Annotated in this window: 57 protein-coding genes and 1 pseudogene (1 of these 58 cut by a window edge); 34 read left to right on the plus strand and 24 right to left on the minus strand. The window is 72.5% G+C overall.

Annotated features, from left to right (window positions below; genetic code table 11):
- Positions 1–128: 128 nt before the first annotated feature.
- Positions 129–350 carry a hypothetical protein gene (locus ACZ6RC_RS31485; RefSeq protein WP_391140531.1) on the minus strand — a complete coding sequence of 74 codons (222 nt, stop codon included), beginning with the start codon at positions 348–350 and terminating at the stop codon, positions 129–131.
- Between the two features lie 11 nt (positions 351–361).
- Positions 362–1624 carry an inorganic phosphate transporter gene (locus ACZ6RC_RS31490; RefSeq protein ID WP_469589709.1) on the minus strand — a complete coding sequence of 421 codons (1263 nt, stop codon included), beginning with the start codon at positions 1622–1624 and terminating at the stop codon, positions 362–364.
- Positions 1625–2028: 404 nt separating this feature from the next.
- Between ACZ6RC_RS31490 and ACZ6RC_RS31495 the strand changes: the two genes are divergently transcribed.
- Positions 2029–3156: an alpha/beta hydrolase gene (locus ACZ6RC_RS31495; RefSeq protein WP_391140529.1), complete on the plus strand. Its 1128-nt coding sequence runs from the start codon at positions 2029–2031 to the stop codon at positions 3154–3156.
- Positions 3157–3335: 179 nt separating this feature from the next.
- Positions 3336–4781, plus strand: coding sequence for a hypothetical protein (locus ACZ6RC_RS31500; RefSeq protein ID WP_469589713.1), 1446 nt, complete (start codon positions 3336–3338; stop codon positions 4779–4781).
- A 55-nt stretch (positions 4782–4836) separates the two neighbouring features.
- On the opposite strand, the gene ACZ6RC_RS31505 is transcribed toward ACZ6RC_RS31500, so the two are convergent.
- Together ACZ6RC_RS31505 and ypfJ are read right to left on the minus strand one after the other, a co-directional pair.
- Positions 4837–5244: a VOC family protein gene (locus ACZ6RC_RS31505; RefSeq protein WP_391140527.1), complete on the minus strand. Its 408-nt coding sequence runs from the start codon at positions 5242–5244 to the stop codon at positions 4837–4839.
- A gap of 70 nt (positions 5245–5314) precedes the next feature.
- Positions 5315–6205 (minus strand): KPN_02809 family neutral zinc metallopeptidase, encoded by an 891-nt coding sequence (ypfJ, locus tag ACZ6RC_RS31510; protein WP_469589718.1) that lies wholly within the window; start codon positions 6203–6205, stop codon positions 5315–5317.
- 289 nt (positions 6206–6494) lie between these two features.
- Here ypfJ and ACZ6RC_RS31515 point away from each other — a divergent pair, with 289 nt between their 5' ends.
- The 3 genes from ACZ6RC_RS31515 to ACZ6RC_RS31525 all read left to right on the plus strand — a co-directional run bounded on the left by ACZ6RC_RS31515 (position 6495) and on the right by ACZ6RC_RS31525 (position 9557).
- Positions 6495–8093, plus strand: coding sequence for an ABC-F family ATP-binding cassette domain-containing protein (locus tag ACZ6RC_RS31515; protein ID WP_391140525.1), 1599 nt, complete (start codon positions 6495–6497; stop codon positions 8091–8093).
- 322 nt (positions 8094–8415) lie between these two features.
- Positions 8416–8637, plus strand: coding sequence for a helix-turn-helix domain-containing protein (locus ACZ6RC_RS31520; protein WP_043439149.1), 222 nt, complete (start codon positions 8416–8418; stop codon positions 8635–8637).
- A gap of 122 nt (positions 8638–8759) precedes the next feature.
- Entirely contained in the window at positions 8760–9557 is a 798-nt protein-coding gene (locus ACZ6RC_RS31525; RefSeq protein WP_469589723.1) for an enoyl-CoA hydratase/isomerase family protein, read from the plus strand.
- Between the two features lie 88 nt (positions 9558–9645).
- Here the strand turns inward: ACZ6RC_RS31525 and ACZ6RC_RS31530 are convergent, their stop codons facing one another.
- On the minus strand, positions 9646–10323 hold the full coding sequence (locus tag ACZ6RC_RS31530; protein ID WP_469589726.1) for a hypothetical protein: 678 nt from the start codon (positions 10321–10323) through the stop codon (positions 9646–9648).
- Positions 10324–10415: 92 nt separating this feature from the next.
- Between ACZ6RC_RS31530 and ACZ6RC_RS31535 the strand changes: the two genes are divergently transcribed.
- The 5 genes from ACZ6RC_RS31535 to amaP are packed head-to-tail and all read left to right on the plus strand — an operon-like array spanning position 10416 to position 12671.
- Entirely contained in the window at positions 10416–10865 is a 450-nt protein-coding gene (locus ACZ6RC_RS31535) for an Asp23/Gls24 family envelope stress response protein (RefSeq protein WP_391140522.1), read from the plus strand.
- Positions 10866–10901: 36 nt separating this feature from the next.
- Complete coding sequence (locus tag ACZ6RC_RS31540; RefSeq protein WP_391140521.1) at positions 10902–11090, plus strand: hypothetical protein; 189 nt, start codon at positions 10902–10904, stop codon at positions 11088–11090.
- Positions 11091–11102: 12 nt separating this feature from the next.
- Positions 11103–11450 carry an Asp23/Gls24 family envelope stress response protein gene (locus ACZ6RC_RS31545; protein WP_391140520.1) on the plus strand — a complete coding sequence of 116 codons (348 nt, stop codon included), beginning with the start codon at positions 11103–11105 and terminating at the stop codon, positions 11448–11450.
- Entirely contained in the window at positions 11447–12079 is a 633-nt protein-coding gene (locus ACZ6RC_RS31550; protein WP_469589730.1) for a DUF6286 domain-containing protein, read from the plus strand. Before ACZ6RC_RS31545 ends, ACZ6RC_RS31550 begins: the two co-directional genes overlap by 4 nt.
- Positions 12080–12083: 4 nt before the next feature.
- Entirely contained in the window at positions 12084–12671 is a 588-nt protein-coding gene (gene amaP / locus ACZ6RC_RS31555) for an alkaline shock response membrane anchor protein AmaP (RefSeq protein ID WP_469589733.1), read from the plus strand.
- Between the two features lie 80 nt (positions 12672–12751).
- Here amaP and ACZ6RC_RS31560 read toward each other — a convergent pair whose 3' ends face one another.
- The 6 genes from ACZ6RC_RS31560 to ACZ6RC_RS31585 form a co-directional block, all read right to left on the minus strand.
- Positions 12752–13507, minus strand: a complete 756-nt coding sequence (locus ACZ6RC_RS31560; protein ID WP_453614982.1) for an SDR family oxidoreductase — start codon at positions 13505–13507, stop codon at positions 12752–12754.
- A gap of 4 nt (positions 13508–13511) precedes the next feature.
- Positions 13512–15434 (minus strand): glycoside hydrolase family 15 protein, encoded by a 1923-nt coding sequence (locus ACZ6RC_RS31565; protein ID WP_391140516.1) that lies wholly within the window; start codon positions 15432–15434, stop codon positions 13512–13514.
- A gap of 52 nt (positions 15435–15486) precedes the next feature.
- Positions 15487–16287, minus strand: a complete 801-nt coding sequence (locus ACZ6RC_RS31570) for an SURF1 family cytochrome oxidase biogenesis protein (protein WP_391140515.1) — start codon at positions 16285–16287, stop codon at positions 15487–15489.
- A 179-nt stretch (positions 16288–16466) separates the two neighbouring features.
- Positions 16467–16700, minus strand: coding sequence for a hypothetical protein (locus ACZ6RC_RS31575; RefSeq protein WP_391140514.1), 234 nt, complete (start codon positions 16698–16700; stop codon positions 16467–16469).
- 54 nt (positions 16701–16754) lie between these two features.
- On the minus strand, positions 16755–17729 hold the full coding sequence (locus ACZ6RC_RS31580) for a DEDDh family exonuclease (RefSeq protein ID WP_453614974.1): 975 nt from the start codon (positions 17727–17729) through the stop codon (positions 16755–16757).
- Between the two features lie 249 nt (positions 17730–17978).
- Entirely contained in the window at positions 17979–18635 is a 657-nt protein-coding gene (locus ACZ6RC_RS31585) for a TetR/AcrR family transcriptional regulator (protein WP_469589739.1), read from the minus strand.
- A 94-nt stretch (positions 18636–18729) separates the two neighbouring features.
- Here ACZ6RC_RS31585 and ACZ6RC_RS31590 point away from each other — a divergent pair, with 94 nt between their 5' ends.
- From ACZ6RC_RS31590 to ACZ6RC_RS31615, 6 genes are all read left to right on the plus strand, one after another.
- Entirely contained in the window at positions 18730–19533 is an 804-nt protein-coding gene (locus tag ACZ6RC_RS31590) for an acetoacetate decarboxylase family protein (RefSeq protein ID WP_453614970.1), read from the plus strand.
- The gene (locus tag ACZ6RC_RS31595; protein ID WP_391140510.1) at positions 19533–20417 is read left to right on the plus strand and encodes an SDR family NAD(P)-dependent oxidoreductase; all 885 of its coding nucleotides are present in this window, start codon (positions 19533–19535) and stop codon (positions 20415–20417) included. The genes ACZ6RC_RS31590 and ACZ6RC_RS31595 overlap by 1 nt, the downstream gene beginning before the upstream one ends.
- 10 nt (positions 20418–20427) lie before the next feature.
- On the plus strand, positions 20428–21708 hold the full coding sequence (locus ACZ6RC_RS31600; RefSeq protein ID WP_469589743.1) for an amidohydrolase family protein: 1281 nt from the start codon (positions 20428–20430) through the stop codon (positions 21706–21708).
- Positions 21708–22931, plus strand: a complete 1224-nt coding sequence (locus ACZ6RC_RS31605; protein ID WP_469589745.1) for an amidohydrolase family protein — start codon at positions 21708–21710, stop codon at positions 22929–22931. The genes ACZ6RC_RS31600 and ACZ6RC_RS31605 overlap by 1 nt, the downstream gene beginning before the upstream one ends.
- A gap of 145 nt (positions 22932–23076) precedes the next feature.
- Entirely contained in the window at positions 23077–23991 is a 915-nt protein-coding gene (locus ACZ6RC_RS31610; protein ID WP_391140507.1) for a sterol desaturase family protein, read from the plus strand.
- A gap of 141 nt (positions 23992–24132) precedes the next feature.
- The gene (locus tag ACZ6RC_RS31615) at positions 24133–25176 is read left to right on the plus strand and encodes a zinc-dependent alcohol dehydrogenase family protein (RefSeq protein WP_469589748.1); all 1044 of its coding nucleotides are present in this window, start codon (positions 24133–24135) and stop codon (positions 25174–25176) included.
- Here ACZ6RC_RS31615 and ACZ6RC_RS31620 read toward each other — a convergent pair.
- Together ACZ6RC_RS31620 and ACZ6RC_RS31625 are read right to left on the minus strand one after the other, a co-directional pair.
- Positions 25166–26611, minus strand: coding sequence for a CoA transferase (locus tag ACZ6RC_RS31620; RefSeq protein WP_469589751.1), 1446 nt, complete (start codon positions 26609–26611; stop codon positions 25166–25168). The two genes, ACZ6RC_RS31615 and ACZ6RC_RS31620, sit on opposite strands and share 11 nt — an antisense overlap.
- Positions 26612–26759: 148 nt before the next feature.
- Positions 26760–28298 carry a S8 family peptidase gene (locus ACZ6RC_RS31625; RefSeq protein WP_469589754.1) on the minus strand — a complete coding sequence of 513 codons (1539 nt, stop codon included), beginning with the start codon at positions 28296–28298 and terminating at the stop codon, positions 26760–26762.
- Positions 28299–28581: 283 nt separating this feature from the next.
- Here ACZ6RC_RS31625 and ACZ6RC_RS31630 point away from each other — a divergent pair, with 283 nt between their 5' ends.
- The 3 genes from ACZ6RC_RS31630 to moaA all read left to right on the plus strand — a co-directional run bounded on the left by ACZ6RC_RS31630 (position 28582) and on the right by moaA (position 31738).
- Complete coding sequence (locus tag ACZ6RC_RS31630) at positions 28582–28956, plus strand: DUF485 domain-containing protein (RefSeq protein ID WP_391140503.1); 375 nt, start codon at positions 28582–28584, stop codon at positions 28954–28956.
- Complete coding sequence (locus ACZ6RC_RS31635) at positions 28953–30587, plus strand: solute symporter family protein (RefSeq protein ID WP_391140502.1); 1635 nt, start codon at positions 28953–28955, stop codon at positions 30585–30587. The genes ACZ6RC_RS31630 and ACZ6RC_RS31635 overlap by 4 nt, the downstream gene beginning before the upstream one ends.
- 161 nt (positions 30588–30748) lie before the next feature.
- Positions 30749–31738 (plus strand): GTP 3',8-cyclase MoaA, encoded by a 990-nt coding sequence (gene moaA / locus ACZ6RC_RS31640; protein ID WP_469589759.1) that lies wholly within the window; start codon positions 30749–30751, stop codon positions 31736–31738.
- Here the strand turns inward: moaA and ACZ6RC_RS31645 are convergent.
- Complete coding sequence (locus ACZ6RC_RS31645; protein WP_469589805.1) at positions 31721–32017, minus strand: hypothetical protein; 297 nt, start codon at positions 32015–32017, stop codon at positions 31721–31723. The two genes, moaA and ACZ6RC_RS31645, sit on opposite strands and share 18 nt — an antisense overlap.
- 193 nt (positions 32018–32210) lie before the next feature.
- Positions 32211–32615, minus strand: coding sequence for a DUF3099 domain-containing protein (locus ACZ6RC_RS31650; RefSeq protein ID WP_469589762.1), 405 nt, complete (start codon positions 32613–32615; stop codon positions 32211–32213).
- Between the two features lie 182 nt (positions 32616–32797).
- Between ACZ6RC_RS31650 and ACZ6RC_RS31655 the strand changes: the two genes are divergently transcribed.
- Positions 32798–33073, plus strand: coding sequence for a GlsB/YeaQ/YmgE family stress response membrane protein (locus ACZ6RC_RS31655; protein ID WP_391140499.1), 276 nt, complete (start codon positions 32798–32800; stop codon positions 33071–33073).
- A gap of 144 nt (positions 33074–33217) precedes the next feature.
- Here the strand turns inward: ACZ6RC_RS31655 and tyrS are convergent, their stop codons facing one another.
- From tyrS to ACZ6RC_RS31670, 3 genes are read right to left on the minus strand one after another with little or no spacing between them, the layout of a single operon-like run.
- Complete coding sequence (tyrS, locus tag ACZ6RC_RS31660; RefSeq protein WP_453614952.1) at positions 33218–34489, minus strand: tyrosine--tRNA ligase; 1272 nt, start codon at positions 34487–34489, stop codon at positions 33218–33220.
- 54 nt (positions 34490–34543) lie between these two features.
- On the minus strand, positions 34544–35935 hold the full coding sequence (locus ACZ6RC_RS31665) for a metallopeptidase TldD-related protein (protein WP_469589765.1): 1392 nt from the start codon (positions 35933–35935) through the stop codon (positions 34544–34546).
- A complete protein-coding gene (locus ACZ6RC_RS31670; RefSeq protein WP_453614950.1) occupies positions 35932–37455 on the minus strand; it encodes a TldD/PmbA family protein in 1524 nt (507 codons plus the stop codon). Before ACZ6RC_RS31670 ends, ACZ6RC_RS31665 begins: the two co-directional genes overlap by 4 nt.
- A gap of 186 nt (positions 37456–37641) precedes the next feature.
- Between ACZ6RC_RS31670 and fabG the strand changes: the two genes are divergently transcribed.
- The 3 genes from fabG (at position 37642) to ACZ6RC_RS31685 (ending at position 39742) form a co-directional block, all read left to right on the plus strand.
- On the plus strand, positions 37642–38346 hold the full coding sequence (fabG, locus tag ACZ6RC_RS31675) for a 3-oxoacyl-[acyl-carrier-protein] reductase (RefSeq protein ID WP_391140495.1): 705 nt from the start codon (positions 37642–37644) through the stop codon (positions 38344–38346).
- A gap of 5 nt (positions 38347–38351) precedes the next feature.
- Entirely contained in the window at positions 38352–39128 is a 777-nt protein-coding gene (fabI, locus tag ACZ6RC_RS31680; protein WP_391140494.1) for an enoyl-ACP reductase FabI, read from the plus strand.
- 218 nt (positions 39129–39346) lie between these two features.
- A complete protein-coding gene (locus tag ACZ6RC_RS31685) occupies positions 39347–39742 on the plus strand; it encodes a hypothetical protein (RefSeq protein WP_469589771.1) in 396 nt (131 codons plus the stop codon).
- Here ACZ6RC_RS31685 and ACZ6RC_RS31690 read toward each other — a convergent pair.
- Complete coding sequence (locus ACZ6RC_RS31690) at positions 39693–40400, minus strand: FadR/GntR family transcriptional regulator (protein ID WP_453614948.1); 708 nt, start codon at positions 40398–40400, stop codon at positions 39693–39695. The genes ACZ6RC_RS31685 and ACZ6RC_RS31690 overlap by 50 nt on opposite strands.
- Positions 40401–40463: 63 nt before the next feature.
- Between ACZ6RC_RS31690 and ACZ6RC_RS31695 the strand changes: the two genes are divergently transcribed.
- The 4 genes from ACZ6RC_RS31695 (at position 40464) to ACZ6RC_RS31710 (ending at position 42899) form a co-directional block, all read left to right on the plus strand.
- Positions 40464–41768, plus strand: coding sequence for a CynX/NimT family MFS transporter (locus ACZ6RC_RS31695; protein WP_469589774.1), 1305 nt, complete (start codon positions 40464–40466; stop codon positions 41766–41768).
- Positions 41769–41785: 17 nt separating this feature from the next.
- Positions 41786–41902 carry an SGM_5486 family transporter-associated protein gene (locus tag ACZ6RC_RS31700; protein ID WP_268247900.1) on the plus strand — a complete coding sequence of 39 codons (117 nt, stop codon included), beginning with the start codon at positions 41786–41788 and terminating at the stop codon, positions 41900–41902.
- A 239-nt stretch (positions 41903–42141) separates the two neighbouring features.
- Positions 42142–42345: a hypothetical protein gene (locus ACZ6RC_RS31705; RefSeq protein WP_391140490.1), complete on the plus strand. Its 204-nt coding sequence runs from the start codon at positions 42142–42144 to the stop codon at positions 42343–42345.
- A 35-nt stretch (positions 42346–42380) separates the two neighbouring features.
- Positions 42381–42899 (plus strand): SixA phosphatase family protein, encoded by a 519-nt coding sequence (locus ACZ6RC_RS31710; protein ID WP_391140489.1) that lies wholly within the window; start codon positions 42381–42383, stop codon positions 42897–42899.
- Between the two features lie 87 nt (positions 42900–42986).
- On the opposite strand, the gene serB is transcribed toward ACZ6RC_RS31710, so the two are convergent.
- Positions 42987–44201 (minus strand): phosphoserine phosphatase SerB, encoded by a 1215-nt coding sequence (serB, locus tag ACZ6RC_RS31715; protein ID WP_391140488.1) that lies wholly within the window; start codon positions 44199–44201, stop codon positions 42987–42989.
- Positions 44202–44524: 323 nt separating this feature from the next.
- On the opposite strand from serB, the gene ACZ6RC_RS31720 reads away from it, so the two are divergent.
- Positions 44525–47098, plus strand: coding sequence for an ABC transporter ATP-binding protein/permease (locus tag ACZ6RC_RS31720; RefSeq protein WP_469589780.1), 2574 nt, complete (start codon positions 44525–44527; stop codon positions 47096–47098).
- A 73-nt stretch (positions 47099–47171) separates the two neighbouring features.
- Here the strand turns inward: ACZ6RC_RS31720 and ACZ6RC_RS31725 are convergent, their stop codons facing one another.
- From ACZ6RC_RS31725 to ACZ6RC_RS31735, 3 genes and pseudogenes are all read right to left on the minus strand, one after another.
- Positions 47172–47897 (minus strand): transglycosylase SLT domain-containing protein, encoded by a 726-nt coding sequence (locus tag ACZ6RC_RS31725; RefSeq protein WP_469589783.1) that lies wholly within the window; start codon positions 47895–47897, stop codon positions 47172–47174.
- A gap of 292 nt (positions 47898–48189) precedes the next feature.
- The gene (locus ACZ6RC_RS31730; protein WP_469589786.1) at positions 48190–49293 is read right to left on the minus strand and encodes an S-adenosylmethionine:tRNA ribosyltransferase-isomerase; all 1104 of its coding nucleotides are present in this window, start codon (positions 49291–49293) and stop codon (positions 48190–48192) included.
- Between the two features lie 149 nt (positions 49294–49442).
- A pseudogene (locus ACZ6RC_RS31735) lies at positions 49443–50120 on the minus strand (SDR family NAD(P)-dependent oxidoreductase); the annotation flags it as partial.
- 173 nt (positions 50121–50293) lie between these two features.
- On the opposite strand from ACZ6RC_RS31735, the gene ACZ6RC_RS31740 reads away from it, so the two are divergent.
- The 3 genes from ACZ6RC_RS31740 (at position 50294) to ACZ6RC_RS31750 (ending at position 52480) form a co-directional block, all read left to right on the plus strand.
- The gene (locus ACZ6RC_RS31740) at positions 50294–51439 is read left to right on the plus strand and encodes a GAF domain-containing sensor histidine kinase (RefSeq protein WP_391140484.1); all 1146 of its coding nucleotides are present in this window, start codon (positions 50294–50296) and stop codon (positions 51437–51439) included.
- Positions 51432–52076: a response regulator gene (locus tag ACZ6RC_RS31745; protein WP_391140483.1), complete on the plus strand. Its 645-nt coding sequence runs from the start codon at positions 51432–51434 to the stop codon at positions 52074–52076. Before ACZ6RC_RS31740 ends, ACZ6RC_RS31745 begins: the two co-directional genes overlap by 8 nt.
- A gap of 158 nt (positions 52077–52234) precedes the next feature.
- Positions 52235–52480: a chaplin gene (locus tag ACZ6RC_RS31750; protein WP_391140482.1), complete on the plus strand. Its 246-nt coding sequence runs from the start codon at positions 52235–52237 to the stop codon at positions 52478–52480.
- Between the two features lie 110 nt (positions 52481–52590).
- On the opposite strand, the gene ACZ6RC_RS31755 is transcribed toward ACZ6RC_RS31750, so the two are convergent.
- Positions 52591–53376 (minus strand): hypothetical protein, encoded by a 786-nt coding sequence (locus tag ACZ6RC_RS31755; protein ID WP_391140481.1) that lies wholly within the window; start codon positions 53374–53376, stop codon positions 52591–52593.
- A gap of 151 nt (positions 53377–53527) precedes the next feature.
- Here ACZ6RC_RS31755 and ACZ6RC_RS31760 point away from each other — a divergent pair, with 151 nt between their 5' ends.
- The 3 genes from ACZ6RC_RS31760 to ACZ6RC_RS31770 all read left to right on the plus strand — a co-directional run.
- Positions 53528–54325, plus strand: a complete 798-nt coding sequence (locus ACZ6RC_RS31760; protein WP_391140480.1) for an ABC transporter ATP-binding protein — start codon at positions 53528–53530, stop codon at positions 54323–54325.
- Between the two features lie 94 nt (positions 54326–54419).
- Positions 54420–54848 (plus strand): NfeD family protein, encoded by a 429-nt coding sequence (locus ACZ6RC_RS31765; protein ID WP_391140479.1) that lies wholly within the window; start codon positions 54420–54422, stop codon positions 54846–54848.
- Positions 54849–54941: 93 nt separating this feature from the next.
- Positions 54942–55420, plus strand: partial view of an SPFH domain-containing protein gene (locus ACZ6RC_RS31770; protein ID WP_391140478.1) — the beginning only. It continues 484 nt past the right edge of the window; the window shows 479 of its 963 coding nt (coding positions 1–479); its start codon is at positions 54942–54944; its stop codon lies beyond the right edge, outside the window.

Here is a 55420-nt window from a genome sequence, read left to right on the forward strand (position 1 = left end):
GGGGCGCGACCCCCCCCACCCCCCCCGCGGCCCCTCCGCGGGTGGGGGGGCCCCCCCCCCCCCCCCCCCCGCGGGGGGGGGCCCCCCCGGGGGGGCCCCCCCCCCCCCGGCGGTGGTGTGGTGAGGCGTCAGACGACGATCAGATAGATGCCGTACGTGACGGCCGCCGCGCAGAGTGCGAAGCAGGCGTACGCGCCGGTGCGCGCGAGGGCGGCGGAGCCGCCCTGGGCGGCGGCCTGCTCCTGCTTGGAGAGGCCGATGATGCCGAGGGTGAACAGGCCCACGAGGGCGACGGTCGCCACGAGGCTGACCCCGAAGACGGAGCCGAGAGCTGCCCAGTCGATCTTCATGTCGTTCGTCCTTACACCGCGGCGGAGGCCGCGGGGGCTGCCGGGTCCGTGGGGGCCGGCGAGGGGATGGTGGTCTTGAGGTCCTCGTCCGCGAAGGCGGCGACGGAGCCGGCCGGCGGCGGGGTGACGGCCGCGATGGCGGTGGTCACGACGCCCGCGGGCTCGTCGGTCAGGTCGTCGTCGGTGACGTTGTGGTGGTCGACCGGCTTGCGGCGCGAGAGCGCCCAGATGACGGCGGAGCCGGCGATCAGCAGGAGCGCGACGACGGCGATGCCCCAGGTGCCCTGCTGGGTGAGGAATTCGGCGCCGGCGGCGACCAGGCCCGCCGCCGGAAGGGTCAGACCCCAGGCGACGAACATCCGGGTCGCGGTCGACCAGCGGACGACACCGCCCTTGCGGCCGAGGCCCGCGCCCATCACGGCACCCGAGCAGGACTGGGTGGTGGAGAGGGAGAAGCCGAGGTTCGAGGAGGCCAGGATGACCGTGGCGGCGCTGGTCTGGGCGGCGAAGCCCTGCTGCGGCCGGAGATCGGTGAGGCCCTTGCCCATGGTGCGGATGATGCGCCAGCCGCCGAGGTAGGTGCCGAGCGCGATGGCGACACCGGCGGAGACGACGACCCACATCGGGGGGTTGGAGCCGGGGACGAGGACGCCACCGGTGACCAGCGCCAGGGTGATGACACCCATCGTCTTCTGCGCGTCGTTGGTGCCGTGGGCGAGGGAGACGAGACCGGCGGAGGCGATCTGGCCGGCGCGGTAGCCCTTGGCCGTGTGCTTCTCGTCGGTCTTGGCGCCGATCCGGTACGTCAGGCGGGTCGCCACCATCGCGGCGAGACCGGCGACGAGCGGCGCGGCGATCGCGGGGATGAGGACCTTGGTGACGATGGTCGAGCCGTTCACGGCCGACCAGCCTGCCGACATCACGGCCGCGCCGATGAGTCCGCCGAAGAGGGCGTGGGACGAGCTGGACGGCAGGCCGAGCAGCCAGGTCAGCAGGTTCCACAGGATGGCGCCGACGAGCGCCGCGAAGATCACTTCGGTACGAATGCCCTGTTCGTTGATGATCCCGCCGGAGATCGTCTTGGCGACCTCCACGGACAGGAACGCGCCGATCAGGTTGAGCACGGCGGACATGGCCACCGCCGTCTTGGGTTTGAGGGCACCGGTCGAGATGGTCGTCGCCATCGCGTTGGCGGTGTCGTGGAAACCGTTCGTGAAATCGAACACGAGAGCTGTCACGACCACAATGGCGAGCAGCAGCGTGATGTGTTCCATTTACCCAGGCAATCGTTTGACGTCAGTGGCGCGTCGAACGTAAGCAACCTGAGTGAACGGAAGATGAACTGGGTCGGGCGCTGTGGTGACCCCATCCGGGGTCAAGGGATTCCGCTTACGGTTCGGGCGGAGCGCGGGTCCACGATGCGGTCGCCCCGCAACCCCGGGTAATCCGGGCGCTTACCGGGCACACGCGACTTCCTTCCCTTCCGTCCCCTACGCCCCGTGTCAGTCCGTGGACCGCGGGTGCGCGATGTCAGCCGTACGAGGGACCCGCCGAAGTGATCCATGTCACTCGTCCGTGGTCGCGCGTGCGCCCCGGACGCGGCCGGATCTCGCCGGTCCTCGCCGACCCGCGGACCTCCCGGGTGGCAGCCCGTCGCCCCCGTACCGACACTGAGACCGTGCGCCCGGCTACAGCGACGGCAGCGGCCGTCACCACTCTGATCGGTGTCGGCGCGGCCGCGGTGGCGGTCGGCCGCTACGCGGGCGACGCCGCCCTGAAAGCGGCGTCCGGACGGCCCCTGCCCGGCGATCCACGCCTCACCGTGCACGCCACGGGACCCGGCAGGGTCACCCTCACCCGCAGCCTCGCCTCCCTGCGCCCCGGCACGTACGGCATCGAGGGCACCGACTTCCACGGTTTCGTCGGCCCCGTCCTCGACCGGGTCCCGCACACCCCCGACACCGTCGTCCGCCGGCTCGAACGCGTCGAACTCGGCACCCTGGAACCCGGCGCCCGCGTCCGGCTCACCCCCGAACTGCACGCCGGAACCCCCCGCACCGCCCTCGGCGTCCGCTACGAGGACATCGAGATCCCCGGCGAACTGGGCAGCCTGCCCGGCTGGCTCGTCCCCGGCCCCCGCCCCACCTGGGTGATCGCCGTGCACGGCCTCGGCACCACCCGTCGGCACCCCCTCAACCTCGTCCCCTTCCTCACGCACCGGCAGATCCCCGTCCTGTGCGTCGCCCACCGGGGCGACGAGGGCGCGCCGGCCTCCCCCGACGGCCTCGCCCACCTCGGCCACTCCGCCTGGCGGGACGTCGACGCGGCCATCCGCTACGCCGTCCGCAGGGGCGCCGCCGAGGTCGTGCTGCACGGCTGGGGGACCGGCGCCACCATGGCCCTGCGCGCCGCCGCCGACTCGGGGCTGCGGGACCGGGTCCGCGGCCTCGTCCTCGACTCCCCGGTCCTCGACCCGCAGGCCACGCTGCGCCACCTCGCCGCGGCCCGCCGGATCCCCGGCCCGCTGCTGCCGTTCGCCGTCCACGCCGCCCAGAGCAGGTCCGGGACCCGCGTCGACCGGCTGCCCGAACCCCCGGAACCGGCCTCCCTCCGCGTGCCGACCCTGATCTTCCACGGGCCCGACGACACCCTCGCGCCCTGGGAACCCTCCCTCGAACTGGCCGCCCGGCGCCCCGAACTGGTCTCCCTTCAGACCGTCCGCCAGGCCCCCCACGCCGCCATGTGGAACGCCGACCCGGTCCGCTACGAAGAGGCCCTGCGGCGCTTCCTCACCCCGCTGCTCTGACCCCCGCCGCGCACCGCCGGGCCCCCGCCGAGCACCGGCGCTTTCCGGACACTCCCTGAAGCCCCCAGGGGTCGCTCCGGCACCCCGCATCGCCGCTCCCCGGCACTCCGCACCACCGTGTTTGACGGTGATGGGCCGTCCGATTGGGCTTTCGGGCCGTCAGCGGGAAGACTGCCCCCGTGACGTCTCGAAAGCCTGATGAGCAATTGGCGCGCAACTCCAGACTCCGACTCGTCCGTCCGCGGGCCCTGGCCACCGCCCGACGGGCCGTGACGACGCGGCGCACCCGACCGGCGCCCCGGCCGCCCGAGGGCACTCCGCCCCGCGCGGAACTGGCCCGCCAGGCCCGGATCGTCCTGGCCGACGCCGTACGGATCGCCCGCTGGGCGGCCGTCGACCGCGGCACCGGCACCCCTCCGGCCGGCCTCGAAGCCCCCACCGCGCAGGAACGCGCGGCCGCGGCCCTCCACCTGACGCCCGGGCAGGTGCGCGCCGGGTGGGACCGCGCCCGGCTCGCCGGACTCGTCGAACTCCACGGCGCCACCGCCCGCCCCGGCTGGCGGCTGCACGCCTGGGACCGCGACGACTCCGCCGTGCTGCGCGGCTGGGTCGCCCTCTTCGACGCCTGGTCCCTGGTCCACCCCGCCCCCGAGGACGTGCCTCCCAGCGCCGTCGCCGAGGTCGTCGAGGCCCTGCCCCAGGTGCTCTCCCTCCTCCAGCTCTCGGCCGGACCCGTGCTCGTGCCCGCCCTCCTCGACCTGCTGCGGCAGCGCGTCGAGGAGCTGCGCGAGGAGCGCTGCGAGGTCCCCGCCCAGGGGGGCGCCCCCGCCCCCGTCGGCGGCGCGGCCGACCTCACCGACGCGCCCGGCGGGGCGGCCGACGACGACGCGGAGTGCGGCGCCGACGGCCTCTCCGCCCTGCTCGACTGGGCCCTGGACGGCCTCGCCGCCGTCGGCGCCCTCACCCTCGGCGCGGGCCAGGCGACCCTGACACCCCTCGGCAACTGGGCGGTCTGGGTCAAGCTGGAGCAGATCTGCGTCGCCGCCCAGAGCCCGGCCGGCAACATCGAGCAGTCCGCCGAGGACATGCTGCGCGGCTGTGCCCGCCTCACCCCCGGCCCGGCCCGCGACGAGTACCGCGCCTGGCTCGCCGCCCGCACCCTCTCCAGCGCCGTCACCGAACTGCTGGCCGTGGCCCGCGGCGAGGACGCCCTGCTGCGCGGTCTCGCCTTCGAGGCGCTCCGGGTCGTGGGGGCTCCCGCCGAGGCCGAGGTCCGCGCCGCCGTCCAGGAGGCCTCGCTCCGCCCGTACGCCCTGCTCTGGCTCGCGGAGTACGACGGCGCCGACCCCGACGACGCCCCGGACGTGCTCACCCGCGAGGAGGCGACCTGGCTCTGGGTGGACACCGCCGCCGCCGTCGCCGACCACGGCGAGAGCGCGCTGCTCGTCCGCCACCTCGACTCCGCCGTCCAGGGGACCGTGCCGGCCCTGCTCGACGAGGTCCGGGCCGTCGGCCACCCCCGCACCGTCCAGGTCCTGGTCGCCCTCGCCGCCGCCCACCCCGACCCGGCCCTGGCCAAGGCGGTCCGCCGCGCGGCCTTCCAGGTCCACACGGGCGGCTCCTGACCCGGACGGCTCCGCTCCGTCACCCCGACGTACGACGTCCGACCGGCCGCCGTCCCTAGCCCGCGGCGGCCGCCCCCGGGGTGTACGTCCCGAAGCTCCAGACGTTGCCCTCCGCGTCCCGGGCCATGTAGTCCCGCGAGCCGTAGTCCTGGTCCGTCGGCGGCATCAGGATCTCGACCCCGTGCCGCACGGCCCTCGCATGGTGTTCGTCCACGTCGTCCACGTGGACGAACACCCCGACCGGCCCCGCGTCGGCCATCAGCTTGTCGAACTCGCTCCCGGTTCCCTTGCTGCCGAGCATCACCATGCCGTTGCCGTACGACAGCTCGGCGTGCATGACCTTGCCGTCCTCGCCCTCGTACACCGCGGTGTCGGTGAAGCCGAACGCCTCCGTGAGCAGCTTGATCGCGCCCTTCGCGTCCTGGTACGCCAGGGTCGGACAGATATGGGGTGCCTCAGCCATTCCGATCACTCCTTCTCGATCGTCCGTCGGAATGTGACCTGGATCTCAGTCTCCCAGTCGTCGCCGACAATCAGCGGAAGGTGTCGCACCGCGCCATGTCGCCGGTCCGGTAGCCGGTGGAGAACCACTGCTGCCGCTGCGCCGCCGAGCCGTGGGTCCAGCTCTCCGGGGTCACCCGGCCCTGGAGCCGCTCCTGGATCCGGTCGTCGCCCACTGCGGCCGCCGCGTCGAGCCCGTCCCGGATGTCCTCGTCCGTCAGTCGGGTCAGCACCGGCCGCCCCGTCTTCTCGTCCGGGGTGGTCGTCGCGTGCCGCGCCCAGACCCCGGCGTAGCAGTCCGCCTGCAGCTCGACCCGTACCGCGTGGGAGCCCGCGCCCTGCCCTCCGTCCCGGGTGCCGGCCAGCGTGCCCATCTGGTTCTGCACGTGGTGTCCGTACTCGTGCGCCACCACGTACGCCTGGGCGAACGGGCCGCCGCGGGCCCCGAAGGCGGTCCGCAGCTCGTCGAAGAAGCCCAGGTCCAGATAGACCTGGCGGTCACCGGGGCAGTAGAACGGCCCGACCGCCGAGGTGGCCGTGCCGCAGGCCGTGCCCACCCGGTCGCCGAAGACCACCGTGCGCGCGTCCCCGTACCGGCCGCCCCGGCGCGCGTACTCCGCGCGCCAGAAGTCCTGCACGCTGTTGACCACGCCCACGATCCGGCAGTCGTCGCGGGTGTTCGCGTCGGCGCCGGTCCGGCAGGCGCGCTCCACCTCGGCCGCCGACGACGAGGTCGGCACGGGCGCCGGATCGCCGGAGGACAGCCCCAGCTGCTCGGGACCCACCCCGAAGAACATACCGATGATCAACGCGATGAACGCGACGATGCCGCCGCCGACGGTGGCCCGGCCGCCGGGGATCCGGCTGCCGCGGACGTCCCGTACCTCCGAGGTGTCCAGGTCGGCGTCGTCGTCGAACTGCATGGGGCACCGCCCTCCGCGTCACCGCCGCGGCAGAGGCCGCCGCCCTGTGCCCGAGTATCGAGCACTCCGTACGGGATCGCCCCTTTTGTCGGGCATGGGTGGGAAGGGGGAGGGGGACCGTCGGCTGGCGTGGGCGGGAAGGGGGAGCGGGGCCGTCGGGCGGGCGTGGCCGAAAACCAGTTGCAGGGGCCCGTTAGACTGGCCGTATGGCCATTCTCCTCGTGCATTAGCGGCGTCGAACCGCCTTCGAGAGCCCTTCCGCCGTCCATCCCCGCCCTGGAGTCTGTCCGTGATCACCGCTTCCGGCATCGAGCTGCGCGCCGGCGCCCGCATCCTCCTCGAGTCCGCTTCGTTCCGCATCGCCAAGGGCGACCGCATCGGCCTCGTCGGCCGCAACGGCGCGGGCAAGACCACCCTCACCAAGTGCCTCGCCGGCGAGGGCCAGCCCGCCGGCGGCACCATCAGCCGTTCCGGCGAGGTCGGCTACCTCCCGCAGGACCCGCGCACCGGCGACCTCGACGTCCTGGCCCGCGACCGCGTCCTCTCCGCCCGCGGGCTCGACGTCCTGCTGCGCAAGATGCGGCAGAACGAGGAGCGCATCGCGACGGGTGCCGGCGCCACCCGCGAGAAGGCGATGAAGCAGTACGAACGCCAGGAGACCGAGTTCCTCACCAAGGGCGGGTACGCCGCCGAGGCCGAGGCGTCCACCATCGCCGCCGCCCTCGGCCTGCCCGACCGGGTCCTCGGCCAGCCGCTCCACACCCTCTCCGGTGGCCAGCGCCGCCGGATCGAGCTGGCCCGGATCCTCTTCTCGGACGCCGACACCCTGCTCCTCGACGAGCCCACGAACCACCTCGACGCCGACTCGATCGTCTGGCTGCGCGACTACCTCAAGAGCTACCGCGGCGGCTTCATCGTCATCTCCCACGACGTCGAACTCGTCGAGACCGTCGTGAACAAGGTCTTCTACCTGGACGCCAACCGCTCCGCCATCGACGTCTACAACATGGGCTGGAAGCTCTACCAGCAGCAGCGCGAGGCCGACGAGAAGCGCCGCAGGCGCGAGCGGCAGAACGCCGAGAAGAAGGCCGCGGCCCTCAACTCCCAGGCCGACAAGATGCGCGCCAAGGCCACCAAGACCGTCGCCGCGCAGAACATGGCCAAGCGCGCCGAGCGGCTGCTGTCCGGTCTGGACGCCGTCCGGGTCTCCGACAAGGTCGCCAAGCTCCGCTTCCCGGAGCCCGCGCCCTGCGGCAAGACCCCGCTGACGGCCGAGGGCCTCTCCAAGTCGTACGGCTCCCTCGAGATCTTCACCGATGTGAACCTCGCGATCGACAAGGGCTCGCGCGTCGTCATCCTCGGCCTCAACGGCGCGGGCAAGACCACCCTGCTCCGGCTGCTCGCCGGGGCCGAGCAGCCCGACACCGGCGAGGTCACCCCGGGCCACGGCCTCAAGCTCGGCTACTACGCCCAGGAGCACGAGACGCTCGACCCGGAGCGCACCGTCCTGGAGAACATGCGGTCCTCCGCGCCCGACCTCGACCTCGTCGAGGTGCGCAAGACGCTCGGTTCCTTCCTCTTCTCCGGCGACGACGTCGACAAGCCGGCCGGGGTGCTCTCCGGTGGCGAGAAGACCCGCCTCGCACTCGCGACCCTGGTGGTCTCCTCGGCGAACGTGCTGCTCCTCGACGAGCCGACCAACAACCTCGACCCCGCCAGCCGCGAGGAGATCCTCGGCGCGCTGCGCACCTACAAGGGCGCGGTCGTCCTCGTCACCCACGACGAGGGCGCGGTCGACGCCCTGGAGCCGGAGCGGATCATCCTGCTCCCGGACGGGGTCGAGGACCTGTGGGGCCCCGACTACAAGGACCTCGTGGCACTCGCCTGATCATCTCGGTATGGATCATTCGGCTCATCGGTGATCCTTCATCTGAGTGAGGGCGTCTCATCCTCCGGGCGCGGCCCTGTGCGGAATCCTTCCGTCAGGGTCGCGCCGCGCCCTTTCTCCCGCCGCGCCGCTGACCTGGCCTTTCGCGGCGCAACGCGCTCCCGGGCCGTGATCCCGCCCCTCGGAATGTGTCATTCCGGTCGTGGCGAACCCTTCCCCGTCCGCGAACCTCGTGCCAGAGACCTTGTCGAATGGGTGGCCAGGACGTCCGAGAGGGGTGATCATGAGAAGTCCAGAGCGCACTTCCCATGAGGAGGCACGGGTGGCCGAGACTCTGAAGAAGGGCAGCCGGGTGACCGGCGCCGCGCGCGACAAGCTCGCGGCAGACCTGAAGAAGAAGTACGACTCCGGTGCGAGCATCCGGGCGCTGGCCGAGGAAACGGGCCGCTCCTACGGATTCGTCCACCGGATGCTCAGCGAATCCGGAGTCACGCTGCGTGGACGCGGCGGGGCGACACGGGGCAAGAAGGCGCCCTCGGCCTGACATCGGGGCGCGGCTCGTCCGGTCCACCGTCTTTCGCGGTGGCCACCCGGTCGACCGTGTGGTCGACCGGGTGGTTACTGTGCAGTCACTTAGCTGTGCTGCACCGGAACCGGAGGCGCCCCATGACTTCGCTCGACTCTGTGCTCGTGTTCGACAAGGACGGTGTACGGCTCACCGTCGAGGACGCCGTTGCCACGGTGACCTTGACCAATCCGGCGAAGCGCAACGCCCAGTCTCCCGCTCTGTGGCGGGCGTTGACGGAGGCCGGCCGGTCGTTGCCGGGCAGCGTGCGGCTCGTGGTCCTGCGCGGTGAGGGCGCGTCCTTCTCCGCCGGGCTCGACCGGCAGGCTTTCACGCCCGAGGGCTTCGACGGGGAGCCGTCCTTCCTGGACCTGGCACGCGGGTCGGACGAGGACCTGGACGCGGTCATCGCCGAGTACCAGGAGGCCTTCACCTGGTGGCGCCGCAGCGACATCGTGTCGATCGCGGCCGTCCAGGGGCACGCCATCGGTGCCGGGTTCCAGCTCGCCCTCGCCTGCGACCTGCGGGTCGTCGCCGACGACGTGCAGTTCGCCATGCGCGAGACCAGCCTGGGCCTCGTGCCGGACCTGACCGGCACCCACCCGCTCGTCTCCCTCGTGGGATACGCCCGCGCGCTCGAAATCTGCGCCACCGGCCGTTTCGTCCACGCCGACGAAGCCGAGCGCATCGGCCTCGCCAACATCGCCGTGCCCGCGTCCGAGCTGGACGACGCCGTACGGGACCTCGGCGCCGCCCTCCTCGCCGCGCCGCGCGACGCCGTCGTCGAGACGAAGGCGCTGCTCCAGGGCGTCTCCGGCCGCTCCTACGAAGACCAGCGCACCGCCGAACGCGCCGCCCAGGCCCGCCGCCTGCGCGACCTCGCGGGCCTCGGCGACTAGGGCCTGTTTCGAACGTAGCGTCGCCCCGAGCCACCCGCCGGAGCGGGAGCCCGCCCGGGGCCCCGGGCGGAAGCGTGTCCCCGGCGCCTCAGCGGATCTCCGTGATCAGGACCGTGACCGCGGCCGCCTCCGGGGCGGTCGCGGCCACCCGGGCGCGGACCGCCTTCGCCACGTCCAGGGCGCGGTGGCCGGCTGTCACCGCCACCTCCATCCGCAGGCCGTCCTCGGCGCGGTGGACCGGCGAGCCCAGCACGTCCGTGAGCGCGGCCACGCCGTCGACCGCGAGGGCCGCCAGGGCCTCCGGGGCCGAGGCGGCCGGCGAGGTTCGCCCGGGTGGGGGAGTGGCGGGCGGCGAATTCCGCTCGCCGTCCCCGCCCTCCACCAGGTCCGTCACCCGCAGGTCCACCTCCACCACCACCAGCCCCAACGCCGTCTCCGCCGCAGCGAACAGGGCCTCCCGCAGCGCCTGCGCGAGCCCGGGCAGCGGTGTGCTGTCCCTCGCGGCGAACTCCGCCGTGATCCGCAGGGGCCCCGGCGGCAGCCCGCCCGGCGGTACGGGGAACGGCTCCGTCCCGCCCGGCTCCACGAGCCCCACGCGCAAGGTCCCCGGCAGCACGCCCCGTACCGAGGCCGCCGCCGCCAGCAGCACCCCGCGCGCCGCCTCCTCCGTCAGCCACGCGCCGTCCGTTGCCTCCCCGAGCGGCAGCAGCCTGCCCGGACCCAGGCGCTTGCGTACCGTCGCCGCCCAATTCTCAGCCGTCGTCATAGGGCCAGCCTGCCGTATCCACGGCGCAAGACGGGGCATGCGCACTTAATGTGGGCAAGTAACCCCATAACAGCCCGGAAAGGATGAACGGCATGAGTGACACCGCACACTCCGACGACACGTCCATGACCAAGCGCGGCGGCGGAGCCCCCGCCACCCGGGGCCGGACCACCATCGCCGACGGGGTCGTCGAGAAGATCGCCGGCCTCGCGGCCCGCGATGTCGTCGGCGTCCACGCCATGGGAAGCGGACTGTCCCGCACCTTCGGCGCCGTCCGCGACAAGGTTCCCGGCGGCGGCACCAAGTCCGGTGCCACCCGTGGCGTGAAGGCCGAGGTCGGCGAGGTCCAGACCGCTCTCGACCTGGAGATCGTCGTCGACTACGGCGTCTCCATCTCCGATGTGGCCGGCGAGGTCCGCGAGAACGTGATCGCCGCCGTCGAACGCATGACCGGCCTTCAGGTCGTCGAAGTGAACATCGCCGTCAGCGATGTGAAGTTGCCCGAGGACGAGGAAGAGGAGCCGGAGCAGCGGCTTCAGTAGCCGCGGACGCTCGGCGGAATGGGTCGGTGGTCGGACATGAACATGGCTGTGATCGGGATGGTGGCCGGAATGGCCCTTGGCTTCGCCGGATACTTCGGCGGCTTCGGGGCGTTCGTGCTGGTCGCCGCGTTGGGAGCGATCGGTTTCATCGCCGGTCGCCTCCTCGACGGGGACATGGAAGCCCGTGACTTCTTCCACGGTCGTGAACGCGACCGGCGCGGGTGACCGGGAGTGGCAGTGGATGAGCCGGTGGGGGCGGCCGGGCGCGGCGCGACGACGATCGCCGACCGGGTCGTCGCGAAGATCGCCGCGCAGGCGGCCCGGGAGGCGCTCGGGTCCCTCCCGCGGGGCGGCTCGGCGCCGCACGCCTCCGTCGTCGTGCACCGGGACACGGCGCGCGTCTCCGTCAGCCTCGAACTGGGCTACCCCACCGACCTCGGCCGGCAGTGCGGAGAGGTCCGCCGCCAGGTGACGCGGCGGGTGCGGGAGCTGGCGGGCCTGGACGTCCCCGACGTGGCCGTCCACGTGGAACGGCTGCATTCCCCGCGCACCGTCCGCGACTCCGGGAAGGGGAACCTGCGATGACCACCGACGCCCGCGCGGACGCGGACGACCGGACCCCGGCGGAGGGCGAGGCGCCGCAGGCCGGGCGGGACCGGCCGCCCGCCGCCCGCGCGCCCCGCTTCTGGGCCGTACGGCGGATCCCCGCCGCCGTCCTCGCCGCCGTGATCCTCGGCGGCGCGGGACTGTTGCTCTACGACGTCGCGGCGGTCCGCACGGAGCACTCCGCCATGCGGTGGCGGCGCGTCCTCGCCGACGAGCTGGCGACCCGGCCGCTGGACGACACCTGGGTCCGGGTCGGCGCCGCCGTGGCCGCCGTGATCGGCCTCTGGCTCCTCCTGCTCGCGCTCACCCCCGGCCTGCGGGCCGTGCTGCCGATGCGGCGCGACCACGCGGACGTCCGGGCAGGGCTCGACCGGGACGCCGCCGCGCTGGCGCTGCGCGACCGGGCGATGGAGGTCTCCGGCGTGCAGTCCGTGCGGGTGAAGATGGGGCGGCGGAAGGTGGCGGTGCGGGCGGTCTCGCACTTCCGCGCACTGGACGAGGTACGGAGCGACCTGGAGGGCGTGGTGACCAAGGGCATCGACGGACTCGGACTCGCCCACCCGCCGGCGCCGACGGTACGGGTCGCCCGGCCCCCGAAGAAGGGATGAGTCGATGACGGTCGTACTCCGCCGGGTCAACCGGATCGTGCTCGGGCTGGCCGGGCTGATCCTCCTCGTCCTCGGCGGCGCGGTCCTCGCCGCCGGCTACGGCCTGTCCGTGCCGTCCTGGTGGCCCTGGTCCGGCCCGTCCGACGTCCTGCTCAGCGAGGCCGACCGGCGGCGCTGGGCGGACGAGGGCTGGTGGTGGCCGGTGGTCATCGCCGTCCTGGGGATCGTGGTGCTCCTGGCCCTGTGGTGGCTGATCGCGCAGTTCCGCCGGGCCCGGCTCGCGGAGCTGCTGGTCGACACCGGCGACGGGGAGGGCGCGATGGTGCGGGGCCGGACCCTGGTGGACGTCCTGGAGGCGGACGCCGCCGCGCAGGACGGCGTCGCCCGCGCCCGGATCGCCCTCACCGGCCGCCGCACCGCCCCGCGCGCCCGGATCGCCCTGCTCCTGGAGCCGCACGCCTCCCCGGGCGGGACCCTGACCACGCTGACCGACGACACCCTGGCCCATGCCCGTACCTCGGCGGGGCTGGATTCCCTCCCGGCCGAGGCCCGGCTGCGGGCCGTCAAACACCGGGCCCGCCGGGTCACCTGAGGCTCCTCGACACCGACGGTCCACCGGGGCCCGCGGCCCTCGCGGGCCCCGGGACGCTCCGGCCCCCGTCCGGCTCCGGCTCAGAAGCCGTGCCGGGCGCCGCCGTCCACCGGGACCATCACGCCCGTGACGTACGAGGCGGCCGGCGACAGCAGGAACGCCGCCGTACGGCCGTACTCCTCGGGCGTGCCGTACCGGCGCAGCGGAATCGTCGCCTCGCTCGCCGCCCTCGAGGCGTCCGGATCGCCCGAGAGGGCGTCCAGCGAACGGATCCGGTCCGTGTCGATCCGCCCCGGCAGGACGCCGACGACCCGGATGCCCCGCGGGCCCAGGTCGTTCGCGAGGGACTTGGCGAAGCCGGCGAGACCGGGGCGCAGCCCGTTGGAGATCGTGAGCCCGGGGATCGGCTCGTGGACCGAGCCCGACAGGACGAAGCCGATGACCCCGCCCTCGGTCAGCGTCTCCGCCGCCGTCCGGGCCATCCGCACCGCCCCGAGGAAGACCGTGTCGAACGCCGTCGCCCACTGCTCGTCGGTGTTGTCGGCGGCGAAGCCCGGCGCCGGGCCGCCCACGCTGACCAGGATCCCGTCGAACCGGCCGAACCGGGACCGCGCCTCGGCGATCACCCGTTCCGCCGCCTCCGGGTCGGCGTTGTCGGCGACGACGCCCGCCGCCCCCGGCCCCAGCCGGTCCACCGCCTCGGCGACCGCCTTCTCCTCGCGCCCGGTGATCACCACCTTCGCACCCTCGGCGAGCAGCGCCTCGGCCGAGGCCCGGCCGAGCCCCCGCGTCGCCCCGGTCACCACGTACACACGGTCCTTCAGTCCAAGATCCATGCGGCTATCCTGCCGTGCCCCGCTCGGACGGCGCGACCTCCCCCTCCGAAGGCCGGGCCTCGTCGGAAGGACCGCTCCGGGCCGGCGGGGCCTGCTCCCCGGCAGGGCCGACCCGTGCCCCCGGCGGCGCGACCTCCTCGCCGGGCGGCACGGGCTCCGCCCCGCTCAGCACGAACGCCGTGCCCACCAGACCGACATGGCTGAACGCCTGCGGGAAGTTCCCCAGCTGCCGCCGGGCCACCGGGTCGTACTCCTCCGCCAGCAGCCCCACGTCGTTGCACAGCTCCAGAAGCCGCTCGAACAGCTCCTTCGCCTCCCCCTTCCGCCCGATCAGCCAGAGCGCGTTCGCCAGCCAGAAGGAGCAGGCGAGGAAGGTCCCCTCCCGCCCCGGCAGACCGTCGACGGAGACGCCCTCGGTGTCGTACCGCAGCAGCAGTCCGCCCTGCGTCAGCTCCTTGCGCACCGCGTCCACCGTCCCCACCACCCGGGGGTCGTCCGGCGGGAGGAAGCCGACCTGGGGGATGAGGAGCGTCGCCGCGTCCAGCTCGCGTGAGCCGTAGGACTGGGTGAAGGTGTTGCGCTCGGGGTCGTACCCCTTCTCGCACACCTCCGCGTGGATGGCGTCCCGCATCTCCCGCCACCGCGCGACGTCACCCGGCAGCGTCGGATCGGACTCCAGCGTGCGGACCGCCCGGTCGGCGCCGACCCAGGCCATCACCTTCGAGTGGACGAAGTGGCGCCGGGGACCGCGCACCTCCCACAGCCCCTCGTCCGGCTCCCGCCAGGTCGACTCCAGGAAGCCGAGCAGGCTCAGCTGGAGGTTCCAGGCGTGCCGCTCGGGCGGGATCCCGGCCTCCCGCGACCGGTGGAGCGAGTCCATGACCTCGCCGTAGACGTCGAGCTGGAACTGGTCCACGGCCGCGTTCCCGATCCGGACCGGCGCCGACTCCGCGTGGCCGCGCAGCCAGGGGAGCGTCATCTCGGGCAGCCGCCGCTCCCCGGCGGGGCCGTACATGATCTGCAGATCGGCCGGGTCGCCTGCCACCGCGCGCAGCAGCCAGTCGCGCCACGCCGCCGCCTCGTCGACATAGCCGGCGGAGAGCAGCACTCCGAGCGTCAGGGTGGAGTCGCGCAGCCAGCAGGAGCGGTAGTCCCAGTTCCGTACGCCCCCGATCTCCTCCGGCAGGGAGGTGGTGGGCGCGGCCACGATGCCGCCCGTCGGGGCGTAGGTCAGCGCCTTGAGGGTGATCAGGGAGCGCATCACCGCGTCGCGGTACGGACCCTCGTAGGTGCACTGGGAGGACCACTCCCGCCACTCCGCCAGGGACTCCTCCAGCGCCTGGAACGGATCGATCAGCGGGGGGCGCGCTTCGTGAGAGGGGTGCCAGGTGAGGACGAACGCGACCTTCTCGCCCTCCTTGACCGTGAACGCCGAGCAGGTGGAGAACTGCTGGCCCCAGGTCTTGACCGGCGGTTCGCTGCGCAGCCACACCGAGTCGGGGCCCGCGATCGCCACCCGGTGGCCGTCGGTGCGCCGTATCCACGGCACCACCGAGCCGTAGTCGAAGCGCAGTTTCAGCACCGAGCTCATCTCCACCGTGCCGCTGACGCCCTCCACGATCCGCATGAGGTCGGGCGATGTGTCGCGCTGCGGCATGAAGTCGACGACCTTGACGGTGCCGGTGCGGGTCTGCCAGTACGTCTCCAGGACGAGCGAGTCGCCGGCGTAGCTCCGGCTCGCGCAGTTCCCCGCCCCCTTGGGCGCGATCCGCCAGTGACCGTTGTCCTCGTCGCCGAGGATCGCGGCGAAGCAGGCGGCCGAGTCGAAGCGCGGCAGGCACAGCCAGTCGATCGACCCGTCGCGTCCGACGAGGGCGGCGGTCTGCAGATCACCGATGAGGGCATAGTCGTCGATACGTTGCGTCACGCTCTGGCGTGTTCCCGAAAGAGGCAACGGTCAATCAGATGTCGGGAGTGGGCTACACCGCAGCCACAGCGGGCTCGGGGGCACCACTGCCACCGTCCGTATCGCGGGCGGCCTCGCGGTCGCGCTTCTCCCGGCGAACCAGGATCACCCAGCCGACCGGTACGCCCGACGCGAAGAGCCACCACTGCACGGCGTACGCCATGTGCGCGCCGATCGAGTCGTGGTCGGGCTCCGGGATCAGCTCGGGGGAGTCGCCGGCCGGTTCGGGCGCCGTCTGCTCCAGGTAGCCGCCCAGTACCTCACGGCCCGTCAGCTCGGCCTGCTGGGCGCTGTTGATCAGCATGACCTGACGGTCCGGCAGCCCGCGCAGGTCCTTGATGCCGCTGGCGCCGGTCGTCTCGTCGGCCTTGAGACGGCCGGTGACGGTGACCTCGCCCTGGGGGGCGGGCGGGACCTCGGGGTAGGCCTTCTGGTCGGGGGCGGCGGGGATCCAGCCGCGGTTGACCAGGACGGTCCGCCCGTCCTGGAGGACCAGCGGGGTCAGTACGAGGACGCCGATCTTCTCGTCGGCGGAGGTCCGGCGGCGGACGACGACCTCGTGCGCGGTGTCGAAGGTGCCGGTGGCGGTGACCGCCCGCCAGTAGTCGGCGCGGGGCACGGTGTGACCGGGGGAGGTGAGCGACTCGACGGGTACGGGCTTCGCCTGGAGGTTGTCCGCGATCAGGGCGTTCTGGGCGACCCGGCGCTCGTGCCGGTGGAACTGCCAGAAACCCAGCTCGATCATCACGGGGATGAGGACGAGGGCGATGAGGGTGAGGATCACCCACTGCCGGGACAACAGGAAGCGGTACACGCCGTCGACGGTACAACGTCGCGGACGGCCCCCTCGCGGCGGGTGCCGGAGGGGGCCGGACGGGCGCGGCGGAGACGGGGACGGCGCGGCCCGGGCGGCGGACCCGTGTGATCCGGCCCACGGCAGGCCGCACGCCTGAGCCCCGGGGCCGGTCCGCCGCGCACGTCCGCCGCGTACCTCTAGACGTGGTCGACGATGCCCACCTTTCCCTCCGCGCGGGCGCAGTGCCCGCCGCAGTACCACTTGCCCTGGACCTCGACGCCCTGGCCGATGATCTGGACCCGGCAGTGCTCGCAGATGGGCGCCATGCGGTGAATGGCGCAGGAGAAGCAGTCGAAGACGTGCACGGCGCCCTGCGCGTGCACCTCGAAGGACATGCCGTAATCGTTTCCGCAGACCTCACAACGTGCCATGCGCCACAGGGTGCTGTCCGGGGCCGGTGATGGCCGGGCGGCACGCCCGGCCGTTCACTCGTCTGCCGGGGCCACGTCCCGCAGCAGCTGGGTGAAGGCGGCCTCGTCGACGATCGGGGTGCCGAAGGCCTTGGCCTTGACCGTCTTGGACGTGGCCGCGTCGGGGTCGTTCGTCACCAGCAGACTCGTCAGCCGCGAGACGCTCGACGCCACGTGGAGCCCCGCCTCGACCGCGCGGTCCTCCAGGAGCTCCCGGTCGACGGAGGTGTCGCCCGAGAACGCCACCCGCATGCCCTGTTTGAGCAGTTCGCCCGATACGTACCGCCCGGGGTTCGGGTACGGACACGGCGGACGCTTGCGTGAGGGGCGCCAGCTGTTCACGCGGTACGACGCCTGGTGGCCGATCCGGGGCGCGACCGGCGTCGCCGCCCACTCCGTCAGCGGCCGGCACTCGAGGAGCGGGAGCCGGACGTTGCGCTCGGCCGCCGTGTGCAGGCTCGGTCGGAAAGCCTCGGCCAGCACCCGCGCGTCGTCCAGCGCGTTGTGCGCCCGCTGCTGGACGACGCCGAAGTGCGCGGCGAGCGACTCCAGCTTGTGGTTGGGCAGCGGGAGCGACAGCTCCTTCGACAGGGCGATGGTGCACAGCCGCTGGCGCACGGGCGCGGCGCTCTCGGCGCGGGCGTACTCCCGCGCGATCATCGACCAGTCGAACATGGCGTTGTGCGCGACCAGGACCCGGCCGTCGAGCCGCGCCGCGAACTCGGCGGCGATCTCCGGGAAGAGCGGAGCCCCCGCCAGCACGTCGGTGGTCAGACCGTGGATCCAGACCGGTCCGGGATCGCGCTCCGGGTTGACGAGCGTGTACCAGTGGTCCTCGACATTGCCCTGGGCGTCCAGGCGGTAGACGGCAGCGGACACTATCCGGTCGTCGCGGGCGAGTCCGGTGGTCTCCACGTCGACGACCGCGTACCCCTGTGGGTACGCGGCCGGCCACGTCGGCGCTGTCGTGCGGTCGTCGAGCATGGTCACTGAGAATACGGGCCGCCGCTGACAACGCGGTCCCCGGTGTCCCCTCCCGTGGCCGGAATCCCCCCGCGGGGATGACGCCGACGGGTCACGGGCGGGCGTGCGCCGGGTAGTTCGGGACCGCGCGCCGAGGCCGACCGGCGGGCCGGGGCCCGTGCGGCGCGCCCTCCGCCCGGCGGACCGTGCTCCCCGCGTCGCGTCTCGTGGCCCCGGTGCCGCCTACTCCGTCGTGACTCGTGGCCCCGACCCCGCTCACCGCGTCGCGCCGTCCGCGGGCTCCGGCGGTTCGCCGGCCGTGCCCAGCAGGCCGTCCACCAGCGCCCGTACGGACGTGGTGAAGAGCCGGTCCGTGTCGACCGGGCGGGCCAGGGCGCGGGCGAGGGCGGGATCCGGGCCCGGCTGCTCGGCGTCCCAGAGGGTCTCCTCGCCCGGGGACTGGACCGGGCCCCGCTCCCGGTTGCGCTCCACCAGGACGTAGCCGACGACTTGGAACTGCACCGCCCGGACCACCTCCGCCGCCCGCGCCCCGCGCAGCCCCGCGGCGTGCACCTCGTGTGCCAGGGTGCGCTGGGCCGGCAGGAACATCCGCTCCGTCAGGCCCCGTTCGTGGACCATCGCCACCAGGTGCGGGCGGTCGCGCAGCTCGCGCCGGAGCGCGCGGGCCACCGAGACGATCCGGGCGGCGGGTGTGCCGCCGCGCGGCGTGATGGCGGCGAGGTCGTCGACGGTCCGCTCGACGAGGGCGTCGAGCAGGGACTCGCGGTTGCCCACGTGCCAGTAGATCGACGTCACGGCGGTGTCCAGCTCCGCGGCGAGCCTGCGCATGGTGAGGGCGTCGGGCCCGTGCCGCTTCACCAGGGCGGCGGCGGCCTCCACCACCTCCTCGCGGGTGAGTGCACTGCGAGCCAAAGCTCCCCCTTCCGGTGCGTGCACGGCTCTTTACCCTTCTCGCGCGCCGGTGTAACTGTGTTACAGGCCGACACTCCCTGAAGGGTGGTACGTCATGGCACGAGTACGGTACGGGGCGCGCACCGAGGCCGAGATGGCCGCGGTCCGCGCACAGGGCTCCGCGCTCCCCGACATCTGGTCCACCGGGGTGGTGGCCGTTTGGGAGACCGATCCGGACGTGGTCGCGGCCGTGCTGCCGCCGCCGCTCAAGCCCACCGAGCGGCCGCTGGTGCGGGCCACCGTCTCCCGGGTCGAGCTCCCCGGCTACCCCCTCGGCGCAGGCTCGGTCTCCGTCGCCGCCGCCCACGGCGACCAGGAGGGCTGGTATCCGCTGGTCATGCCGATGACCCACGAGCGGGCCCTGATCGGCGGCCGCGAGGTCTTCGGCGAACCGAAGAAGCTGGGCCGGGTCGTCGTCGAGCGCGACGGGCTCGTCGTGCACGCCTCGCTCGGCCGCCACGGCATCGACTTCGTCGAGGTGCGCGGTGCGGTCTCCGGACCGCTGCCGCTGCCCGGGCCCGCCGAGAGGACCGACTTCTACTTCAAGTTCCTCCCCGCCGTCGACGGATCGGGCTCCGGCTTCGACGCCGACCCCGTCCTCGTCCACTGCGTCCGGTCCGAGAAGGTCCGACGGCTGGAACAGGTCACCGGTGACGTGGTCCTGCGGGAGTCCATGTACGACCCCGTCGCCGATCTCCCCGTGCGCCGGATCGTCGGGATCACCCTCGGCGAGAAGACCACCGCCCAGAAGGGCAGGGTCGCCGAACGCGTCAGCGCCCAGGCCCTCCTCCCCTACATCCACCAGCGCTACGACGACCCGCGGCAGATCCTCGACGGGCCGCCGGAAGGGAGCGTGTGATGGAGCTGCGCGGGGGTCAGGTCGCCGTCGTCACCGGCGCCGCGAGCGGGATCGGACTCGCCATGGCCCGCCGCTTCGCCGCCGAGGGCCTCGCCGTCGTCCTCGGCGATGTGGAGGAGGCCGCGCTCGACCGGGCCGCCGAGGAGCTGCGGGCGGACGGGGCGCGGATCCTCGCCCGTACCGTCGACGTCGCCGACGAGGGTTCGGTCCGGTCCTTCGCGGACGCCGCCTACGACACCTTCGGCGCCGTCCACGTCCTCTGCAACAACGCGGGCGTCGGTTCCGGCGCCGAGGGCCGCATGTGGGAGCACGAGCCCAACGACTGGAAGTGGGCCTTCTCCGTCAACGTCTGGGGCGTCTTCCACGGCATCCAGGCCTTCGTCCCGCGCATGATCGCCGGCGGCGAGCCGGGGCACGTCGTCAACACCTCCTCCGGCGACGGCGGGATCGCCCCGCTGCCCACCGCCTCCGTCTACGCCGTCACCAAGGCGGCCGTCGTCACCATGACGGAGTCGCTGTACGCGCACCTGAAGGCGGAGCACGCGCGCGTGGGGGCCTCCGTCCTCTTCCCCGGCCCGCACATGCTGCGCACCGGCCTGTGGGAGTCGCACCGCAACCGCCCCGAGCGGTACGCCAAGGAGCGCCCGCGCCGCACCCCGTACCGCAGCCTCGACCAGTGGGAGGCGGCCATGAAGGAGGCCGGGCACGAGGTCGCCTTCACCGCCGTCGAGGAGGTCGCCGAGCACGTCGTCGACGGCATCCGCGCCGACCGGTTCTGGATGCTGCCGGCGAGCGAGCACAGCGACCGGCAGATCAGGGCGCGTTCGCGGTCGATGCTCGACCGCTCCGACCCGTCGTACCTGGAGAGCTTCATCCTCGACTGAGGGGTGTCCCGTGAGCCATGACGACCCGTATCTGATCATCTCCTCCGACTGTCACGCCGGACTACCCACCGAGGAGTACCGGCCCTACCTCGACCCCCGCTTCCACCGTGCCTTCGACGACTTCCTCGCCGGGCGCGAGGCCCGCCGCGAGGCCATGACCCGGCTCGGGGTGCGCAACGAGGACTTCGCGAACAAGTGGTTCAGCGACAACGAGGAAGGGCTCCGGGGCGGCTGGGACGCCGCCCGGCGGCTCAAGGAGCTCGACGGCGACGGCGTGGCCGCCGAGGTCGTCTTCCCCGACGCGGACGCCGTCGACAGCCGGACCGCCGCGCCCTTCGGCGTCGGCCTCGGCCTCTCCGGCGACCAGGACCCGGAGCTCGGCATGGCCGGCGCGCAGGCCCACAACCGCTGGCTGGCGGAGTTCGTGGGGCAGAACCCCGCGCGGCACTGCGGGGTGGCGCTGCTGCCGGTCACCGCCGACACCGACAAGGTCGTCGCCGAGATCCACCGGGCCAAGGAGTCCGGGCTCGGCGCGCTGATGATCCCGTCGATGTGGGTGGACAAGGAGCCCTATCACGACCGGCGTTACGACCCCGTGTGGGCGGCCGCGGCCGAGACCGGTATGCCGCTGGTCACGCACTCGGGCGCGGCGCCGCGCGAGGAGTACGGCGACCATCTCGGCATCTACGTCAGCGAGGTGACCTGGTGGCCCGCCAGGCCGCTGTGGTTCCTGCTCTGGTCCGGGGTCTTCGAGCGGCACCCGGGGCTGCGGTTCGGCGTCGCCGAGTCAGGCTGCTGGTGGCTGCCGAACCTGCTGTGGTTCATGGACCGGCTCTATCTGGGCGCCCACGGCGGCAAGAAGCTCTCGCCCTTCGCGGAGCTGCGACGGCCCCCGAGCGAGTACCTCGACCGGCAGGTCTTCGTCTGCGCCACCAACACCAAGCGACGAGAGCTGGCCCAGCGGTACGAGATCGGGGTCGACAACATCCTCTGGGGCTCGGACTTCCCCCACCCGGAGGGGACCTGGCCGGCCACGCGCGCGTGGCTGCGGAACACCTTCCACGACATCCCGGTGAAGGAGACCCGGCGGATGCTGGGTCTCGCGGCGGCGGAGGTCTTCGGATTCGATATCCGAATATTGGATTCGATCGCCCGTCGCATCGGCCCGACCCCGGCCGACCTCGGCCAGCCGGCGGACCAGACGGCGGTGGAGGCCTCCTGGGCCCGCTCACGCGAGGTCGGCCGCCACTGGCTGACGGACCACGACTTCCCCGCCCTGGGGGTGGGCTGATGGACCGCTACACCGTCATCTCGGCCGACTGCCACGCCGGCGCCGACCTCCTCGACTACAGGCCCTACCTGGAGAAGCGGTACCACGACGACTTCGACGCCTGGGCCGCGAGCTATGTGAACCCGTACGAGGACCTGCTCGCCGACACCGCCGACCGCAACTGGAACTCCCGCCGCCGGCTCGCCGAGCTGGAGGCGGACGGCATCGTCGCCGAGGTCGTCTTCCCGAACACCATCCCGCCGTTCTTCCCGTCCGCCTCCCTGATGGCCCCCGCGCCCACCCGCGAGGAGTACGAGCGGCGCTGGGCGGGCCTGCGCGCCCACAACCGCTGGCTGGCCGACTTCTGCGCGGACGCCCCCGGCCGCCGGGCGGGGGTGGCGCAGATCCTGCTCAACGACGTCGACGAGGCGGTACGGGAGATCAGGCGCGCCCGGGAGGCGGGTCTGACGGGCGGCATCCTGCTGCCGGGCACCCCGCCCGGCAGCGGGATCCCGGAGCTCCACTCGGAGTCGTACGACCCGATCTGGGCGGTCTGCGCCGAGCTGGGCGTCCCCGTCAACCACCACGGCGGCTCGGCCTCGCCGCCGCTCGGCGACGAGCCGGCCGCGCGGGCCGTCTTCATGGTCGAGACGACCTGGTTCTCCCACCGGGCGCTGTGGCACCTGGTGTTCGGCGGCGCCTTCCGCCGGCACCCGGATCTCCGGCTGGTCCTCACCGAACAGGGCTCGGGCTGGATCCCCGGTGTGGTGGAGATGCTGGACTACTACCACGCCCGCCTGGTGACCGCCGCCTCCCGCAGCGCCACCGCCGAGTCCAAGTTCGGCAGGGGACTGGCGGAGGCGATGGGCCGGCGCCCCAGCGAGGTCTGGCGCGACAACTGCTTCGTCGGCGCGAGCTTCATGCGCCCGCACGAGGTGCCGCTGCGCGACCGGATCGGCCTCGACAAGATCATGTGGGGCAGCGACTACCCGCACGACGAGGGCACCGCGCCGTACTCCCGCGAAGGCCTCCGCATCGCCTACGCGGGGCTGCCCCGCGAGGAGGTCGCCGCGATGGTCGGCGGCAACGCGGCCCGGGTCTACGGCTTCGACCTGCCGTTCCTGGACTCCCTGGCGGCCGTCCACGGCCCGACCGTCACGGTGATCGCCGAACCACTGAAGGAGATCCCGCCCGGCGCCACCAGCCCGGCGTTCGCCCCGGGCGGGTCGGTCCGCGTCTGGTGAGGGAGGGGGGCCGGGGCGCGGCGCCGGCGGTCGTACGCTGCGCGGTCCCTGTCGGAAGGTGCCAAAGCTTGCTGACAAGTCGTCTCGCATACTTGTCGGTAATCACGTCTAGCCGCGCCCGCCCCGCGCCCCTACCGTCGTCGGCATGCCGAACCTGCCCGATGTCGTGCTGTGGTCGATACCCGCCTTCGTGCTGCTCACCGTCGTGGAGGTGGTCAGCTACCGGCTGCACCCCGACGAGGACGCGGCCGGCTACGAGACCAAGGACGCCGCCACCAGCCTCGGCATGGGCATCGGCAGTCTCGGCTTCGACTTCCTCTGGAAGATCCCGATCGTCGCGATCTACACCGCGGTCTACGAACTGACCCCGCTCCGCGTCCCCGTCCTGTGGTGGACCATCCCGCTGATGCTGCTCGCCCAGGACTTCCTCTACTACTGGCAGCACCGCGGCCACCACGTCATCCGCGTCCTGTGGGCCTGCCACGTCGTGCACCACAGCAGCCGCAAGTTCAACCTCACCACCGCGCTGCGCCAGCCCTGGACCGCCCTGACGTCCTGGCCGTTCTACCTGCCGCTGGTCGCGCTCGGCGTGCACCCGGCCGCCCTCGCCTTCTGCTACTCGGTGAACCTCGTCTACCAGTTCTGGATCCACACCGAGCGCATCGACAGACTGCCCCGGCCCCTCGAATACGTCCTCAACACGCCCTCCCACCACCGCGTGCACCACGCCTCCCAGGGCGGCTACCTCGACCGGAACTTCGGCGGCATCGTGATCCTCTGGGACCGGGTCTTCGGCTCCTGGGCGGGGGAGACCGAGAAGCCCGTCTTCGGCCTCACCAAGAACATCGAGACCTACAACCCCCTGCGGGTCGCCACCCACGAGTACGCCGCCATCGCCCGCGACGTCCGGGCCGCGACCGGCTGGCGCGAGCGCGCCGGGCGGGTCTTCCGCGGACCCGGCTGGCAGCCGGCGCCACGGCCCGCCGCCGCACCGCCCGCCGCCGCCCCGCAGCCCGGGCCCGCGCCGGCCGCCGGGCCCGCGCCGGAGCCGGCCGGATGAGCACGGCTCCGCGCACCCTGCCGGGCGCCGCCGCCGCTGCCAAGGGCCTGCCGACCCGCCCCGTACCTGCCGACCACCCGTGTCCGCGGCCGGGCGTACGGTGAAGGGCGTACCACCGACCGAGAGCAAGGACCGCCCGCCATGCGCGCCACCACCATCCACGCCCCGTTCGACCTGCGCGTGGAGGACGTGCCCGACCCGGTGATCCAGCGGCCCACCGACGTCGTCCTGCGGGTGCTGCGCGCCTGCGTCTGCGGCAGCGACCTGTGGGCCTACCGCGGCGAGTCCGCCCGGCAGCCGGGGCAGCGCATCGGCCACGAGTTCCTCGGCGTCGTCGAGGAAGCCGGCGCCGAGGTCACCGGCTTCCGCCCCGGCGACCTCGCCGTCGCCCCCTTCGTCTGGTCCGACGGCTCCTGCGCGTACTGCGTCGAAGGGCTGCACACCTCCTGCCCGCAGGGCGGCTTCTGGGGCTCCGTCGGCTCCGACGGCGGCCAGGGCGAGGCCGTCCGCGTCCCCTTCGCCGACGGCACCCTCGTCGGGCTCCCCGCCGAGGCCGCCTCCGACGACCGCCTGCTCACCGCCCTGCTCGCCCTCTCCGACGTCCTGGGCACCGGACACCACGCCGCCCTCGGCGCCGACGTGCGGCCCGGCTCCACCGTCGCGGTCGTCGGCGACGGCGCCGTCGGCCTGTGCGGTGTCCTCGCCGCCAAGCGGCTGGGCGCCGAGCGGATCATCGCGCTCGGCCGCCACACCGTCCGGACCGACATCGCCCGCACCTTCGGCGCCACCGATGTCGTCGCCGAGCGGGGCGAGGCCGCCGAGGCCGCCGTGCGCGAACTCACCGGCGGCCAGGGCGCCCACGCGGTCATCGAGGCCGTCGGCACCGAACAGTCCATGCGCACCGCCGTCGCGATCACCCGAGACGGCGGCTCCATCGGCTACGTCGGCGTCCCGCACGGCAGCGGCACCGGACTCGACCTCTCCGTCATGTTCGACCGGAACATCGCCCTGCGCGGCGGCGTCGCGCCGGTCCGCGCCTACATCCCCGAACTGCTCCCGGACGTCCTCGCCGGCACCATCGACCCCTCCCCGGTCTTCGACCTGACCGTCGACCTCGAAGGGGTCCCCGGCGGCTACCGGGCCATGGACGAGCGCACCGCCCTCAAGGTCCTCGTCACGCCGTAACCCCCCGGTCAGGCCAGACCGGGGCATCCGCCCCCGCGGCCCCCGGCGGGCGCAACCAGCCCGCCGGGCCCCCGTCGTACGTCACCGGCGACCGCGCGTGCCGCAGCCGCCCCAGCGGGCCGTCCGTCTCGGTCAGGTACCGCTCGGGGTCGTAGCGGGGGAGCGCGGTCGTCAGCCAGTGCCCGGTCTGCGCCAGCGCCAGGCGGACGAGGCGCGTGCCGCCGCCCTCCCGGTCCTGCTCGGTCAGCGACCGGAGCACCGCTGCCGCGAGGAGATACCCCGAGCCGTGGTCCAGCGCCTGCGCCGGCAGCGCCCCCGGCCGCTCCGCCGAGCCCTCGGTGACCGCGATCCCCGTCGCCGCCTGCACCAGGCTGTCGAAGCCGCGCCGGTCGCCCCAGGGGCCGTAGTCGCCCCATGCCGACAGGCGGGCGATCACCAGACCGGGCCGGTGGAGGCCGAAGCGGTCCAGGGCGCCGGGGCGGTAGCCGGTGACCAGGACGTCGGCGGCGTCCAGGAGTTCGTCGAAGGTACGGCGGCCGGAGCGGCTCGTCAGATCGAGCGCGGCCGTCCGCTTGCCGATGTCGGTGTCGGCGTGCTGGTCGGGCAGTTCGGGGTTGCCCGGCGGGTCGACGCGCAGCACGTCCGCGCCGAGCAGGGCGAGCGTACGGGTGCCCACCGGCCCGGCGATGACCCGCGTCAGGTCCAGGACACGCAACGGCCGTTCCCCCGGCCCGGCGAGCGCCCCGCCGAGGGAGGCCGGCCCGCCCGCCGCGGACCCCGCCTCCCCGCCCGCGAACCGCCTCGGGACCGCGTCGTCGAGCCGTTCGCAGGTCAGCAGCGGCCGCGCCGCCACCTCCCGGCCCTGCGCGTGTCCGGCCCACTCCCCGGGCGTGCGCAGGGCGACCGCGAGGCCCCCGGCCGCGTACACCGCCGTCTCGACCTCCACGGCCGTACGCTCGCCGATCGCCGCCTCCAGGGCCTCCACCGACTCCTCGCGCACCCCCAGCGCCGCGAGCAGCGCCGCCCGGTGGTGCGGATAGTTCGCGTGCGTACGGACCCAGCCGTCGGAGGCCCGCCAGAAGCGGGAGAGCGCGGCGAAGGCGACCGGCGCGCGGCCGTCGATCCGCAGATGACGCTCGCTCACGAAGGCCGTCGCGACGGCCCCGTCGTCCACCCGGACCCGCGCACCCTCCACCCCGGCCCGCGCACCGCCGCCCCCCGGGCCCGTACCCCCGGGGCCCGCACCCCGCCCGCCCAGGCGTTCCACGGCGGCCAGCCCTGCGACGGCGACCGTGGCCCGGGCCAGGTCCATCACGGGCAGCCGGGCCGGCAACAGCCCCGACGGGCCCTCGTACGTCACCCGGTCGAGGAGGGCGGGATCGCCCCCGAGGACGGCCCAGATCCGTTCCGTGGCACCGCGCACCGTCATGTCCATGCGCGCATGATGGCACGCGGTGCCACGCGAAGGGCCGGGACGACGACCGACCGCCCCCGCGCCGAGGGCCCCATGACGAAGGGCCCCGGTGCGGCGGGCTGCCGCACCAGGGCCCTCACTCCGGACCGGCAACGGTCCGGCGGTCGTCCTACCGGCGCACGGCGTCAAGGGCGTCGATCAGCCCCGCGCCGTAGAAGCCGTTCTTGTTCTTGCCGCCCTCGCACACCGCGTCGATCGTGCCGTCGCCCTCGATGTCGTAGGGGTTGGTGCAGGCGCGGTCGTCGGCCTGCGCGTACAGCAGGGCCTTGAGCGCCGCCGGGCTCGCGTGCGGGTGGGTCGACTTCAGCAGCGCGAGCACGCCCGCCGCGTGCGGCGAGGCCATGGAGGTGCCCGCCTTGTAGTTGTAGCCGCCTTCGACCGTGGTCGACAGGATGCGGCCGTTGATCGCCGGGGCCTCCGGCGTCTGGTACTCGGTGCGGTCGCCACCGGGCGCCGCGATGTCGACGACCCCCTGGCCGTAGTTGGAGTACGAGGCCTTGAGGTCCTTCGCACCCGTGGCGGAGACCGTGACCACGCCCGGCAGCATCGCCGGGAAGTCGAGGCACCGCTGCGGGTCGACGACCCGGGTCACCGGCGTGGTGTCGTTCGGGCTGGTGGCGTCGGTGAGCTCGTCCGCCGCCAGGTCCATCTTCGAGTTGCCGGCCGCGGCGACGTTGACCGTGCCCTTGCGCTCCGCGTAGCGGGTGGCGCGAGTGACCGCCTCGATCAGCGCCTTCTGGTCGGCGTCGTTCTTGCACGCGAACAGCCACGGGTCGGTGTAGTAGCTGTTGTTGGTGATCTCGACACCGCGCTCGGCCGCCCACATGAAGCCGCAGACCACGGCCTCGGTGTAGAAGAAGCCGTCGGGGGTGGAGACCTTGATGCCGGAGACCTTCACGCCCGGCGCGACACCCGTGATGCCGATGCCGTTCTTGGCGGCGGCGATGGTGCCGGCGACGTGCGTGCCGTGGTCGCTCTCGCCCGGCTGGGGGCGCCACGAGCCGGGCGTGGTGTCCGGGGCGCCGGTCACGCAGTTGGCGGACGCGGCGGCGTCGAAGTTCGGCGCCAGGTCCGGGTGGGTGTCGTCGACACCCGTGTCGATGACACCGACCGTGACCTTCTTGCTGCCCGTCGTCCGCTGGTGGGCCTTGTCCGCCTTGATGGCCGGCAGGTCCCACTGCAGGGGCTCCAGCGGGTCCTGCGCGTCGGTGGCGCCGGCCGCCGCGGCGGTGGCCTCGGCGGCGGTGAGCGCCTGGCCGCCCTCGTCGACGGAGGTGTCGGTCTGGACGGAGAGCGGCGCGGTGCGCGTCGAACCGGCCGACACCACGCCCTTGGCCTTGCGGATCGTCTTCGCGAACCCGGGGTTCTGCGAGTGGACGACTATCACGCCTATCTGGTCATAGGAGACGACCACCGTGCCACCGGCCGCGGCGATCGCCTTCTTCACCGAGGCGGCCGTCCAGCGGCCTCCCTCGATGTTGACGACGTACGACAGCTTGGGGCCGTCCGTCGCCACGGCGGCCTTCGCCGGGGCATCGCTCAGTTCCGCGGCGGATGCGCCGGACGGAAGGAAGCCGAGCGAGGCCGTGAGCGCGAGACCGACCGGAAGAGCGAGTACTCGACCGCGTCTCGATCCCAGATGAGCCATGGGTTCTCCACATCATCCGTATGTACTGCCCGAACGCCGGTTGCGGGCGGGCAGGTGCATGACGAGTGAAGCTATCGCTGATCAACCCGGCCCTTCAATGAGTTCAGAAGACTTGATGAAGATCCCGGAGAAGAAAATCGCCGGCGGTGAACCGAGTCGCCCCGTCTCCCGTGCCGTTGTGCAGGGGAGGAGCTCCCTCCGCAGCTCCGTCCGAAGCTCCGCGTTCACCCGAGTGAGGCCCCTTTTGTCCATGCCCGACGCACCCGTGTCCCGAGGAGAATCCGTGGCCACCGAAGCACCGCCGCCGCCCCGAGAGGACAGGGACGCCCCGGGCGTCCCCGCCCAGCCCACGACGGAGGCGTTCGTCGCGGTCCAGGAGAGTGCGGAGTTCGGCGAACTGCGCCGCACCTACCGCTCCTTCGCCTTCCCCCTGACCGTCGCCTTCATCGCCTGGTACCTGCTGTACGTGCTGCTCTCCAACTACGCGGGCGGCTTCATGGGGACCAGGCTCTTCGGCAACATCAACGTGGCCCTGGTCCTGGGCCTCGGCCAGTTCCTGACCACCTTCCTCATCGCCTGGTTCTACTCGCGGCACGCGGCCGAACGCCTCGACCCGAAGGCCGAGGCCATCAAGTCCCGTATGGAGGGCGACGCGTGAGCAGCATCCTCGACACCGTCTCGCTGGCGGCCGGCAACGCCACCAGCGAGCACCGGCCGCTGATCATCACCCTCTTCGGCGCGTTCGTCGTCGCCACCCTCGTCATCACCGTCTGGGCCGGCCGGCAGACCAAGAGCGCCGCGGACTTCTACGCCGGCGGCCGCCAGTTCACCGGCTTCCAGAACGGCCTCGCGATCTCCGGCGACTACATGTCCGCCGCGTCCTTCCTCGGCATCGCCGGCGCCATCGCGCTCTACGGCTACGACGGCTTCCTCTACTCGATCGGCTTCCTGGTCGCCTGGCTGGTCGCGCTGCTCCTGGTGGCCGAACCGCTGCGCAACTCGGGCCGGTTCACCATGGGCGACGTCCTGGCCTACCGGATGCGCCAGCGCCCGGTCCGCACCGCCGCCGGCACCTCCACCATCGTCGTCTCGATCTTCTACCTGCTCGCGCAGATGGCCGGCGCCGGTGTGCTCGTCTCGCTGCTCCTCGGCATCACCAGCGACGGCGGCAAGATCGCCATCGTCGCCCTGGTCGGCCTCCTGATGATCGTGTACGTCACCATCGGCGGGATGAAGGGCACCACCTGGGTGCAGATGGTCAAGGCCGTCCTGCTGATCGCGGGCACGCTCCTGATCACCTTCCTGATCCTGCTGAAGTTCGGCTTCAACCTCTCCGACCTGCTCGGCGCCGCCGCCACCAACAGCGGCAAGGGCCAGGCGTTCCTGGAGCCCGGCCTCAAGTACGGCGTCAGCGAGATCTCCAAGCTGGACTTCCTCTCGCTCGGCATCGCGCTCGTCCTCGGCACGGCCGGCCTGCCCCACATCCTGATCCGCTTCTACACGGTGCCGACCGCCAAGGCCGCCCGTAAGTCGGTCAACTGGGCCATCGGCATCATCGGCGCCTTCTACCTCATGACGATCGTCCTCGGCTTCGGCGCCGCCGCCCTGCTCAAGAACAGCGACATCATCGCCTCCAACAAGGCGGGCAACACCGCGGCCCCGCTGGCCGCCCTGGAGGTCGGCGGCGGCGCCGGCTCCACCGGCGGCGCGATCCTGCTCGCGGTGATCTCGGCCGTCGCCTTCGCCACCATCCTCGCGGTGGTCGCCGGACTGACCCTGGCCTCCTCGTCGTCCTTCGCGCACGACATCTACGCCAACGTCATCCGGCGCGGCAAGGCCACGGAGAAGGAGGAGGTCCGCGCGGCCCGCTGGGCGACGGTCCTCATCGGTGTCGTCTCGATCGCCCTCGGCGCGCTCGCCCGCGACCTCAACGTCGCCGGCCTGGTCGCCCTGGCCTTCGCCGTCGCCGCCTCCGCCAACCTGCCCACCATCCTCTACAGCCTGTTCTGGAAGCGGTTCACGACCCAGGGCGCGCTCTGGTCGATCTACGGCGGTCTGATCTCCTCGGTCGTCCTGGTGCTCTTCTCGCCGGTCGTCTCCGGCAAGCCCACCTCGATGTTCAAGACCGTGGACTTCTACTGGTTCCCGCTGGAGAACCCCGGCCTGGTCTCCATCCCGCTCGGCTTCCTCCTCGGCTGGCTCGGCTCCCTCCTCTCCAAGGAGGGTCCGGACAAGGGCAAGTACGCGGAACTCGAGGTCAAGTCCCTCACCGGTGTCGGAGCGCACTGATCCGCACACGGTCAGCGATCGACGGACGGTCGCGTCGTAGAGTTCTACGACGCGGCCGCGCCGGTCCTGGTGACAATCGTCCATGCGCGTTGTCGGTGCGCTCACGTAGGCTCGGGAACGTACGGAACATCCATCGCGACACCAAGGGGAGGGGGCCCACAGTGCTCATCGACACCTACGGCCGGGTCGCCACCGACCTGCGTGTCTCGCTCACGGACCGGTGCAACCTGCGCTGCACGTACTGCATGCCGGAAGAGGGCCTGCAGTGGCTGGCCAAGCCCGACCTCCTCAGCGACGACGAGATCGTCCGGCTGGTCCGTATCGCGGTCACCGACCTCGGCGTCACCGAGGTCCGCTTCACCGGCGGCGAGCCGCTGCTCCGTCCCGGCCTGGTCGGCATCGTCGAGCGGTGCGCCGCCCTCGAGCTGCGCCCCAAGATGTCCTTGACGACCAACGGCATCGGCCTCAAGCGCACGGCCGCCGCCCTGAAGGCGGCCGGCCTGGACCGGGTCAACGTCTCCCTCGACACCCTGCGGCCCGAGGTCTTCAAGGCGCTGACCCGCCGCGACCGCCACCAGGACGTGCTCGACGGCATGGCCGCCGCCCGCGACGCCGGCCTCACCCCCGTCAAGGTCAACGCCGTCCTGATGCCCGGGCTCAACGCCGACGAGGCCCCCGAGCTGCTGGCCTGGGCGGTGGAGAACGCCTACGAAATGCGCTTCATCGAGCAGATGCCGCTCGACGCCCAGCACGGCTGGAAGCGCGACGGCATGATCACCGCCGGGGACATCCTGGAGTCGCTGCGCACCCGCTTCACGCTGACCCCCGAGGGCGACGAGGAGCGCGGATCGGCGCCCGCCGAGCGCTGGGTGGTCGACGGGGGGCCGCACCGGGTCGGCGTGATCGCCTCCGTCACCCGCCCGTTCTGCCGGGCCTGCGACCGGACCCGGCTCACCGCCGACGGCCAGGTGCGCACCTGCCTGTTCGCCACCGAGGAGACCGACCTGCGGGCCGCGCTGCGCTCGGACGCCCCGGACGAGGAGATCGCCCGGATCTGGAAGCTGGCGATGTGGGGCAAGAAGGCCGGTTCGGGCTTGGACGACCCGAGCTTCCTGCAGCCGGACCGCCCGATGTCAGCGATCGGCGGCTGAGCCCCCGGGGTCCGTACCGCCGGGGTTCGTCCCCTCGGGGCCCGTACCGCCCGGGGCGTCGTCCGCGGCGCCGGCCGCCTCCCAGTCGGCGAGCGGCACGACGTCCTTGAGGAAGCCGCGGACGCCGAGGAACTGCGAGAGGTGCTCGCGGTGCTCCTCGCAGGCGAGCCAGGTCTTGCGACGCTCCGGCGTGTGCAGCTTCGGGTTGTTCCAGGCCAGCACCCAGACCGCGGCGACGCGGCAGCCCTTGGCGGAGCAGATCGGGGTCTCTTCACTCACCGGATTGATCACCGGGACATTGTCCAACAAGGGCGATGCCGGGCAGCCACGGGGGGAGCTGCCCGGCATCGGTCCGTCGCTCCGACGGGGGATGCGGAGCGCGTAGGAAGTATGTCACGGGACATGGGGTGTGGTGCACCGGAACTTCATGATTGATCTGAGCATTTCTTGAGCTTTTCCAGCCCTTTGCTGATCAACTCTGCCCGTACGCGCGTTCCGTGGGGGTGCCCTCCGCACTCGCCGTCGAGCCCTCCGTCGGGCCCCCGGTCGAGGCCCCCGACGAGCTTCCGGCCGGGCTTCCGGGCGTCGGAAGCTCGGGGCGCGTCGGGGCAGGAGTGAAGGTGGAGGGGAGGGACGGCGCGCGCTCCCGGCCGGCGTTGGCGATCACCACGGAGATGTAGGGGAGCACTGCGCCGAGCACCAGCGCCACGACGGCCACATGCCGTTCGACGTTCCACAGCGTGGCGGCCGCGATCACGGCCAGCGTCCGTACGGACATCGAGATCACATAGCGCCGCTGGCGGCCGCGCACATCGTCGGCCAACCCCTGACGGGCTCCGGTGATCCGGAACACCTCGGTTCCGCCCCGCTTGCGCATCGCGCTCACCACCCGGCATGTCGCGCCGGACGCTCCCCGGTCCGGACCTCGCCTCCACGGTACGCCCGCGGCTCGGGCCGGAGGAGACCGGGGCACGTATGGACCCGTCCGACATGCGGCCTATGCCCGCCGGGCCGAGACTGGGCCCACATGCGCAGAGTGCGCCGCGTCAGGAGGCGACCATGAGCTGGCTGTGGGCAATCATCGTGGGTCTGGTGCTCGGTCTGATCGCCAAGGCGATCCTGCCGGGCAAGCAGCAGATCCCCCTGTGGCTGACGACCGTTTTCGGGATCCTCGGCAGTGTCCTCGGCAATGCCGTGGCGACCTGGATCGGGGTCAACGACACCAAGGGCATCGACTGGACCCGTCATCTGCTCCAACTCATCGGCGCGGTCGCGGTGGTGGGCGTCGGCGACATGCTGTGGGCCTCGATCAAGGGCAACAGACGACGGGCGTGACACCGCGCTCCCGGAGCGGCGCCGCCTGACGGCTCCGCGACCGGCACGGCGCCGTACGACGACGGCCCGGCACACGCGTCAGGCGTGCACCGGGCCATCGTCGTGTCACCACGGGCCGTCGTCAGGGCACCGGGGCCGGGCCCGTCAGCTCCCGGCGGCCAGTTCGATCGCCGCCAGGTTCTTCTTGCCCCGGCGCAGCACCAGCCAGCGGCCGTGCAGCAGCTCGTCCGCCGATGCCTCGGCGTCCTCGGCGGTGACCTTGACGTTGTTCACGTAGGCCCCGCCCTCCTTCACCGTCCGGCGCGCGGCCGACTTGCTCGGCGCCAGGCCGACCTCGGTGAAAAGGTCCACGACCTGCCCCAGCTCCGCCACCCGCGCGTGCGGCAGCTCGGAGAGCGCCGCCGCCAGCGTCGCCTCGTCCAGCTCGGCCAGGTCGCCCTGTCCGAAGAGCGCCTTCGAGGCGTTGATCACGGCCGCGCACTGCTCGGCGCCGTGCACCAGCGTCGTCAGCTCCTCGGCGAGCGCCCGCTGAGCGGTCCGCGCCTGCGGCCGCTCCGCGGTGAGCTGCTCCAGCTCCTCCAGCTCCTCACGGGACTTGAAGGAGAGGATCCGCAGGTAGGTGGAGATGTCCCGGTCGTCGACGTTCAGCCAGAACTGGTAGAACGCGTACGGCGTCGTCATCTCGGGGTCCAGCCAGACGGCCCCGCTCTCGGTCTTGCCGAACTTCGTGCCGTCCGCCTTGACCATCAGCGGCGTCGCCAGCGCGTGCACCTCGGCGCCCGGCTCAAGCCGGTGGATCAGGTCGAGCCCCGCCACCAGGTTGCCCCACTGGTCGGAACCGCCCTGCTGCAGCGTGCAGCCGTGCCGCCGGTACAGCTCCAGGAAGTCCATGCCCTGCAGCAGCTGGTAGCTGAACTCGGTGTAGCTGATGCCCTGCTCGGACTCCAGGCGCCGGGCGACGGAGTCCTTGGTCAGCATCTTGTTGACCCGGAAGTGCTTGCCGATGTCCCGCAGGAACTCGATCGCGGACAGGCCCGCGGTCCAGTCCAGGTTGTTCACCATGACCGCGGCGTTCTCCCCCTCGAAGGAGAGGAACGGCTCGATCTGGGTCCGCAGCCGGTGCACCCAGTTCGCGACCGTCTCGGGGTCGTTCAGGGTGCGCTCGGCCGTCGGCCGCGGGTCGCCGATCTGGCCGGTGGCCCCGCCGACCAGCGCCAGCGGCCGGTGACCGGCCTGCTGGAGCCGGCGGACCGTGAGCACCTGGACCAGGTGACCGACGTGGAGACTGGCGGCGGTCGGGTCGAAACCGCAATAGAACGTGACGGGACCGTCCGCGAGAGCCTTGCGCAGTGCGTCCTCGTCGGTGGACTGGGCGAACAGCCCGCGCCACTTCAGCTCGTCGACGATGTCCGTCACGATCTTCGGTCTCCTTGGTTGATGGTCGTCACGCCGTGACTCAGTCTATGGGGGTCAGACACCCTTGCTGACCGAGCTCATGTTGAAGTCCGGCACCCGCAGGGCCGGCATCGCCGCCCTGGTGAACCAGTCGCTCCACTCGCGCGGCAGGGTCTTCTCGGTCCGGCCCGCCTCCGAGGCCCGCGACAGCAGGTCCACCGGCGACTCGTTGAACCGGAAGTTGTTCACCTCGCCGATGACCTCGCCGTTCTCGACCAGGTAGACGCCGTCCCGGGTCAGACCGGTCAGCAGCAGCGTGGCCGGGTCGACCTCGCGGATGTACCAGAGGCAGGTCAGCAGCAGTCCCCGCTCGGTCGAGGCGACCATCTCCTCCAGGGAGCGCTCGCCGCCGCCGTCCAGGATCAGGTTCCCGGCACTCGGTGCCAGCGGCAGCCGGGTGAGCGCCGCCGTGTGCCGGGTGGTGATCAGGCTCTCCAGCCTGCCCTCCCGTACCCAGTCCGTGGCCGCCAGCGGCAGACCGTTGTCGAAGACGGACGAGTCGTCGCCGGAGGAGTGCGCGATGACGAACGGCGCGGATTCCAGACCGGGCTCGTTCGGGTCGCTGCGCAGCGTCAGCGGCAGCGGGGAGAGCTTTTCGCCCAGTCGCGTGCCGCCGCCCGGCTTCGAGAAGACCGTCCGCCCCTCCGCCGCGTCCCGGGCGGCGGAGGACCACAGCTGGTAGATCAGCAGATCGGCCACGGCCGTCGGCGGCAGCAGCGTCTCGTACCGCCCGGCCGGCAGCTCGATCCGCCGCTCCGCCCAGCCGAGCCGCCGCGCCAGGTCGGCGTCGAGCGCCGCCGGGTCGACGTCCTTGAAGTCGCGCGTGGACCGCCCGGCCCACGCCGAGCGCGAGCGGTCCGGGGATTTGGCGTTCAGCTCCAGGGTCCCCTTCGGCTGGTCGTGGCGCAGCCGCAGCCCCGTCGACGTGCCGAGGTAGGTCGAGGTCATCGTGTGGTGGGCGAAGCCGTACAGCTCACGGCCGCCCGCCCGGGCCCGGGCGAAGGCCTCGCCCAGGGCGGGCGCGAAGTCCGTGAAGACCGCCGAGGTCGTCTCGGCCGGCCCGTCCGCGAAGTCCGGGGAGGCGTCGATGCCCTCGATCAGCGGCTGCGCGTCCTCGGCGGGCCCGGCGGCCCGCGCGGCCGCCTCGGCGGCCCGCACCAGCGGCTCCAGGTCCTCCGGCGTCACGGCGGAGCGCGAGACGACACCCGAGGCGGTGCCCTGGGAGCCGTCGACCGTCGCGATGACGGTGAGGGTGCGCCCGCGGGTCACGCCGTTGGTGGTCAGCGTGTTGCCCGCCCAGCGCAGATTGGCCGAGGACTCCTCGTCGGCGAGGACGACACACCCGTCGGCGCGGGACAGCTCCAGAGCCCGCTCGACGATCTCGTACGGCTTGCTGACGCGGCTCATCGACCGGCCTCCTGCGTCGTGTTGAGGATGTTGACACCGCGGAACAGGGCGGACGGGCAGCCGTGCGAGACCGCCGCGACCTGGCCCGGCTGTGCCTTGCCGCAGTTGAAGGCGCCGCCCAGGACGTACGTCTGCGGCCCGCCGACCTGCTCCATCGACCCCCAGAAGTCGGTCGTCGTCGCCTGGTACGCGACGTCCCGCAGCTGCCCCGCCAGCCGGCCGTTCTCGATGCGGAAGAAGCGCTGGCCGGTGAACTGGAAGTTGTACCGCTGCATGTCGATCGACCAGGACCGGTCGCCGACCACGTAGATACCGCGCTCGACGCCGCCGATCAGGTCCTCCGTCGACAGGCCGCCCGGGTCGGGCTGGAGGGAGACGTTCGCCATGCGCTGGACCGGGACGTGCCCGGGGGAGTCGGCGAAGGCGCAGCCGTTCGACCGCCCGAGACCCGTCAGCCTCGCGATCCGCCGGTCCAGCTGGTAGCCGACGAGCGTGCCGTCCTTCACCAGGTCCCAGCTCTGCGCCTCGACGCCCTCGTCGTCGTACCCGATCGTCGCGAGCCCGTGCTCGGCGGTGCGGTCACCGGTCACGTTCATGATCGACGAGCCGTACGCCAGCTTCCCCAGCTGGTCGAAGGTGGCGAACGAGGTCCCGGCGTACGCCGCCTCGTAGCCGAGCGCGCGGTCCAGCTCGGTGGCGTGGCCGATCGACTCGTGAATGGTCAGCCAGAGGTTCGACGGGTCGACCACCAGGTCGTACCTCCCCGCCTGCACGCTCGGCGCCCGCATCTTCTCGGCCAGCAGCTCCGGGATCCGCTCCAGCTCCGCGTCCCAGTCCCAGCCGGTGCCGGTGAGGTACTCCCAGCCCCGGCCGGCCGGGGGCGCGATCGTCCGCATCGAGTCGAACTCGCCGGTCGTCTCGTCGACGGCGACGGCGGTGAGCTGCGGATGCAGCCGCACCCGCTGCTGGGTGGTGACCGTGCCCGCCGTATCGGCGTAGAACTTGTTCTCGTGCACGGTCAGCAGCGAGGCGTCCACGTGCGCCACGCCCTCCGCCCGCAGCAGCCGCGCGCTCCAGTCGGCGAGCACCGCGCTCTTGTCGGCGTCGGGGATGGTGAAGGGGTCGATCTCGTACGAGGAGATCCACGTCTTCTCCGCGTGCACCGGCTCGTCCGCGAGCTCCACCCGCTCGTCCGAGCCGGCCGCCGCGATGACCTTGGCGGAGAGCTTGGCCATGGCGACCGCCTGCGAGGCGACCTTCGCGGCCCCGTCCATGGTCAGGTCGACCCCGGAGGCGAAGCCCCAGGCCCCGCCGTGCACCACCCGGACCGCGTAGCCGAGGTCCGTGATGTCCGAGGAGCCGGACGGCTTGGCGTCCCGCAGCCGCCAGGAGGCGCTGCGGACCCGCTCGAGGCGGAAGTCGGCGTGCTCGGCGCCGAGTGCGCGGGCGCGGGCGAGCGCGGCGTCGGCGAGCGCGCGCAGCGGCAGCGCCGTGAAAGCCGCGTCGATGGAATGAGGCACGAATGTCTCCTGTCGTGTGACACCGGTCGCCCCCGATCATGTCGCGCTTTCGGCCGCGATGCCCAGGCCTTTCTGTAGGGACCCGACAGCGGGGTGCGGACGCCACTGTCAGGGCCCGATTCTTCGCGCAAGGGGCCGGACCGATAGGTTTTCGGCGTACCAGACCGCTATCGAAAGGGTGATCCGTTGAGCCGCTCGGTTCTCGTCACCGGAGGAAACCGGGGCATCGGCCTCGCCATCGCCAGCGCTTTCGCCGAGGCCGGCGACAAGGTCGCGGTCACGTACCGGTCCGGAGAGCCGCCGGCCGGCTTCCTGGCCGTCAAGTGCGACATCACCGACGCCGAGCAGGTGGAGCAGGCGTACAAGGAGATCGAGGAGAAGCACGGTCCGGTGGAGGTGCTGGTGGCCAACGCCGGTGTCACGAAGGACCAGTTGCTGATGCGGATGTCCGAGGAGGACTTCACCTCCGTCCTGGACACCAACCTCACCGGCACGTTCCGGGTCGTCAAGCGCGCCAACCGCGGCATGCTGCGGGCCAAGAAGGGCCGCGTCGTCCTGATCTCCTCGGTCGTCGGGCTCCTCGGCTCGGCCGGACAGGCCAACTACGCCGCCTCCAAGGCCGGCCTGGTCGGTTTCGCCCGTTCCCTCGCCCGAGAGCTCGGCTCGCGCAACATCACGTTCAATGTCGTCGCGCCCGGGTTTGTCGACACCGACATGACCAAGGTGCTCACCGAGGAGCAGCGCAAGGGCATCGTGTCCCAGGTGCCGCTGGGCCGCTACGCGCAGCCCGAGGAGATCGCCGCCACGGTGCGGTTCCTCGCCTCCGACGACGCCTCGTACATCACTGGAGCCGTCATCCCGGTTGACGGCGGATTGGGCATGGGTCACTGATCACCATGAGCGGAATTCTCGAGGGCAAGCGCATCCTGATCACCGGTGTGCTGATGGAGTCCTCCATCGCCTTCCACACCGCGAAGCTGGCCCAGGAGCAGGGCGCGGAGATCATCCTCACCGCCTGGCCGCGGCCGACGCTGACCGAGCGCATCGCCAAGAAGCTGCCGCAGCCCGACAAGGTCAAGGTCCTGGAGCTGGACGTCTCCAACGACGAGCACCTCGCCCGGCTTGAGGGCCAGGTCCGCGAGCACCTCGGTGACCGCCTCGACGGCATCGTCCACTCCATCGGCTTCGCCCCGCAGGACGCGCTCGGCGGCAACTTCCTCAACACGCCGTTCGAGTCCGTGGCCACCGCCATGCACATCTCGGCCTTCTCGCTGAAGTCCCTGACGATGGCGCTGCTGCCGCTGATGAACCAGGGCGGCTCGGTCGTCGGCCTCACCTTCGACGCGCAGTTCGCCTGGCCGCAGTACGACTGGATGGGCCCGGCCAAGGCCGCCCTCGAGGCCACCAACCGCTACATGGCGCGTGACCTGGGCAAGCAGAACATCCGCTGCAACCTGATCTCGGCCGGCCCGCTCGGTTCGATGGCCGCGAAGTCGATCCCCGGCTTCTCCGACCTCGCCGCCGTCTGGGACACCCGCTCCCCGCTCGCGTGGGACCTCACGGACCCGGAGCCGACCGGCCGCGGCGTCGTCGCGCTGCTGTCCGACTGGTTCCCGAAGACCACCGGCGAGATCGTGCACGTCGACGGCGGCCTGCACGCCATCGGTGCCTGACCGGACCTGACACGGCCGGGTGCCCGTCCCTCGGGGGGACGGGCACCCGGCCTTCGTCGTCGGCGGGCCTTAGGCGCCCGTCGCCGTCGGCAGGGGCCGCACCGTCGAACCCCCGGGCCCTAGGGCCTCGTCCCCTCCCGAGTCGAAAAGTCCGCCGGATCCCCGCAGACTGGGTCGAAGCGTGACGTTCCGACTACTCCCGGGGAGGAGGTACGGGTATGCGCGCGCCACACCGCGGGGTCGCCGCGTTCGCCTCGGCCGCCGCTCTTCTCGCCGGATTCGCCGTCGCCGCCGAGGTCAGCGCGGCCCCGGCCCCCGCCGACGACCCCGTGCCCGTCGCCGAGCAGCCCGACGACTTCGGCGCCTCCTGCCGTACGGTCGTCCAGGGCTCCCGCGTCACCGCGTACTGCCACAACCCCTACCCCGCCACCGACCGCGTCCGGCTGCACGTCGAGTGCGCCCGCTGGTGGGACGTGGACACCGACAGCGCCCCCGCCGACGTAACCCCGACCGCCTACGTCCAGGTGACCGGCCGCTGCTGGAAGGAGGTCCGGGCCGCCTGGGTCACCCACCAGCCGGCGACGGAGGCTCCTCCCGGGGCGCGGCGCTCCTGAGGCACATGAAGGGGTAGCCGGCCGCCTCCGTCTCCGCCGTCTCCGCCTCCCCGCCCCGGATCGCCTCCACCAGGCGCGCGTGGTCCATGTGGTACTCCGGCCGCAGGTCCTGCCCCACGTCGTCCCGCAGCCACGCGCGCAGCACGTGCCCGAGGTCGGCGTAGAGCGCGGTCAGGACGTCGTTGTGCGAGGCGACCACCACCGCGTGGTGGAACGCCGCGTCCGCCGTCACGAAGCGCTCGGCGTCCCCCGACGTCCAGGCCTCCTCCCGCCCCGCCAGCAGCGCGTCCAGCTGCTTCATGTCCCGCTCCGTGCGCCGCAGCGCCGCGAACCGCGCCGCCGCGGACTCCAGGGTCGAGCGCAGCTCCGCGATGTGCCGCGGGTCGGAGTCGGCGAACCGCCGGTGCATGACCCCCGCCAGCTCGCTGGTCGCCACGACATAGGTGCCGGAGCCCTGCCGGATGTCCAGCAGACCGTTGTGCGCGAGCGCGCGGACCGCCTCGCGCACGGTGTTGCGGGCCACGCCCAGCTGCTCGACCAGTTCCGGCTCGGTCGGGATCCGCGACCCCACCGGCCACTCGCCCGAGGTGATCTGGTTCCGCAGCTCGGTGATCACCTGATCGGAGAGCCCGGACCGCCGGGGAGAGCCGAGCGCCATGGTGGACCTTTCGGTTGGTTCCGGATTGGACAATCAATCATCCCATGATTCTATGATGGCCCCATGCCTGACGAGCCGCAGACCCTGAAGACCGCCACGCCCCCGGCCCGCGCCTCCTCACCGGCCACCACGGTGGAGGATTCTTCCGCACCCGCCACCCCGGCCCGCCGGCTCACCGGACTCGTCATCGTCGGGCTCGTCCTTGCGGCGCTCAACCTCCGCCCCGCCATCACCAGCCTCGGCGCCCTCCTCGAAGAGGTCCGCGACGGCCTCCACATGAGCGGCAGCGTCGCCGGCGTCCTCACCTCGGTGCCCCCGCTCTGCTTCGCGGTCTTCGGCATCACCGCCCCGCGCCTCGCCCGCCGCTTCGGCCCCGCCGCCGTCGTCTGCGCCGGCATGGTGGCGATCCTCGCCGGACTCGCCCTGCGCCCCTTCGCGGGCGGCACCGTCGGCTTCCTCGCGGCCAGCGCCCTCGCGCTGATGGGCATCGCCGTCAGCAACGTCCTGATGCCCGTCATCGTCAAGCGGTACTTCCCCGACCGCGTCGGCACCATGACCGGCCTCTACTCCATGGCCCTCGCCCTCGGCACCTCCCTGGCCGCCGCCGCGACCGTGCCCCTGACCGCGGCCATGGGCGGGGGCTGGCGCGCCGGACTCGGCTTCTGGGCGGGCCTCGCCGCGCTCGCCGTCCTGCCCTGGGTCCTGATGCTGCGCGACCGGTCCGAGGGAGGGGCGGCCGCCCCGGCCGCCTCCCTTCCCGCCCGGGAACCGGCCCGCTCCGCCGCGCCGCTCCGGATCACCCGCAGCCGCACCGCCTGGGCCCTCGGCGTCTTCTTCGGCCTCCAGGCCACCGGCGCCTACATCACCATGGGCTGGATGCCCCAGATCTTCCGCGACGCGGGCGTCCCCGCCGGCACCGCCGGCGTGCTCCTCGCCGTCACGATGGTCATGGGCGTCCCCCTCGCCTTCGTCATCCCGCGCCTCGCCGGACGGCTCAGGAACCAGGGCCCGATCGCCGTCGCCCTGGGCCTGTGCGGCCTCGGCGGCTACACCGGTCTGTACCTCGCGCCCGCCGGCGGCGCCTGGGTCTGGGCCGTGCTCCTCGGCGTCTCCAACTGCGCCTTCCCGCTCGCCCTCACGATGATCGGCATGCGCTCGCGCACCGGCGCCGGGGTGGTCCGGCTCTCCGCCTTCGCGCAGAGCGTCGGCTATCTCCTCTCGATCCCCGGGCCGCTCCTCGTGGGCGTCCTCTACCAGCACAGCGGCGGCTGGGGCCTGCCCATCGCCCTGATGGCCGGGCTGATGGTGCCCCAGATGGTCGTCGGTGTCCTCGCCGGCAGGGACCGGATCGTCGAGGACGAGTGCTGAGATGCGAGACTGGCCCCATGCCAGTGCTCGACCCGAACCCCCAGAACGGCCAGAAGAAGCTCCTCATCGTGCTCGGCGCGATGCTGGGCATCACGGTCGTCATCGCCGTCATCGCCTCGATCGCCTCCCCCTGAGCCGCACCCCACGTTCCTCCCCCTGAGCCGCACCCCACGTTCCTCCCCCTGAGCCGCACCCCACGCCCCGCCCGCCCGTCCGTCGACGCGCCGTGAGGCGGGGGAGGGTGGGGCTCGCCCTCCCATCCCCTAGGGGGTTCTTCTCAGGGTGAAGTGGGTGGATCACCGGATGGGCCCGGCCGCCGCCGATCCGTACGTTGGAGCCATCGCAACGGATCACCCTTTTCCCGGAGGCGGCCATGCCGGCCCGTACGCACCCCAGCACCCGGAGCACGTCGCACGGCGTCGACACCCGGCTGCCCTGGTGGGCCCTCGCCCTCCCGGTGGCCGCGTTCCTCGCGCTCTTCGCGCTGATAGCCGGACCGGGAAAGGCGCACGCCGTCGGCTCCGATCCGGCGGTCGGCCACGTCCTGCGGCAGATCCAGCAAACGCTCTCTCTCTGAGTCGGCGTGAGCCGTTTCGTGGGAAGGTGGAGCGCATGAGCGTCGACACACCCCGCAGGATCGTGCTGCTCCGGCACGCGAAGGCCGACTGGCCCCCGGTGTCCGATCACGAGCGTCCGCTCGCCGAGCGCGGCCGCACGGACGCCCCCGTCGCCGGCCGCAAGCTCGCCGACACCGGTATCTCCTTCGATCTGGCCCTCTGCTCGACCGCCGTCCGCACCCGCGAGACCTGGAAGCTGGCCGTGCAGGAGCTGCCCCACCGTCCCCGGACGGTCTATGAGGAGCGGCTGTACGAAGCCTCCCTCGGCGAGCTCATCGCCCTGCTCAACGAGACGCCGGAGGAGGTCGACGACGTCCTCGTCATCGGCCACAACCCCGGGATGCACGCGCTCTCCGACGCCCTCGCGGGCTCGGCCGAGGGGGACGCGCTGACCCGGATGAACCGCGGCGGGTTCCCCACCGCCGCCTTCTCCGTCCTCGGCTTCCAGGGCACCTGGAAGTCCGTCGAGCACGGCGTCGCCACCCTGCTCGACTACTGGGCCCCGCACGACTGACCCGGCCCCACCGCGGCGAAAGGCCCGGTCACCGCTGGGTGACCGGGCCCCGACCCGGAGGGTGCGACGGCTCGCGCGGGCGCGCCGTCAGTGCAGCAGCTCCTCGCCGCCGTCCGCCGCCTCGACCTCTTCGCGGGTGATGCCGAGCAGATAGAGGACGGTGTCGAGGAAGGGCACGTTCACCGCCGTGTGCGCGGCCTCCCGCACGACCGGCTTGGCGTTGAACGCCACCCCGAGCCCGGCGGCGTTCAGCATGTCCAGGTCGTTGGCCCCGTCGCCGATGGCCACGGTCTGCGCCAGCGGCACACCCGCCTCGGCGGCGAACCGCCGCAGCAGCCGGGCCTTGCCCGCCCGGTCCACGATCTCGCCCGTCACCCGGCCGGTCAGCTTGCCGTCCACGATCTCCAGGGTGTTGGCCGAGGCGAAGTCCAGGCCCAGCCGCTCCTGGAGATCGTCCGTGACCTGGGTGAAGCCACCGGAGACCACCCCGACCTGATAGCCGAGCCGCTTGAGCGTGCGGATCAGGGTGCGGGCGCCCGGCGTGAGCCGCACCTCGGCGCGGACCTTGTCCACCACCGAGACGTCGAGCCCCTCCAGCAGCGCCACCCGTGCGTGCAGCGACTGCTCGAAGTCCAGCTCGCCGCGCATCGCCGCCTCGGTGACCTCGGCGACCTTGTCCTCGCAGCCCGCGTGCGCCGCGAACAGCTCGATGACCTCGTCCTGGATGAGCGTCGAGTCGACGTCCATCACCACCAGCCGCTGGGCGCGGCGCTGCAGCCCCGCCGAGACGACGGCGACGTCCACGCCGATGTGGTGCGAGGCGGGCGCCAGGGCGGTCCGCAGCGGCTCGGGCTCGCACCCCGACACGGCGAACTCCACCGCGGTCACCGGGTACTTCGCGAGACGGAAGATACGGTCGATGTTCCCGCCGGTCTCGGTGATCCTGGCCGCTATGGCGGCCGTCGCCTCGGCGGTCAGCGGGTGCCCCAGCACGGTGACGTGGGACCGGCCGCTGCCGCGCGGACGGTTGTCGCCGGTGCCGGAGATGATCTCGGCCTGCAGCTTCAACGACTCCGCCCAGCTGTGCACGGTGGCCCGGAGCTCGCCCTGCGAGGCGACGGTCGGCTCGGTCACGAGCGCGCACAGCACGAGGCGCCCGCGGGACACGACCTGCTCGATGTCCACGACGTCGACGGAGTAGGCGGCGAGGGTGTCGAAGAGTCCGGCGGTGATCCCGGGACGGTCCTTCCCGAAGATCTTGACGAGAAGGGTGGGAACGTCTGAGGTCTGCGATGCGCTCATGGTGCTTCCACCGTATCGGGCACGGGGTGCCACCAGCCTCCCCGTCCCGCGTACCGGACACCCGACTGGTCCCGCCCCTGCCACCGTAGCGCCGCGCCGGCCGCCCCGCCTCGCGACCTGCCGCGCCCCGGCCCCGCACCCCCCACCCCCGCCGCGCCTCCCATTCGTCACGGCTTGCCCGATTCACGGATGCTCCGTCCGTGCCTCTGCGGGGTCTTCACACCGCCCGACTTTCGGATACGGGACCCGGCCTGAAATAGTTCCCCCCGGATGTTCGCCATCCCTGGACTCCCGACGACGGGGGTTGCATCGGGGGACAAGTAGTGGGGCATGGAGTGCCAGAACTCGTACTGGAATTGAACGGAAGGACCTGGACTCTCGAGCCGTCCAGGTCGTACACCCTCGGCCGCGATCCGCAGGGCGACCTCGTGATCGACGACGCCAGGGTCTCGTGGCGGCACGCCACCATCAGTTGGGGCGGCCGGAGTTGGGTCATCGAGGACCACGGCTCGACCAACGGCACCTTCGTGCAGGGCCAGCGCGTCCACGCGGTGGAGATCGGGCCCGGCTCCGCGGTGCACCTCGGCAACGCGACCGACGGGCCCCGGCTGAATCTCGCCGCGAGCGCCGCGGCCCCGCAGCAGGCCCCGGCCCAGCAGGCGCCGGCGCAGGCCGCCCCCGCCCACCAGGGCGCGGCGCAGGCCGACTGGGCCACCCACCAGGCCCCGCCGCAGCAGCAGGGCTGGCAGCAGCAGGCCCCGGCCCAGCCGCACCAGCAGGCCCCGCAACCGCAGTTCCCGCAGCAGCAGGCCGGTCCCGTCGAGCAGTTGGCGCAGAAGGTGCCGGGCCAGGGCGGCGGCAACGCGGGGGCGCAGCCGGTCTACGGCGACCGCAGCCCCACCACGTTCCACCAGCTGTCGCTCGGGCACGTCATGCGGATCGGTCGTGCGCTCGAGAACGAACTGGTCGTCTCCGACCTCCAGGTCTCGCGCCACCACGCCGAGTTCCACGCCACACCCGACGGCCGTTTCGAGATCCGCGACCTCGGCTCCCACAACGGCACGTACGTCAACGGCCAGCCGATCGCCAAGGGCGGCTCCGTCCTCATCGGCCCCAACGACATCGTCGGTGTCGGTCACTCGACCTTCCGGATGGTCGGCGGCCAGCTCGAGGAGTTCGTCGACACCGGCGAGGTCTCCTTCTCGGCCCGCCACCTCACCGTCACGGTCGACGGCGGCAAGCAGATCCTCAAGGACGTCTCCTTCGGCGTCCCCGAGAAGTCGCTGATCGGCGTCATCGGCCCCTCCGGCTCCGGCAAGTCCACCCTGCTCAAGGCGCTGACCGGCTACCGCCCGGCCAACGAGGGTGACGTCCTCTACGACAACCGGAGCCTCTACAAGCAGTTCGCCGAGCTGCGCCAGCGCATCGGTCTGGTCCCGCAGGACGACATCCTGCACAAGGAGCTGACCGTCCAGAAGGCGCTCCGCTACGCCGCCAAGCTCCGCTTCCCCGGCGACACCGCCCCGGCCGAGCGCGAGGCCCGCATCGACGAGGTGCTGCGCGAGCTCAAGCTCGACATCCACAAGGAGAAGAAGGTCACCTCCCTCTCCGGTGGCCAGCGCAAGCGCGTCTCCGTCGCCCTGGAGCTCCTCACCAAGCCGTCGCTGATCTTCCTCGACGAGCCGACCTCCGGCCTCGACCCGGGCATGGACCGTGACGTCATGCAGCTGCTGCGCGGCCTCGCCGACGACGGCCGCACCGTCCTCGTCGTCACCCACTCGGTGGCCGAGCTGGGCCTGTGCGACAAGCTCCTGGTGATGGCCCCCGGCGGCTCGGTGGCCTACTTCGGCCCGCCGGAGGAGGCGCTGAACTTCTTCGGCTACAGCACCTGGGCCGACGTCTTCTCCGCCTTCGAGAACTACCGCGACTACGACTGGGCGGGCCGCTGGAAGGGCTCGCAGCACTACCAGATGTACGCCGCGGACATCGACGCCGTCGCCGCGCAGCCCGTCCAGATGCTGCAGCACGCGGCGACCAGGCCGCCCAAGCCGCAGGGCTGGGGCTCCCAGCTGTGGACCCTGATCCGCCGCTACTCCTCGGTCATCGCCTCCGACAAGGGCTTCCTGGGCCTGATGGTGATCCTGCCGGCCGTCCTCGGCGTGGTCTCGGTCGTCATCCCCGCCGACTTCGGCCTCGCGCCGCCCACGCCGCCGTCCCGCTTCAACGGCGACGCCGGCACGATCATGCTGATCCTCGCGGTCGGCATGTGCTTCTCGGGCGCCGCCAACTCCGTACGAGAGCTGATCAAGGAACGGGTCATCTACGAACGGGAGCGGGCCACCGGCCTGTCCCGCTCGGCGTACCTCATGTCCAAGGTCATCGTCCTGGGCGTGATCACCGCCATCCAGGGCGTGATCATCTGCGGCATCGGCTTCGCCACCCGCGAGCTGCCCGCGGAGGGCCTGGTCCTCCCGCCGGCCGTCGAGCTGTGCATCACGATCATCGCCCTCGGCTTCACCTCGATGATGTTCGGCCTGGTCATCTCCTCGCTGGTGAAGACCGCCGAGAAGACCATGCCGCTCCTGGTGATGTTCGCGATCGTCCAGGTCGTCTTCACCGGCATCCTCTTCCAGGTGTACGGATCGCCGGGCCTGGAGCAGTTCGCCTGGCTGATGCCCTCCCGCTGGGCCATCGCCGCGGCGGGCTCGACCCTCGACCTCGCCCACCTGATGCCGCCGTGGGACCACAAGAACCCGACCAACCTGGACCCGCTGTGGGACCACACGGTCGCCCAGTGGGGCTTCAACCTCACGGTCCTGCTGCTCATCGGCATCGCCTGCGGCTTCGCGGTGGCGCGTCTGCTGCGCCGCCACGAGCCTGAGGTCATGCGCAAGTAACCGCGTCCGGACGCGCCGAAGGGCGGCACCCCAGCACGGGTGCCGCCCTTTCGGCGTCTGCGCTGCGCCTGGATCAGTAGGCGCTGTTCACGTTGTCCATCGAGCCGTAGCGGTCGGCGGCGTAATTGCACGCCGCGACGATGTTGGCGACCGGGTCGTACTGGTCGAACTTGGTGCCCGCCACGTGGTAGGTCTTGAAGGTCGGGTAGATGACCTGGAGCAGGCCCTTCGACGGGACGCCGTTGATGGCGTTGATGTCCCAGTTGTTGATGGCCCGCGGGTTACCGCTGGACTCCCGCATGATGTTGCGGTGGATGCCCTCGTAGGTGCCCGGGATGTTGTGCTTGTCCATGATGAACAGCGCCTCGCGGATCCAGCCGTCGAGGTTGTTCGCGAAGACGGGGGTGCGGGCGGCGGCACGGCTCGCGGCCGCCTTCTCCGCGGCGCGCTTCTTCGCGGCGGCCTCGGCCTTCGCCTTGGCGGCCTTCGCCTGAGCGTCGGCCTTGACCTTGGCGGCGGCGGCCTTGGCCTTCGCCTCGGCCTCCTGCTTGGCCTTGAGGCCGATGACGTTCTGCTGCTCGGTAAGGCCGGCGTGCAGCGCCTTGGCCTGCGGGCTGTCGGCGTTGTACGACCAGGCGACCTGCTGCGTGTTCGTCAGGGCCTGCGGCTCGGTCTCCGCGGCGGCGTTGCCGGGAACCAGGGAGAAGCCGATGGCAGCGGCGCTGAGAGCGGCGACGCCGGCGATCGAGATCTTGTGGGTCTTGTTCAGACGACGGTTACCAGGGGTGTTCGCAGACATGCGGAGATACCTCTTCGAATCGCAGGGGGTGTCGCTCAGGCCGGGCGGCGCTGCGCCCTGTTCGGCGGCGACGGCTGCAATTCTTAGCGGCCGCAAAATGCTGTGGCAAAGGTGTGACGTACGACCCCGGGTAGTGGATCAGGGTCCCGTGCACCGCGCACGGATAGCCCCCTGGGGCCGCGTCATACAGCCCATATCCACCCTTTAACCCTCCACTAAAGGTGTTCGTAAGTGACCTGCGTCCTATGCGAGGGCTCACACGGGGCCCCCGCCGAACTCACCACACGTTGCGTCAGCAATGCGCTCGGTGAGGGGGGTCCTCCGGGAGGATGAGGTGGAGGTCCCCGAACTCGTGCCACAGGTACAGCGCCCGCAGCGCCTCCTCGTACGCACGGTGCAGGGCGGCCCTCCCGGCCACCGCCTCCAGCATCAGCAGATGCGAGGCCGCCGGCTCGTGGAGCCCGGTCAGCAGCCCGTCCACCGCCCGCACCCCGCGCGCCGGTGTCACCACCAGGTCCGTCCACCCCGCCGCGGCCCGCACCACGCTTCGCGGCCACCCGCCCGGCCCGCCCGCCGCGGCCGACTCCAGCGCCCGTACGGCCGTCGTCCCCACCGCGATGACCCGCCCGCCCGTCGCCCTCGCCTCGTTCACCACCCGCGCCGACGCCTCCGGCACCTCGAAGCGCTCCGGATAGGGAGGCTCGTGCGCCTCGGCCGACGCCACCCCCGTGTGCAGGGTGATCGGCGCGAACCGCACCCCCCTGCAGACCAGCTCCGTCACCAGCCGGGTGGTGAAGGGCCGCCCGGCGCTCGGCATCTCCGCGGACCCCGCGCCGTCGGGGGAGGGGAGCGCGAAGACCGTCTGGTACGCCTCCAGCGGCTGGTCCCGCTCCGTGTACCCGTAGCGGATCGGGCGCCCGTGGCGCGCCAGCAGCCCCGGTACGGGGGCGTCCGCCCGCGCCCACCACAGCCGGCCCGACCCCGGCGCCAGGGGCTCATCGAGAACGAGCCGCGCCCCGTCCGGCAGCCGTACCACCGCCCCCGGCGGGCCGCCCGCCCGCGCCCGGCTGCTGCCGCGGCCGTCCGGATCCCTCAGCTCCACCGCCCACCGGCCGTCGTCGCCGCGGGTCGAGAAGTGCACGACGACCGGCCGCCCGGCCGGCTCCCCGCCCAGCCGCCCCGACACGGCGGCGGCCAGCGTCGGCGAGGTGTTGACCACCAGCACGTCCCCGGCCCGCAGCCACCCGGGCAGCTCCCGGAAGGCCTGGTGCCACACCTCCGTCCCGCGCGAGACCATCAGCCGTACGTCGTCCCGCCCCCGGCCAGGACCGCGCTGCTCGGCCGGGACCCGCGCCGACCGCTCCTCCGGCACCCTCAGCTCCTCCAAGACGCTCATCCGGCCGCCCCCGCCCGCTCCACCGAAGCCGAAGCCGAAGCCGAAGCCGAAGCCGAAGCCGAAGCCGAAGCCGACGTCGAGGCCGAGGCGGCCTCCGGCCCCGGAGGCTCCCCGTCCGCCCCCGACCACTCCGCTTCCGACCACTCCGCCGCCGTGTACCGCCCGCTCGCCGGCCGGGCCGCCAGGAGCCGCAGGATCCCCGGCACCACCGTCTCCGGAGCCGGCCGCGGACCGTCGTCGCCGGGGACCGCCGCCGCGTACAGCGCCGTCGCCATGTCCCCCGGATCGACCGTCCACACCCGCAGCCCCGGCTCCTCCACCGCCAGCACCCCCGCCAGCAGGTCGAGCGCCGCCTTCGACGCGCCGTACCCGCCCCACGTCTCGTACGCCTCCACCGCCGCGTCCGAGCTGATCACGACCACCGCACCGGCCCCGCTCTCCCGCAGCGGGGGCAACCCCTCCTGTACGAGACCCAGCGCGGCCACCAGATTCGTCTCCAGGGCCACCCGCAGCCCGTCCAGGGACAGGCCCTCCAGCCGCACCAGCGGCTCAGCGCCCAGCGCGCTCGCGTTGTGCACCAGCAGATCGAGTCCCCCGAGACCCCGCGCAGCCGCCACCAGCTCCGCCCGGTGCTCCGCGTCCGTCACATCGCCCGGCCGCGCCACCACCCGCCCCGGCCCGCCCCGCGCCCGGACCGCCCGCGCACCCTCCTCCAGCACCTCCGCCGTCCGCGCGTCCAGGACCAGGTCCCAGCCCTCCTCGGCCAGCCCGGCGGCCAGCGCCAGCCCCAGCCCCTTCGACGCTCCCGTGACGATCGCGACAGGCATGACGTCCATCCCCTCTCGGTACGTTCGACCTCCAGACTCGGACCACGCCCCCGCCCGCCGCCTCCGCCGCGGGCCCCGACCACCCGGGGCACTTCGGCCTAGTCCCGCGGCCCTACCCGATGGCCGTCCCCAGGCCGATACGCACCGTCACACCCCACCGGTACGGTGAAGCCATGAGTCACCGACCCGGCTCCGGCCTCGCCGCCGTGAGCACCGCGCTGCTCGCGATGAGCCGCCATCTGGAGGTCCGCGACGTCCTCAAGACGATCGTCGCCTCCGCGCGCGAGCTGCTCGACGCCGAGTACGCGGCCCTGGGCGTGCCGGACGACCACGGCGGCTTCGCCCAGTTCGTCGTCGACGGGGTGAGCGAGGAGCAGTGGCGCGCCATCGGCCCGCTGCCCCGCCAGCACGGCATCCTCGCCGCCATGCTCCACAAGGCGGAGCCCGAGCGGCTCGCCGACGTCCGCGAGGACGCGCGCTTCGAGGGCTGGCCGTCCGCGCACCCGGAGATGTCCGACTTCCTCGGCCTGCCCATCCAGGACGGCGACGAGACGATCGGCGCCCTCTTCCTCGCCAATAAGCGCTGCCCCCGCCCCAACGGCGGCTGCGGCTTCACGGCACAGGACGAGGAGCTGCTGTCGATCCTCGCCCAGCACGCGGCCATCGCCCTGACCAACGCCCGGCTGTACGAGCGCAGCCGCGAGCTCACCATCGCCGAGGAGCGCTCGCGCCTCGCCCACGAGCTGCACGACGCCGTCAGCCAGAAGCTCTTCTCGCTCCGGCTCACCGCCCAGGCCGCCGCGGCCCTCGTCGACCGCGACCCGGCCCGCGCCAAGGGCGAGCTCCAGCAGGTCGCCTCGCTGGCCGCCGAGGCCGCCGACGAGCTGCGCGCCGCCGTCGTCGAGCTGCGCCCCGCCGCGCTCGACGAGGACGGCCTCGTCCACACCCTCCGGACGCAGATCCAGGTCCTCGACCGGGCCCACACCGCCCGCGTCACCTTCGACAGCACCGGAGTGCGGGCGCTGCCCGCCGCCCAGGAGGAGGCGATGCTCCGGGTCGCCCAGGAGGCCCTGCACAACGCCCTGCGGCACGCCGGTGCCGAGCTGGTCGCCGTCTCCCTGACCCGCCACGGCCAGGGAGCGCTCCTGACCGTCACCGACGACGGGACGGGCTTCGACCCGCGCACGGTCCGCAGGGCCGGCCGCCACCTCGGCCTGGTCTCCATGCGCGACCGGGCCGGCGGCGTCGGCGGCCGGCTCACCGTGACATCGGAGCCCGGCCGGGGCACCACGATCGAGATGGAGGTCCCCGGTGGCTGACACCCACATCCGCGTCCTGCTGGTCGACGACCACCAGGTGGTCCGCCGCGGCCTGCGCACCTTCCTGGAGGTCCAGGACGACATAGAGGTCGTGGGGGAGGCCTCGGACGGTGCCGAGGGCGTCGCGCGCGCCGAGGAGCTGCGCCCCGACGTCGTCCTCATGGACGTGCGGATGCCCGGCATGGACGGTATCGAGGCGCTGCGGAAGCTCCGCGAGCTGGCCAACCCGGCGAAGGTGCTGATCGTCACCAGCTTCACCGAGCAGCGCACGGTCGTCCCGGCCCTCCGCGCGGGCGCCTCGGGATACGTCTACAAGGACGTGGACCCCGACGCCCTGGCCGGCGCCATCCGCTCCGTCCACGCGGGGCACGTCCTGCTCCAGCAGGAGGTCGCCGGAGCGCTCCTCGCCCAGGAGGACGGCCACGGCGGCACCGGCCGCGGCACCACCCTCACCGAGCGGGAGCGCGAGGTGCTCGGCCTGATCGCCGACGGGCGGTCCAACCGGGAGATCGCCCGGGCGCTCGTCCTCTCGGAGAAGACGGTCAAGACGCACGTCTCGAACATCCTGATGAAGCTCGACCTCGCCGACCGCACCCAGGCGGCGCTGTGGGCGGTCCGCCACGGCATGACCTCGTGACCGACGCGTGTGACAGGTGAGACGGAAGAGGCACCTCCGTTCCCCTCTTCATACTGTCGGGTGGATGTCCCCCATTCGGCGCAACCCGACGGGGGCGCCGACGTTCTCCATGGCGTGCCGCGGCGGCCGGCCGCGGCGAATACCAGGAGGATCCTGAAGTGAACAACCTCAAGAAGGCCGCAGCCCTCACCATGGTCGCCGGCGGCATCGTCGCCGCGGGCGCCGGCGCCGCCTCCGCCCACGGCGGTGCGCACGCCCACGGGCAGGCCCTCAACTCCCCGGGTGTCGCCTCCGGCAACCTGGTCCAGGCCCCGGTCCACGTCCCGGTGAACGTCTCCGGCAACACGGTCAACGTCATCGGCCTGCTCAACCCGGCCTTCGGCAACGGCGCCCTCAACGGCTGACGCCACCCCTGACCGAGCCCGGCTCCGGAATCCCCCCCCGGAGACCGGGCTTCGTCGTGTCCCACACCCGCCCGTGCCCCCGGGGGACACGCCCCCGGGCCGCCGAACCTCTAGCTCTCCCGCTCCCGCTCCTCCACGTACGCGTTGTAGGCGGCCACCTGCGCCCGCCGGGCCACCCGCTCCACCGGCCGCAACGCCTCCCCCCGCGCCGCCATCTCGGCGGCGCTGACCGCGCCCCCGTGCCCGTGGTCGTACGCCAGGTCGATCAGCAGACCCACCCGCTGGGCCAGCTCCAACACCCGCACCGCCCGCGGCGGATAGCCCGGAGCCAGCACCTCCCGGCCGGCCTCCGCCCGCGCCCGGTACGCGTCACGGGCCGCGTCCGCCACCGGACCCGACCCCGCCACGTCCAGCTTCGTCAGGACCACGGTCGCCTCCCGCAGGGCCTCCGCCAGCTCCCGCTCCGCCTCGCCCAGCGACGGCACGTCCGCCGGCGGCGCCTCCCGCACCGGCAGACAGTGCCAGACCACCTCTACGTGCACGTCCCCCGCGGGACCCGCCTCCGTGACCTCCGGCACCAGCCCGTACGGCGCACCGAAACCCACCGCCGCCTCCTCCGCCTCCAGCGCCCGCGCGTTGAAGTCCGGCGGTCCGCTCAGCCCCAGCGGATGCCCCGGCGCCGGCAGCGCCACCCGCCACCCGGTCACCCCGAGCCGCCGCAGCCGCCCGAGCGCCAGGGTCAGCCCGACCCGCCCCGCCTCCCCGGGCAGCCCCTCCACGCGGTGCACCGCGTCCTCCCCGACAATCGCCAGCGCCGCGTCGTCCGGCGACACCGATCCGGCCGACAGGGCATTGCCCCAAGCGGCCAGACGTCCTGAGCGTGGTTCCGAAAGCATGGCCCCAGCCTAGGGACTCGGGGTCCGGAGCACGGAACCACCGGACCTAAGGACCGGCCCGCTCCGACAGTGGCGTAGGTTTTCCCTGGACGCCGCGCCCACCGGCGCAAGGCGACGACCCGACTCGACCGCAAGGGGAGACAACGCGCTCATGAGCGATGTACTGGAGCTGGTGGACGTATCCGTGGTCCGCGACGGACGGGCTCTGGTGGACGATGTCTCCTGGTCGGTCAAGGAGGGCGAGCGCTGGGTCATCCTCGGCCCCAACGGCGCCGGCAAGACCACCCTCCTCAACCTCGCCTCCAGCTACCTCTTCCCGAGCACCGGCACCGCACGCGTCCTCGGCGAGCAGCTCGGCGGCGTCGGCACCGACGTCTTCGACCTCCGCCCCCGCATCGGCATGGCCGGCATCGCGATGGCCGAGAAGCTCCCCAAGCGCCAGACCGTCCTGCAGACCGTCCTCACCGCCGCCTACGGCATGACCGCCACCTGGCACGAGGACTACGACGCCGTCGACGAGGACCGCGCCCGCGCCTTCCTCGACCGGCTCGGCATGACCGAGTACCTGGACCGCAGGTTCGGCACCCTCTCCGAGGGCGAGCGCAAGCGCACCCTCATCGCCCGCGCGATGATGACCGACCCGGAGCTCCTCCTCCTCGACGAGCCCGCCGCCGGACTCGACCTCGGCGGCCGCGAGGACCTGGTCCGCCGTCTCGGCCGCCTCGCCCGCGACCCGTACGCCCCCTCCATGATCATGGTCACCCACCATGTCGAGGAGATCGCCCCGGGCTTCACTCACGTCCTCATGATCCGCCAGGGCAAGGTCCTCGCCGCCGGCCCCATGGAGACCGAGCTCACCTCCCGCAACCTCTCGCTCTGCTTCGGCCTGCCGCTCGTCGTCGAACACCTCGGCGACCGCTACACCGCCCAGGGCCTCCCGCTCAAGTAACCACCCCCACACGCCAGTCGGCCCGCACGGGTGCCGCGTCGCCGCACAGCGTCGCGCCCTGTCCCCGGAGTTGACACCGCCCTACCATGACCATGTGGACATCGACGCGTGGGTCTGGTGGCTGATCGGCGCGGTCGGACTCGGCATTCCGCTGGTCCTGACCGCGATGCCCGAATTCGGCATGTTCTCCGTCGGCGCGATCGCCGGAGCCGTGACCGCCGGTCTCGGCTTCGGCATCGTCGCCCAAGTGGTCGTCTTCGTCGTCGTCTCGGTGGCGCTCCTCGCCGTGGTCCGCCCCATCGCGGCCCGGCACCGCAACGGCCCGCCCCGGCACGCCAGCGGCATCGACGCCCTGAAAGGCCGTCAGGCCGTCGTCACCGAACGGGTCGACGGCAGCGGCGGGCGCATCAAGCTCGCCGGCGAGATCTGGTCCGCCCGCGCACTCGACTCCGGGCTGAGCTTCGAACCGGGGCAGCAGGTCGACGTCGTCGACATCGACGGGGCGACCGCCGTGGTCATGTGACCGAACGTCCCACACGACGGCCCGCCGTCTGGGAAACTCGATCATCGAACTCAAACCGGCAGTGAACCGGCAGCGAAGGGCACGGGGAACACGATGTCAGCAGTCATCATCGTCCTGATCATTCTGGTGGTGCTTGTCTTCATCGCCCTGATCAAGACGATCCAGGTCATCCCGCAGGCGAGCGCCGCGATCGTGGAACGGTTCGGCCGCTACACCCGTACGCTCAACGCCGGCCTGAACATCGTCGTCCCGTTCATCGACTCCATCCGCAACCGCATCGACCTGCGCGAACAGGTCGTCCCCTTCCCGCCCCAGCCGGTGATCACCCAGGACAACCTGGTCGTCAACATCGACACCGTCATCTACTACCAGGTGACCGACGCACGGGCCGCCACCTACGAAGTCGCCAGCTACATCCAGGCGATCGAGCAGCTCACCGTCACCACCCTCCGCAACATCATCGGCGGCATGGACCTGGAGCGGACCCTCACCTCCCGCGAGGAGATCAACGCGGCCCTGCGCGGCGTCCTCGACGAGGCCACCGGCAAGTGGGGCATCCGCGTCAACCGCGT

This window comes from Streptomyces sp. NPDC048353 (assembly GCF_055587165.1).

Bases quoted from the DNA above. Each gene is read 5' to 3' on its own strand.
- ACZ6RC_RS31485 (WP_391140531.1), bottom strand. From the start codon at position 350: ATGAAGATCGACTGGGCAGCTCTCGGCTCCGTCTTCGGGGTCAGCCTC.
- ACZ6RC_RS31490 (WP_469589709.1), bottom strand. From the start codon at position 1,624: ATGGAACACATCACGCTGCTGCTCGCCATTGTGGTCGTGACAGCTCTC.
- ACZ6RC_RS31505 (WP_391140527.1), bottom strand. From the start codon at position 5,244: ATGGCTGAGGCACCCCATATCTGTCCGACCCTGGCGTACCAGGACGCG.
- ypfJ (WP_469589718.1), bottom strand. From the start codon at position 6,205: ATGCAGTTCGACGACGACGCCGACCTGGACACCTCGGAGGTACGGGAC.
- ACZ6RC_RS31525 (WP_469589723.1), top strand. From the start codon at position 8,760: ATGACTTCGCTCGACTCTGTGCTCGTGTTCGACAAGGACGGTGTACGG.
- ACZ6RC_RS31530 (WP_469589726.1), bottom strand. From the start codon at position 10,323: ATGACGACGGCTGAGAATTGGGCGGCGACGGTACGCAAGCGCCTGGGT.
- ACZ6RC_RS31535 (WP_391140522.1), top strand. From the start codon at position 10,416: ATGAGTGACACCGCACACTCCGACGACACGTCCATGACCAAGCGCGGC.
- ACZ6RC_RS31540 (WP_391140521.1), top strand. From the start codon at position 10,902: ATGAACATGGCTGTGATCGGGATGGTGGCCGGAATGGCCCTTGGCTTC.
- ACZ6RC_RS31550 (WP_469589730.1), top strand. From the start codon at position 11,447: ATGACCACCGACGCCCGCGCGGACGCGGACGACCGGACCCCGGCGGAG.
- amaP (WP_469589733.1), top strand. From the start codon at position 12,084: ATGACGGTCGTACTCCGCCGGGTCAACCGGATCGTGCTCGGGCTGGCC.
- ACZ6RC_RS31560 (WP_453614982.1), bottom strand. From the start codon at position 13,507: ATGGATCTTGGACTGAAGGACCGTGTGTACGTGGTGACCGGGGCGACG.
- ACZ6RC_RS31575 (WP_391140514.1), bottom strand. From the start codon at position 16,700: ATGGCACGTTGTGAGGTCTGCGGAAACGATTACGGCATGTCCTTCGAG.
- ACZ6RC_RS31590 (WP_453614970.1), top strand. From the start codon at position 18,730: ATGGCACGAGTACGGTACGGGGCGCGCACCGAGGCCGAGATGGCCGCG.
- ACZ6RC_RS31595 (WP_391140510.1), top strand. From the start codon at position 19,533: ATGGAGCTGCGCGGGGGTCAGGTCGCCGTCGTCACCGGCGCCGCGAGC.
- ACZ6RC_RS31605 (WP_469589745.1), top strand. From the start codon at position 21,708: ATGGACCGCTACACCGTCATCTCGGCCGACTGCCACGCCGGCGCCGAC.
- ACZ6RC_RS31610 (WP_391140507.1), top strand. From the start codon at position 23,077: ATGCCGAACCTGCCCGATGTCGTGCTGTGGTCGATACCCGCCTTCGTG.
- ACZ6RC_RS31615 (WP_469589748.1), top strand. From the start codon at position 24,133: ATGCGCGCCACCACCATCCACGCCCCGTTCGACCTGCGCGTGGAGGAC.
- ACZ6RC_RS31620 (WP_469589751.1), bottom strand. From the start codon at position 26,611: ATGGACATGACGGTGCGCGGTGCCACGGAACGGATCTGGGCCGTCCTC.
- ACZ6RC_RS31625 (WP_469589754.1), bottom strand. From the start codon at position 28,298: ATGGCTCATCTGGGATCGAGACGCGGTCGAGTACTCGCTCTTCCGGTC.
- ACZ6RC_RS31650 (WP_469589762.1), bottom strand. From the start codon at position 32,615: ATGCGCAAGCGGGGCGGAACCGAGGTGTTCCGGATCACCGGAGCCCGT.
- ACZ6RC_RS31655 (WP_391140499.1), top strand. From the start codon at position 32,798: ATGAGCTGGCTGTGGGCAATCATCGTGGGTCTGGTGCTCGGTCTGATC.
- ACZ6RC_RS31665 (WP_469589765.1), bottom strand. From the start codon at position 35,935: ATGAGCCGCGTCAGCAAGCCGTACGAGATCGTCGAGCGGGCTCTGGAG.
- fabI (WP_391140494.1), top strand. From the start codon at position 38,352: ATGAGCGGAATTCTCGAGGGCAAGCGCATCCTGATCACCGGTGTGCTG.
- ACZ6RC_RS31685 (WP_469589771.1), top strand. From the start codon at position 39,347: ATGCGCGCGCCACACCGCGGGGTCGCCGCGTTCGCCTCGGCCGCCGCT.
- ACZ6RC_RS31690 (WP_453614948.1), bottom strand. From the start codon at position 40,400: ATGGCGCTCGGCTCTCCCCGGCGGTCCGGGCTCTCCGATCAGGTGATC.
- ACZ6RC_RS31695 (WP_469589774.1), top strand. From the start codon at position 40,464: ATGCCTGACGAGCCGCAGACCCTGAAGACCGCCACGCCCCCGGCCCGC.
- ACZ6RC_RS31700 (WP_268247900.1), top strand. From the start codon at position 41,786: ATGCCAGTGCTCGACCCGAACCCCCAGAACGGCCAGAAGAAGCTCCTC.
- ACZ6RC_RS31705 (WP_391140490.1), top strand. From the start codon at position 42,142: ATGCCGGCCCGTACGCACCCCAGCACCCGGAGCACGTCGCACGGCGTC.
- ACZ6RC_RS31710 (WP_391140489.1), top strand. From the start codon at position 42,381: ATGAGCGTCGACACACCCCGCAGGATCGTGCTGCTCCGGCACGCGAAG.
- serB (WP_391140488.1), bottom strand. From the start codon at position 44,201: ATGAGCGCATCGCAGACCTCAGACGTTCCCACCCTTCTCGTCAAGATC.
- ACZ6RC_RS31725 (WP_469589783.1), bottom strand. From the start codon at position 47,897: ATGTCTGCGAACACCCCTGGTAACCGTCGTCTGAACAAGACCCACAAG.
- ACZ6RC_RS31730 (WP_469589786.1), bottom strand. From the start codon at position 49,293: ATGAGCGTCTTGGAGGAGCTGAGGGTGCCGGAGGAGCGGTCGGCGCGG.
- ACZ6RC_RS31740 (WP_391140484.1), top strand. From the start codon at position 50,294: ATGAGTCACCGACCCGGCTCCGGCCTCGCCGCCGTGAGCACCGCGCTG.
- ACZ6RC_RS31755 (WP_391140481.1), bottom strand. From the start codon at position 53,376: ATGCTTTCGGAACCACGCTCAGGACGTCTGGCCGCTTGGGGCAATGCC.
- ACZ6RC_RS31760 (WP_391140480.1), top strand. From the start codon at position 53,528: ATGAGCGATGTACTGGAGCTGGTGGACGTATCCGTGGTCCGCGACGGA.